This window comes from Candidatus Methylomirabilota bacterium (assembly GCA_036001065.1).
Classification (GTDB): Bacteria; Methylomirabilota; Methylomirabilia; order Rokubacteriales; family CSP1-6; genus MNEF01.
Genome location: DASYUQ010000100.1, coordinates 1 through 55,136, shown reverse-complemented (window position 1 = coordinate 55,136; position 55,136 = coordinate 1). Strand labels below are relative to the sequence as shown.

43 protein-coding genes and 1 riboswitch are annotated in these 55,136 nt (G+C 69.8%); of the genes, 34 read left to right on the top strand and 9 right to left on the bottom strand.

Annotated features, from left to right (window positions below):
* The first annotated feature begins 152 nt into the window (after positions 1-152).
* From VGV13_09475 to VGV13_09435, 9 genes are all read left to right on the top strand, one after another.
* Positions 153-1,301 carry an acyl-CoA dehydrogenase gene (locus VGV13_09475; protein ID HEV8641314.1) on the top strand — a complete coding sequence of 383 codons (1,149 nt, stop codon included), beginning with the start codon at positions 153-155 and terminating at the stop codon, positions 1,299-1,301.
* A complete protein-coding gene (locus tag VGV13_09470; GenBank protein HEV8641313.1) occupies positions 1,298-2,947 on the top strand; it encodes a methylmalonyl-CoA mutase family protein in 1,650 nt (549 codons plus the stop codon). The genes VGV13_09475 and VGV13_09470 overlap by 4 nt, the downstream gene beginning before the upstream one ends.
* A 13-nt stretch (positions 2,948-2,960) precedes the next feature.
* The gene (locus VGV13_09465) at positions 2,961-4,031 is read left to right on the top strand and encodes a branched-chain amino acid aminotransferase (protein ID HEV8641312.1); all 1,071 of its coding nucleotides are present in this window, start codon (positions 2,961-2,963) and stop codon (positions 4,029-4,031) included.
* A 4-nt stretch (positions 4,032-4,035) separates the two neighbouring features.
* Positions 4,036-4,464, top strand: a complete 429-nt coding sequence (locus VGV13_09460) for an HIT family protein (protein ID HEV8641311.1) — start codon at positions 4,036-4,038, stop codon at positions 4,462-4,464.
* 207 nt (positions 4,465-4,671) lie between these two features.
* Complete coding sequence (locus VGV13_09455; protein ID HEV8641310.1) at positions 4,672-5,070, top strand: cobalamin B12-binding domain-containing protein; 399 nt, start codon at positions 4,672-4,674, stop codon at positions 5,068-5,070.
* A 114-nt stretch (positions 5,071-5,184) separates the two neighbouring features.
* Positions 5,185-6,330 (top strand): acyl-CoA dehydrogenase family protein, encoded by a 1,146-nt coding sequence (locus VGV13_09450; protein ID HEV8641309.1) that lies wholly within the window; start codon positions 5,185-5,187, stop codon positions 6,328-6,330.
* A complete protein-coding gene (locus VGV13_09445; GenBank protein HEV8641308.1) occupies positions 6,327-7,115 on the top strand; it encodes an ABC transporter ATP-binding protein in 789 nt (262 codons plus the stop codon). Before VGV13_09450 ends, VGV13_09445 begins: the two co-directional genes overlap by 4 nt.
* A 213-nt stretch (positions 7,116-7,328) precedes the next feature.
* Positions 7,329-7,985: an ABC transporter permease subunit gene (locus tag VGV13_09440; GenBank protein HEV8641307.1), complete on the top strand. Its 657-nt coding sequence runs from the start codon at positions 7,329-7,331 to the stop codon at positions 7,983-7,985.
* Complete coding sequence (locus tag VGV13_09435; protein ID HEV8641306.1) at positions 7,982-8,731, top strand: ABC transporter permease; 750 nt, start codon at positions 7,982-7,984, stop codon at positions 8,729-8,731. Before VGV13_09440 ends, VGV13_09435 begins: the two co-directional genes overlap by 4 nt.
* Positions 8,732-8,752: 21 nt before the next feature.
* On the opposite strand, the gene VGV13_09430 is transcribed toward VGV13_09435, so the two are convergent.
* The 3 genes from VGV13_09430 to VGV13_09420 are packed head-to-tail and all read right to left on the bottom strand — an operon-like array spanning position 8,753 to position 12,149.
* Complete coding sequence (locus tag VGV13_09430; GenBank protein HEV8641305.1) at positions 8,753-9,667, bottom strand: ABC transporter permease; 915 nt, start codon at positions 9,665-9,667, stop codon at positions 8,753-8,755.
* Positions 9,633-10,559, bottom strand: coding sequence for an ABC transporter permease (locus VGV13_09425; GenBank protein ID HEV8641304.1), 927 nt, complete (start codon positions 10,557-10,559; stop codon positions 9,633-9,635). The genes VGV13_09430 and VGV13_09425 overlap by 35 nt, the downstream gene beginning before the upstream one ends.
* 42 nt (positions 10,560-10,601) lie before the next feature.
* Positions 10,602-12,149 carry an ABC transporter substrate-binding protein gene (locus VGV13_09420; GenBank protein ID HEV8641303.1) on the bottom strand — a complete coding sequence of 516 codons (1,548 nt, stop codon included), beginning with the start codon at positions 12,147-12,149 and terminating at the stop codon, positions 10,602-10,604.
* Between the two features lie 406 nt (positions 12,150-12,555).
* Here VGV13_09420 and VGV13_09415 point away from each other — a divergent pair, with 406 nt between their 5' ends.
* Positions 12,556-13,737 carry an FAD-binding oxidoreductase gene (locus VGV13_09415; GenBank protein HEV8641302.1) on the top strand — a complete coding sequence of 394 codons (1,182 nt, stop codon included), beginning with the start codon at positions 12,556-12,558 and terminating at the stop codon, positions 13,735-13,737.
* A 10-nt stretch (positions 13,738-13,747) separates the two neighbouring features.
* On the opposite strand, the gene VGV13_09410 is transcribed toward VGV13_09415, so the two are convergent.
* Positions 13,748-15,094 (bottom strand): hypothetical protein, encoded by a 1,347-nt coding sequence (locus VGV13_09410; protein HEV8641301.1) that lies wholly within the window; start codon positions 15,092-15,094, stop codon positions 13,748-13,750.
* A 44-nt stretch (positions 15,095-15,138) separates the two neighbouring features.
* Positions 15,139-16,113 carry an ABC transporter substrate-binding protein gene (locus VGV13_09405; protein HEV8641300.1) on the bottom strand — a complete coding sequence of 325 codons (975 nt, stop codon included), beginning with the start codon at positions 16,111-16,113 and terminating at the stop codon, positions 15,139-15,141.
* Positions 16,114-16,253: 140 nt separating this feature from the next.
* On the opposite strand from VGV13_09405, the gene VGV13_09400 reads away from it, so the two are divergent.
* From VGV13_09400 to fsa, 20 genes are all read left to right on the top strand, one after another.
* Positions 16,254-17,030, top strand: coding sequence for an enoyl-CoA hydratase/isomerase family protein (locus VGV13_09400; GenBank protein ID HEV8641299.1), 777 nt, complete (start codon positions 16,254-16,256; stop codon positions 17,028-17,030).
* Between the two features lie 196 nt (positions 17,031-17,226).
* Positions 17,227-18,573: a TIGR00366 family protein gene (locus VGV13_09395; protein ID HEV8641298.1), complete on the top strand. Its 1,347-nt coding sequence runs from the start codon at positions 17,227-17,229 to the stop codon at positions 18,571-18,573.
* A 99-nt stretch (positions 18,574-18,672) separates the two neighbouring features.
* Positions 18,673-18,909, top strand: a complete 237-nt coding sequence (locus VGV13_09390; GenBank protein ID HEV8641297.1) for a hypothetical protein — start codon at positions 18,673-18,675, stop codon at positions 18,907-18,909.
* Positions 18,910-19,114: 205 nt separating this feature from the next.
* Positions 19,115-21,031: an AMP-binding protein gene (locus tag VGV13_09385; GenBank protein ID HEV8641296.1), complete on the top strand. Its 1,917-nt coding sequence runs from the start codon at positions 19,115-19,117 to the stop codon at positions 21,029-21,031.
* On the top strand, positions 21,028-21,816 hold the full coding sequence (locus VGV13_09380) for an ABC transporter ATP-binding protein (protein HEV8641295.1): 789 nt from the start codon (positions 21,028-21,030) through the stop codon (positions 21,814-21,816). Before VGV13_09385 ends, VGV13_09380 begins: the two co-directional genes overlap by 4 nt.
* A gap of 87 nt (positions 21,817-21,903) precedes the next feature.
* Positions 21,904-22,836: a branched-chain amino acid ABC transporter permease gene (locus tag VGV13_09375; GenBank protein ID HEV8641294.1), complete on the top strand. Its 933-nt coding sequence runs from the start codon at positions 21,904-21,906 to the stop codon at positions 22,834-22,836.
* Between the two features lie 40 nt (positions 22,837-22,876).
* On the top strand, positions 22,877-23,953 hold the full coding sequence (locus VGV13_09370; GenBank protein HEV8641293.1) for a branched-chain amino acid ABC transporter permease: 1,077 nt from the start codon (positions 22,877-22,879) through the stop codon (positions 23,951-23,953).
* 17 nt (positions 23,954-23,970) lie between these two features.
* Complete coding sequence (locus VGV13_09365; protein ID HEV8641292.1) at positions 23,971-25,290, top strand: ABC transporter substrate-binding protein; 1,320 nt, start codon at positions 23,971-23,973, stop codon at positions 25,288-25,290.
* A 4-nt stretch (positions 25,291-25,294) separates the two neighbouring features.
* Complete coding sequence (locus tag VGV13_09360; GenBank protein ID HEV8641291.1) at positions 25,295-26,116, top strand: ABC transporter ATP-binding protein; 822 nt, start codon at positions 25,295-25,297, stop codon at positions 26,114-26,116.
* A gap of 313 nt (positions 26,117-26,429) precedes the next feature.
* Positions 26,430-27,206, top strand: coding sequence for an ABC transporter ATP-binding protein (locus VGV13_09355; GenBank protein ID HEV8641290.1), 777 nt, complete (start codon positions 26,430-26,432; stop codon positions 27,204-27,206).
* Positions 27,207-27,223: 17 nt separating this feature from the next.
* Positions 27,224-29,188, top strand: a complete 1,965-nt coding sequence (locus VGV13_09350; GenBank protein HEV8641289.1) for an AMP-binding protein — start codon at positions 27,224-27,226, stop codon at positions 29,186-29,188.
* A complete protein-coding gene (locus VGV13_09345; GenBank protein ID HEV8641288.1) occupies positions 29,181-30,074 on the top strand; it encodes a branched-chain amino acid ABC transporter permease in 894 nt (297 codons plus the stop codon). The genes VGV13_09350 and VGV13_09345 overlap by 8 nt, the downstream gene beginning before the upstream one ends.
* A gap of 298 nt (positions 30,075-30,372) precedes the next feature.
* Complete coding sequence (locus tag VGV13_09340) at positions 30,373-31,440, top strand: branched-chain amino acid ABC transporter permease (protein HEV8641287.1); 1,068 nt, start codon at positions 30,373-30,375, stop codon at positions 31,438-31,440.
* Positions 31,441-31,466: 26 nt separating this feature from the next.
* Entirely contained in the window at positions 31,467-32,714 is a 1,248-nt protein-coding gene (locus tag VGV13_09335) for an ABC transporter substrate-binding protein (protein HEV8641286.1), read from the top strand.
* 15 nt (positions 32,715-32,729) lie between these two features.
* Positions 32,730-33,977, top strand: a complete 1,248-nt coding sequence (locus tag VGV13_09330) for an ABC transporter substrate-binding protein (protein HEV8641285.1) — start codon at positions 32,730-32,732, stop codon at positions 33,975-33,977.
* Between the two features lie 15 nt (positions 33,978-33,992).
* On the top strand, positions 33,993-34,787 hold the full coding sequence (locus tag VGV13_09325) for an ABC transporter ATP-binding protein (protein ID HEV8641284.1): 795 nt from the start codon (positions 33,993-33,995) through the stop codon (positions 34,785-34,787).
* Between the two features lie 207 nt (positions 34,788-34,994).
* Positions 34,995-35,441 carry a group 1 truncated hemoglobin gene (locus VGV13_09320; GenBank protein ID HEV8641283.1) on the top strand — a complete coding sequence of 149 codons (447 nt, stop codon included), beginning with the start codon at positions 34,995-34,997 and terminating at the stop codon, positions 35,439-35,441.
* A gap of 146 nt (positions 35,442-35,587) precedes the next feature.
* Positions 35,588-36,859 carry an AMP-binding protein gene (locus tag VGV13_09315; protein ID HEV8641282.1) on the top strand — a complete coding sequence of 424 codons (1,272 nt, stop codon included), beginning with the start codon at positions 35,588-35,590 and terminating at the stop codon, positions 36,857-36,859.
* A gap of 172 nt (positions 36,860-37,031) precedes the next feature.
* Positions 37,032-37,874, top strand: a complete 843-nt coding sequence (locus tag VGV13_09310; GenBank protein ID HEV8641281.1) for a PfkB family carbohydrate kinase — start codon at positions 37,032-37,034, stop codon at positions 37,872-37,874.
* Positions 37,875-38,136: 262 nt separating this feature from the next.
* Complete coding sequence (fsa, locus tag VGV13_09305; GenBank protein HEV8641280.1) at positions 38,137-38,787, top strand: fructose-6-phosphate aldolase; 651 nt, start codon at positions 38,137-38,139, stop codon at positions 38,785-38,787.
* 12 nt (positions 38,788-38,799) lie between these two features.
* Here the strand turns inward: fsa and VGV13_09300 are convergent, their stop codons facing one another.
* The 3 genes from VGV13_09300 to VGV13_09290 all read right to left on the bottom strand — a co-directional run bounded on the left by VGV13_09300 (position 38,800) and on the right by VGV13_09290 (position 41,356).
* Positions 38,800-40,419 carry an AMP-binding protein gene (locus VGV13_09300; protein ID HEV8641279.1) on the bottom strand — a complete coding sequence of 540 codons (1,620 nt, stop codon included), beginning with the start codon at positions 40,417-40,419 and terminating at the stop codon, positions 38,800-38,802.
* Positions 40,412-40,588: a hypothetical protein gene (locus VGV13_09295; GenBank protein HEV8641278.1), complete on the bottom strand. Its 177-nt coding sequence runs from the start codon at positions 40,586-40,588 to the stop codon at positions 40,412-40,414. The genes VGV13_09300 and VGV13_09295 overlap by 8 nt, the downstream gene beginning before the upstream one ends.
* Before the next feature lie 69 nt (positions 40,589-40,657).
* Positions 40,658-41,356: a PIG-L deacetylase family protein gene (locus VGV13_09290; protein ID HEV8641277.1), complete on the bottom strand. Its 699-nt coding sequence runs from the start codon at positions 41,354-41,356 to the stop codon at positions 40,658-40,660.
* Between the two features lie 91 nt (positions 41,357-41,447).
* Here VGV13_09290 and VGV13_09285 point away from each other — a divergent pair, with 91 nt between their 5' ends.
* Positions 41,448-43,124: a hypothetical protein gene (locus VGV13_09285; GenBank protein ID HEV8641276.1), complete on the top strand. Its 1,677-nt coding sequence runs from the start codon at positions 41,448-41,450 to the stop codon at positions 43,122-43,124.
* On the opposite strand, the gene VGV13_09280 is transcribed toward VGV13_09285, so the two are convergent.
* Entirely contained in the window at positions 43,105-43,749 is a 645-nt protein-coding gene (locus tag VGV13_09280) for an ABC transporter substrate-binding protein (GenBank protein ID HEV8641275.1), read from the bottom strand. The genes VGV13_09285 and VGV13_09280 overlap by 20 nt on opposite strands.
* Before the next feature lie 104 nt (positions 43,750-43,853).
* Positions 43,854-43,934, bottom strand: a riboswitch (cyclic di-GMP riboswitch).
* Between the two features lie 289 nt (positions 43,935-44,223).
* Between VGV13_09280 and uvrA the strand changes: the two genes are divergently transcribed.
* From uvrA to VGV13_09265, 3 genes are read left to right on the top strand one after another with little or no spacing between them, the layout of a single operon-like run.
* Positions 44,224-47,016 carry an excinuclease ABC subunit UvrA gene (gene uvrA / locus VGV13_09275; protein HEV8641274.1) on the top strand — a complete coding sequence of 931 codons (2,793 nt, stop codon included), beginning with the start codon at positions 44,224-44,226 and terminating at the stop codon, positions 47,014-47,016.
* Positions 47,017-47,066: 50 nt separating this feature from the next.
* A complete protein-coding gene (gene pyk, locus VGV13_09270; GenBank protein HEV8641273.1) occupies positions 47,067-48,494 on the top strand; it encodes a pyruvate kinase in 1,428 nt (475 codons plus the stop codon).
* A gap of 50 nt (positions 48,495-48,544) precedes the next feature.
* Positions 48,545-55,120, top strand: a complete 6,576-nt coding sequence (locus VGV13_09265; GenBank protein ID HEV8641272.1) for a GAF domain-containing protein — start codon at positions 48,545-48,547, stop codon at positions 55,118-55,120.
* Positions 55,121-55,136 lie beyond the last annotated feature (16 nt).

Genomic DNA, 55,136 nt, shown 5'->3' with positions numbered 1-55,136 from the left:
CCGCAGGACGTCGCGGGGCTGGGGCCCCGCCGTGCGAGGCGAGCGTATGGTGGTAGTGCGAGCCGCAGGACGTCGCGGGGCCGCAGGGCGAGCTGCAGCACGGCCGGGGGCTGGGGCCCCCGCGTGCGAGGCGAGCGTATGAAGGAACGCTGATGAGGCTGGAGCTGTCGGACGAGCAGCAGATGATCCAGGCGATGGCGCGGGAGTTCGCCGAGAGCGAGCTCCGCCCCATCGCCGAGGAGATCGACCGGGAGGCGCGCTTCCCCCACGAGACGGTGAAGAAGATGGGGGAGCTCGGGCTGATGGGCATCGCCATCCCCGAGAAGTGGGGCGGCAGCGGCGCCGACACGGTCGCCTACGTCGTGGCGCTGGTGGAGATCGCCAGACACTGCGCCTCCCACGCCGTGGTGATGTCGGTGAACAACTCGCTCTACTGCGACCCCGTGTACAAGTTCGGCACCGACGACCAGCGCGAGCGGTTCCTCCGGCCCTTCGCCGGGGGCCACCAGATCGGCTGCTTCGCCCTCACCGAGCCCCAGGCGGGCTCGGATGCGTCCAACCAGCACACGGTGGCGGTGCGCGAGGGCGACCACTACGTGGTGAACGGCCGCAAGCTCTTCGTCACCAGCGGGCGGGAGGCCTCGGTGGCGCTCGTCCTCTGTCAGACAGATCGCGCCCAGGCCCGCCGCGGCATCTCGGCCTTCCTCGTCGAAAAGGGCACGCCGGGCTTCACCGTGGGCAAGATCGAGGACAAGCTGGGCCTGCGGGCCTCCGACACCGCGGAGTTCGTCTTCGAGGACTGCCGGGTGCCGATCGCCAATCGCCTGGGCCAGGAGGGCCTGGGCTTCAAGATCGCCATGTCGGCGCTCGACAGCGGGCGCATCGGCATCGCCGCCCAGGCGATCGGCATCGCCACCGGCGCCTACGAGCGCGCGGTGGCCTACGCGCGCGAGCGCCGGGCGTTCGGCGTCCCCATCGGCCAGCACCAGATGGTGCAGTGGATGCTGGCCGACATGGCCACCGCCATCGAGGGCGCGCGGCTCTTGACGCTGCGGGCGGCCGGGCTCAAGGACGGCGGCCAGCCCTACACCGTGGCGGCCTCGATGGCCAAGCTCTTCGCGTCGGAGATGGCCATGAAGGTCACCACCGACGCCATCCAGGTCCACGGGGGTTACGGCTACATCAAGGAGTACCAGGTGGAGCGGCACTTCCGCGACGCGAAGATCACCCAGATCTACGAGGGGACGTCCCAGATCCAGAAGCTCGTCATCGCGCGTGACGTCCTGGGATTGAGGCCATGACCGAGAAAGATCGCTGGCGCCGGGAAACCTACGACCCGTTCAGGCGTCGGGTGCCGGAGCGTCCCGTGCGCTTCGAGTCGCTGTCGGGCCTCCCTGTCGAGCCGGTGTACACGCCCGAGGACCTGGCCGCCTGGTCCTACGCCGAGAAGCTCGGGCAGCCGGGCGAGTACCCGTTCACCCGCGGCGTGTATCCGACGATGTATCGCGGACGTCTCTGGACGATGAGGATGTTCGCCGGCTTCGGCCGCCCGGAGGACACCAACGCCCGCTTCAAGTACCTGCTCGCCCAGGGCCAGACCGGGCTCTCGACGGCCTTCGACATGCCGGCCCTGATGGGGTACGACGCCGACCACCCCCGCGCCCGGGGCGAGGTCGGCAAGGAGGGCGTGTCGGTCTCCACGCTCGACGACTTCGAGCGGCTCTTCGCCGACATCCCGCTCGGCGAGGTGACGACGTCGATGACGATCAACTGCACGGCGTCGATCGCGCTGGCCATGTACCTGGCCGTGGCCGACCAGCGCGGCGTGGCGTGGGACCGGGTCGGCGGCACGATGCAGAACGACATGCTCAAGGAGTTCATCGCCCAAAAGGAATGGATCTGTCCGCCGGGGCCTGCGGTCCGAATCGTGACTGATATGATCGAATTCACATCGAAGCATGTTCCACGTTTCAATCCTGTTTCGATCTCCGGCTATCACATCCGGGAGGCAGGCTCGACGGCCGTCCAGGAGCTGGCCTTCACCCTGGCCGACGGGCTGGGCTACGTGGAGGCGGCGCTGGCGCGGGGGCTCGCCATCGACAGCTTCGCGCCCCGGCTCAGCTTCTTCTTCGACATCCACAACGACTTCTTCGAGGAGATCGCCAAGCTGCGCGCCGCCCGCCGGATGTGGGCGCGCTTCATGAAGGAGCGCTACGGGGCCAAGCAGCCGGAGTCCATGCGGCTCCGGACCCACACCCAGACGGCCGGGGTGTCGGCCACGGCCCAGCAGCCCCTCAACAACATCGCGCGGGTGGCCATCCAGGCCCTGGCGGCCGTCCTGGGGGGCGCCCAGTCGCTCCACACCAACTCTTACGACGAGACGTGGGCGCTGCCGACCGAAGAGGCGGTCACCGTCGCCCTCCGGACCCAGCAGATCCTCGCCGAGGAAACGGGCGTGCCGCTGACCATCGATCCGCTCGGCGGCGGCTATTATCTGGAGTCGCTGACCGATCGGATGGAGGCGGCCGCCCTGGAGTACATCCGCAAGATCGACGCGATGGGCGGCATGATCAAGGCGATCGACACCGGCTTCCCCCAGAAGGAGATCGCCGATGCGGCCTACCGCTACCAGCTCCTGGACGACCGCGGGGAGAAGGTGATCGTCGGCGTGAACAAGTACGTCATGGCGGAGGAGAAGCCCATCAACTACCTCCGCATCGACGAGCGCGTGGAGCGGGAGCAGATCGAGAGCGTGCAGCGGTTCAAGGCGGCGCGGAACGTGGCCAGGGTGGAGCGGCGGCTCAAGCAGCTCGCGGACGCCTGCCGCAACGGCCACAACGTGATGCCGGTGCTGATCGATGCGGTGAAGGACTACGCGAGCCTCGGCGAGATCTCCGACGTCTATCGGCAGGTCTTCGGCGTGTACCGCGAGCCGATCATCTTCTAAGCGAGGACAGCCCATGAGCGAGGCGATCCGGATCACCAGGGCGACCACGAGGAAACCGAAGCCCGGGGACAGCGAGCTTGGCTTCGGCACCGTCTTCACCGACCACATATTCGTGATGGACTTCCAGGAGGAGAAGGGCTGGTACGATCCACGCGTCGAGCCCTACGGGCCGCTGACCCTGGACCCGGCGGCGTCTTTCCTGCACTACGCCCAGGGCATCTTCGACGGGCTGAAAGCGTTCCGGGCCCGGAACGGCCAGGTGCGCCTCTTCCGCCCCCAGAAGCACATCGAGCGGATGAACGGCTCCGCCCGGCGCATGTGCATCCCGCCGCTCGATCCCGACCTGGCCCTCAGGTCGCTGACGGCGCTGGTCGGGCTCGACCGCGACTGGGTGCCGGGCACGGTGGGGACGTCGCTCTACATCCGACCCACCATCATCGCCAGCGAGCCGTTCCTGGGCGTCCGGCCGGCCAAGTCCTATCTCTACTTCGTGATCCTGTCGCCGGTGGGCGCGTACTACCCCGAAGGCATGAACCCGGTGAAGATCCTGGTGGTCGACAAGTACGTGCGGGCCGTGGAAGGGGGCGTGGGCGCCGCCAAGACTCCGGGCAACTACGCGGCCAGCCTCTACGCCGCCGAGGAGGCCAAGCACCAGGGGTTCACTCAGGTGCTCTGGCTCGACGGGCGCGAGCGGAAGTACCTGGACGAGGTCGGCACGATGAACATCATGCTGCGGGTGGGCGACGAGGTGGTCACGCCGCCGCTCACGGCGGGGACGATCCTGCCCGGCGTCACCCGCGACTCGGCGCTCACGCTGATGCGCGAGTGGGGGCTGTGGGTCTCCGAGCGCCAGATCGCCATGGACGAGGTGCGGGCCGCGGCCAAGAACGGTACCCTGCGGGAGGTGTGGGGCACCGGCACCGCCGCCGTCATCTCGCCGGTGGGCGAGCTGGCCTACCGGGGCGAGCAGATCGTCATCAACGGCGGCAAAATCGGCGAGCTGACCCAGCGCCTGTACGACGCGATCGTCGGGATCCAGTACGGGACGGCACCCGACAGCCACGGCTGGACCGTGGAGGTATAGCACGATGAGCGAGTGCGTGTTCTGCAAGATCCGGGATGGACAAGTTCCGTCGCTGAAGATCTACGAGGATGAGCGGACGCTCTGCTTCATGGACATCAATCCGTTGAACTCCGGGCACTGCCTGGTGGCGCCCAAGGCGCACGCGCCCACCATCTTCGACGCCGACGAGGAAGACTTGATGGCGGCCATCGCCACGGCCAAGCGGGTGGCCATGGCCCTGCTGCGGGCGGTGAAGCCCGATGGGCTCAACGTCCTGCAGGCCAACGGGGCGGCGGCGTTCCAGTCGGTGCCGCACTTCCACTTCCATCTGATCCCGCGCTGGACGAACGACAACAAGGGCTTCGACTGGAAGCTCGTGCCCGGCGACCGAAACCAGATCATGAAGGTCGGTGAGAAGCTGCGGTCCGTGCTCGCCGGCCAGGACCATGACTAAGGTCGGAGGGGGCCTCGACGGCCCCCTCCGAATCCTCCCCCGGGATTGCGCGGGCGAAGCCCGCGCTCGAAGGCAGCGTCGTGACTGAGCGGAAGATCCGAGTGATCGTGGCCAAGCCCGGGTTTCGTCGGAGGGGGCCGCGGCGGCCCCCTCCGAGTCCTCCCCCAAGGGTTGCGCGGGCGAAGCCCGCGCTCGAAAGGGGTCAGTGTGACTGAGCGGAAGATCCGAGTGATCGTGGCCAAGCCCGGGTTGGACGGCCACGACCGCGGGGCCAAGATCGTCGCGCGGGCGCTGCGCGACGCCGGCTTCGAGGTCATCTACACGGGCCTGCACCAGACGCCCGAGCAGATCGTCGCCACAGCGGTCCAGGAGGACGCCGATGCCATCGGCCTCAGCGTGCTGTCCGGCGCCCACAACTACCTGTTCAAGCGGCTGCTGGAGCTGCTGAAGGAAAAGGACGCGGAGGACATCGTCGTCTTCGGCGGCGGCATCATCCCGCCCGAGGACGCGGCGGCGCTGAAGGCGCTGGGCGTCAAGGAGCTGTTCGGCCCCGGGACCTCGACCCAGGATATCGTCCGTTTCGTCCGCGAGAACGCGCTGAAGTGAGGGAAGGCCCATGATCAAGAAGCGCCTGCGCCAGATCGAGTTCTTCAAGCACCTGAAGAAGGGCCGGCCCGGCGCCGGGGCCAAGCGGCGCTCGGCCTGACGGGAGTTCCGGTCGTGGACTTCGAGCTGACCCCGGAGCAGAAGGACATCCGCGACGTCGCCCGGCAGTTCGCCGACAGCGAGCTGGGCGACAAGATCTCGCCCTACGACGAGCATCACGAGTTTCCCTGGGAGATCGTGCGCAAGCTGGGTGCGCTGGGCTTCCTGGGCGCGCTGGTGCCTCCGGAGTACGGCGGGGCCGGTCTCGACTGCGTCGCCTACGCGCTGGTCGTCGAGGAGCTGAACCGCGGCGACGCCTCGGTGGGGATCACCATGTGGGCGCATAACTCCCTCTGCGCCAGCCACACCGTGATGTTCGGCTCGCCCGCTCAGAAGGCGAAGTACCTGCCGCCGCTGGCCCGGGGCGAGGTGCTGGGGGCGTGGGGACTCACCGAGCCGGGCTCGGGCTCGGACGCCGCCGCGCTCCGCACGCGGGCGGAGCTCCGGGACGGCGTCTGGGTGCTCAACGGGAGCAAGGCGTTCATCACCAACGCCAGCGTGGGCGGGACGGCGGTGGTGATGGCCCGCACCGATGCCGAGCAGTCGTCGAGGGGGATCTCGGCGTTCATCCTCGAGAAGGGAATGCCCGGCTTCTCCGCCGGCCAACCCTACCGCAAGCTCGGCCTGCACGCCTCCGACACCGCCGAGCTGATCTTCGAGGACGCGCGGGTGCCCGCCGAGAATCTCCTGGGCCGGCGCGGCGAGGGGTTCGGGCAGGCCATGCAGGTGCTCGAGGGCGGACGCATCGCCATGGCCGCGATGGCGGTGGGCATCGCTCGGGCTGCCCTCGATCAGGCGGTGAAGTACATGAATCAGCGGACCGCCTTCGGGCGCACGCTGGCGGAGTTCAACGGGCTCCAGGCGATCGTGGCCGACCTCGCGACCGAGATCGAAGTGGCGCGCTTGCTGACTCTGCGCGCCGCCTGGCTGAAAGACAGGGGCCGGCCGGCGATGCACGCCGCCGCGATGGCCAAGCTCTTCGCCTCCGAGACCGCGATGAAGGCCGCCACCAAGGCGGTGCAGCTCCACGGCGGCGCCGGTTACATCACGGAGTTCCCGGTGGAGCGTATCTTCCGGGACGCGAAGATCACGGAGATCGGTGAGGGGACGTCGGAGATCCAGCGGTGGGTCATCGCGCGTGAGATCCTCCAGCTCACGTGAGCGTGGCCGACGCTGAGCTGATCCGGATCGACGGCGTCGCCAAGCGTTACCGGACGGCCTCGGGCGTCGTGGACGCGCTCGGCGACGTGTCGCTGGCGGTGCGCGAGGGCCAGTTCTGCACGATCATCGGGCCCTCGGGCTGCGGCAAATCGACGCTCCTCGGAATGCTGGCGGGCCTGGTCGGCCCCGACGGCGGCCGCGTGCTGATCGAGGGGCAGCCGGTCACCGGGCCCGACCCCCGCCGCGTCGCCACCGTCTTCCAGGACCCCGGCCTCTTCCCCTGGCGCACGGCGCTCGAGAACGTCGAGTTCGGCCTGGAGCTCCAGGGCGGGGATCGCGGGCGGCGCCGCGCGGTGGCTACCGAGCTGCTCGGCCCGCTGGGCCTCCGCGGCTTTGCCGACAAGTACCCGCGCGAGCTCTCCGGGGGCATGAAGCAGCGTGTGGCCATCGGGCGCGCGCTGGCCATCGACACGAAGATCCTCCTCATGGACGAGCCCTTCGGGGCGCTGGACGAGCAAACGCGCGTGCTCATGGGCGAGTGGCTGCTCGACATCTGGCGCCGGACGAAGAAGACCGTGATCTTCGTCACCCATAGCCTGCACGAGGCGCTCGCGCTGTCGACGCGCGTGGTGGTCATGACCGCCCGCCCCGGGCGGATCAAGAGTGTGCTCGAGCTGCCGCTCGGGTATCCCCGCGCGATGGACTCGCCCGAGCTGGTGACGTTGCGGGCCAAGCTCTGGAGTGAGATCCGCGGCGAGTCACTGCGGGCCATGAGCGAGTCGTGACGGCTGTGCGAGCCGCAGGGCGGCCAGGGGCTGGGGCCCCTGCGCCCGAGGCGAGCCTCTGAAACGGGCTGTGCGAGCCGCAGGGCGGCCAGGGGCTGGGGCCCCTGCGCCCGAGGCGAGCCTCTGAAACTCTCGGCCCTTCGCCTGGCCATTCTGCTCGGGGCCCTGGGGCTCTGGGAGATCGCGGCCCGGGCGGGCAACCCGCTTCTCCACGTGCCGCCCTCGGCGGCGCTGCCGTCGCTCGTCGACCTCCTGTCGCTGCGCTCGTACCCGGATCTGCCCGAACACTTCCTGCTCACCGCCCGCGAGATCGCCGTCGCCTACGCGCTGGCGGTGGCGGGCGGCCTGGGCGCGGGCTTCGCGCTGGGCGGCCACCGCGTCCTCGGGCGCACCTTCGCGCCCATCCTGGGCGCGCTCTACGCCGTTCCGGCGGTGGTCTGGTACCCGTCGCTCATGCTCTTCTTCGGGCTCGATGCCGCCTCGAAGATCGCGTTCGGATTCCTCCTGGGGTTCTTTCCCATCACGCTGGCGGTGCTGGCCGGCATGCGCCAGGTGAACCCGCACTTCGTCACGGTCGCGCGGAGCTTCGGCGCCTCGCCGCTCGCCGTCTTCGCCAAGGTGCTGATTCCCGGCATGCTCTTCACGCTGGTGGGCGGGCTCCGGACGGGGCTCGCGCTCTCCGTGATCGGCGTCATCGTGGGCGAGGTTCTGGGATCCAAGGCGGGAATGGGCGCGCTCATCAACCACGCCTACGGGCTCTTCCGGACGGCCGACTACGTCGCGCTGGTACTGGTGACGCTGGCGCTGGTCGTCGTCTCCGACGTGCTGGCCAGCCTGGTCGAGCGCCGGGCCCGGCGATGGACGACGTGAGCGAGACCCGTCGCATCCGGCTGCTGCAGGTGGCGAGCATCCTGGCCGTGCTGGCGGCGTGGGAGGCCTCGGCGCGCGCCGGGTGGGTCGATCCGCTCTTCGTCGCGCCACCCAGCGCCGTGGCGCGGGCCTTCGGGGCGATGGGGGGTTCGGCGCTCAGCGCGCTCGGCGACACGCTGGCGAAGACTGCAGTCGCCTATGCGCTGGCCGTGGGGCTGGGCGTGCCGGCGGGGCTCGTGATCGGCTCGGTGCGGGCCATGCACGACGTCCTCCATCCCTTCGTCGTCGCGCTCTACGGGATCCCGAAGATCCTGGTGCTGCCCTGGATCGTGCTGCTGCTCGGCTTCGGCACCGCGCCCGCGGTCGCCTACGGCGCCCTTCATGGCCTCTTTCCCATCCTCGTGCTGGTCATCGGGGGCGTGCGCGACGTCGATCCGGCGCTGGTCACCGTCGCCCGCTCGTACGGCGCGCGGCCCTGGCAGGTCTACTGGAAGGTCATCCTGCCGGCCAGCGTGCCCTCGGTGCTGGCGAGCCTCCGCCTGGGCATCGTCTTCTGTCTCCTGGGCGTGCTGATCGTGGAGATGTTCGCCGGCGTGCGCGGCATGGGCCACGTCATGAACGCGCTGGCCAACGGCTTTCAGGCCGCCCAGCTCTTCGCGGCCACCGCCCTGGTCTCGGCCGCCTCCATCGGCATCGTGCTGGCCCTCGACGCGCTCAACGAGAAGCTCTCGCACTGGCGGGGGTGAACCGGAGGGGGCGGGCGCTGGTCACTCCCCCCTCAGCGTCGGGTCCAGGAGATCGCGCAGCCAGTCGCCGGTGCGGCTGACGACGAGCGACGTCAGCATCAGCACGGTGCCGGGGCAGGTGGAGATCCACCACGCCGAGTCCAGGTACTCGCGCCCCTCGTGGATCATGCCGCCCCAGGACGGTGTGGGCGGCTGGATGCCGAGCCCCAGGAAGGAGAGCGTCGCCTCCAGCACGATGGCGCGCGCCAGCTCGAGGGTGGCGATGACGACCAGCGAGGAGACGACGTTGGGCAGGATGTGGCCGAGCACGATGCGCAGGGTGGAGCCGCCCAGCGCGTGGATGGCGTCCACGAACTCGCGCGAGCGCAGCACCAGGACCTGGGAGCGGAGGATCCGCGCGTAGGCGACCCAGCCCGAGAGCCCGACGACGACGATCAGCGTGGGGAAGCTGGGGCCCAGGACCGCGATGATGCCGATGGCCAGCAGGATGAAGGGGAACGCGAGCTGGGCATCGGCCAGCGTCATGACGACGCCGTCCAGCCAGCCGCCGCGGAACCCCGCCAGCAGGCCCAGCGCCGCGCCGATCAGCCCGCCGACGGTCACGGCGGCGAAGCCGATGACAAGCGAGACGCGCGCGCCGTAGATCACCCGCGAAAGCACGTCGCGCCCGAGATGGTCGGTGCCGAGGAGGTGCGCCTGGCCGTCGGCCGCCGCCAGGGTGGGCGCGGTCAGCCGGGCGCGGAGCGACTGGCGCGTCGGGTCGTGCGGCGCCAGCCACGGCGCCGCCGCGGCCACGGCGCCCAGCAACAGGACGAAGGCCGCGCCCGCCAGTACCAGCGCCAGGCCTCGACGCCGCCGCGCGCCGGACCTGGCCGCGACGGAGCGGAGGTCGACGACGGCGTCAGGCGCGGCGGACGCGGGGATCGAGGAGGCCATACAGGAGATCGACGACGAAGTTGATGACGATGAAGACGACGGCCGAGAGAAAGACCGCGCACTGCACGACCGGGTAGTCCCGGTTGTAGATCGACTGGATCGCCAGCCGTCCCATCCCCGGCCAGGCGAAGACCGTCTCGGTGACGACGGCCCCGCCCAGCAGCGTGCCGAACTGCAGGCCCGTGATCGTGAGGACCGGGATCGCCGCATTCTTCAGCGTGTGCTTGACCACCACCAGTCGCTCGGACAACCCCTTGGCGCGCGCCGTGCGGATGAAGTCGGCGCGCAGCACCTCCAGCACCGCCGAGCGGGTGAGGCGCGCGATGGAGGCCATGGCGAAGATGCCCAGCGTCAGCGCCGGCAGCACGAGATGGTGCCAGTCACCGCGCCCTCCGGTAGGCAGCAGGCCGGCCTTCAGCGACAGCAGCAGGATGAAGAGGATGCCGAGGAAGAACGTCGGCGCCGCCTGCCCGACCAGCGCCACGCCCATGGCCGCGTGGTCGAGGAGCGAGTTGCGCCGCGCCGCCGACAGCACGCCGATCGGCACCGCCACCACCACGGCGAAGGCGAAGGCCGCCAGTCCCAGCTCGAGGGTGGCGGGCAGATAGTCGAGGACGACGCGGGCGGCCGGCTCCCGGAAGTGGATGGAGCGGCCGAAGTCGCCGCGCAGCACGTTCGCCAGGAACGTCGCGTACTGGACGGGCAGGGGACGGTCCAGCCCCAGCTCGGCGCGGACGCGGAAGATCTCACTCCGGGGCGCGTCGGGCGGCAGGAGCAGCGGCACCGGATCGCCGCTGAGCCGCATGACCACGAAGACGACCGTGGAGACGAGCCACAGCGCGATCAGCGCGCGCAGCAGCCGGTGGGCCAGAAAACCGAGAGTCCCACGCATGGCAAGCGGCCGGGGCCACCGACGGCCCCGGCCGCGGTGCGCTCAGGCGCGGCGGAACTTGAAGTTGAAGCGGCGGATCTCGAACTGCTGGTTGGGGTTCGGCGTCCACTCCACGTACTTCTGCAGGCCGTAGTCCTCGTAGGGCTGGATCACCGGGATCCACGGGAAGTGCTCGAGGAAGACCTTCGTCATCTCCCGGTACGCCTCCGCGCGGAACTTCTCGTCCACCGAGAAGCGCGCCGCCTCCCCCAGCTCGTCGAAGCGCGGGTGGCGCCAGTAGTCCTGAGGCCCGCCGGGGCCCAGGAGGCGCCACATCATGCCGTCGGGATCGCCGAGGGTGGAGGTCGGATCCGACCACCAGAGTCCCTTGAAGCTCCGGTCGCGGTTCTTCTGCGCGCGGACGGAGTACTCGACCACCTCCACTTTGGCGTTGACGCCGGCCTCGCGCCACATGCCCTGGATCGCCTCGGACATGGGCTTGTCGTTGGCGGTGTAGCCGACCGTGGTCTCGATCACGATCTCTTCGTTCTTGTAGCCCGCCTTTCGGAGCCGCTCGCGCGCCTCGCGCGGGTTGTAGGCGAGCGGCGGCAGCGCCGGGTCGTAGTGGTTGTCGCCCTTGGCGATGGGGCCGCTGGGCACGATCCCGCGTCCCCGCCACAGCTCTTTGACGATGAGCTCGCGGTCCACGGCCAGCGAGAGGGCCTGCTTCACCAGCGGGTTGTCGAGGGGCGGGCGCTTGCTGTTCACGGCCAGGACGTAGAGCCCCGCGTAGAGCGCGCCCACGACCTGGGTGGAGCCCGTGCCGGCCACGCGCTCGCCGTGATCGGGGGAGAGCTGGGTGATGACGTCCACCTCGCCCTTGAGGAGCGCGGCGATCCGGGGTGCGGTCTCCGGCACCGAGCGGAAGATCACGCGGTCGGCGTCGATCCGGCCGCCCCAGTAATCCGGGTTCGCCTCCAGGACGACCTTGTCGTCCTTCTTCCACGAGACGAAGCGCACCGGGCCCGTGCCCACCGGCCTGGCGTTGAAGGCATCGTTGCCGACCGCTTCCAGGTACTTCTTGGGGACGATCTGGCCACCGTAGAAGGCCAGGCGGGCGGGGAGCAGCGGATCCGGCTTCTTGCTGTGGATGACCACGTTCGTCGCGTCGGGCGCCTCGATGCGATCGATGGTCGTGAACACGGTGTTCACCCGCGTCTTCTGCGCGGGGTCCCAGGTGCGCTCGAGGCTGAACTTCACGTCGGCGGAGGTGAAGGCGTCACCGCTGTGCCACCGGACACCCGGCCGCAGCTTGAACGTCCAGATCGTCTGGCCCTCCCGCTTCCACTCCGTGGCCAGCCCCGGATAGAGCCTGCCGTCGGGGCGGCGGCTGGTGAGGTTGTCGAAGAGGTTGAACGACACGCGGATGTCGTTGGACGAGGTGCTGAAGTGCGGGTCGAACTTCGAGATGTCGCCGCCCTGGGCGACGACCAGCTCGCGCTTCTGGGTCGTCTGCGCGTGGGCCTCACGGACGAGCGGCCCCGGCAGCGCGGCGACGGCGCCGGCGGCGGCCGCGCCCTTGAGCAGGTGGCGTCGGGTGACCTGGACCATGACGGGCCTCCTCTGGATTCGCTCGCCTCGGACGGCGGGGCCCCAGCCCCGCGACGTCCTGCGGCTCACCCTGCGTGGATTCGCTCGCCTCGGACGGCGGGGATCCTTTCACTTGCTCGCCTCGCACGCGGGGGCCCCAGCCCCCGGCCGTGCTGCGGCTCGCCCTGCGGCCCCGCGACGTCCTGCGGCTCTCCCTGCGTGGATTCGCTCGCCTCGGACGGCGGGATTCTCTGGACCTGCTTGCCTCGGATGCAGGGGCCCGGCCCCTGGCCGTCCTGCGGCTCGCCCAGCGGCGTCCTGCGGCTCGCCCTGCCTTGCGGGCTGCCTGGGGCCGATTGGCGCGGACTATATGAGGCCGGGCGGAGCCCCCTGTCAAGGGGCGGGCCGATCGTGTCACAATCCACGCGTGGCCACGGCCGACGTCATCGTGATCGGCGGCGGCGCCAACGGCGCCAGCACCGCCTTCCATCTGGCTACTCTCGGCGTGACGCGGGTCGTGCTGCTCGAGCGCCACCACCTGGGCGCCGGGGCCACCGGCAAGTCGGGCTCGCTCGTGCGCATGCACTACACCAATGAGGCGGAATCGCGGCTGGCCTTCGAGAGCCTCAAGATCTTTCGCGACTTCGAGGCCATCGTCGGCGGCGCCTGCGGCTTCGAGCCGGCGGGCTTCATCCAGATCGTGGGGGCGGGCTACGAGGGCGCGCTCGCCCACAACGTCGAGACCCAGCGCCGGATCGGCATCGACACCCGGGTGATCGCGCGAGAGGAGCTGAAGCGCATCCTGCCCGGTTGCCACCTCGACGATATCGGGGCGGCCGCCTGGGAGCCGGGCTCCGGCTTCGCCGATCCGAACGCCACCACGTTCGCGTTCGCCGAGGCCGCGCGCGGCCGGGGCGTCACCATCCGCACGCACTGCGAGGCGCGCCGCATCCTGGTGGAGCGCGGGCGCGTCGTCGGGGTCGAGACGGCCGAGGACCGCATCGCCGCCCCGGTGGTCCTCGTCGCCGCCGGCGCGTGGGCGACGGCGCTGCTGGCGCCGCTCGGGCTCGACTACGGCCTCACGCCCCATCGCGTGCAGATCTCGATCCTCCGCTGGCCGGCCGGATTCGCGCACCGCCACCCGGCTGTCATCGACGCCATCCACCAGTCGTGGTTCCGGCCGGAAGGGGGCGCCTCGACACTGGCCGGCGTCGAGCTGGGCGTGGGCCACGCCGACCCCGATCGCTTCGACGAGGGCGTGGATCCGGACTACGTCGGGCGCTGTCGGCAGAAGCTGGCCGCGCGGCTGCCGGTCTTCGCGGAGGCCACCATGCGCGGCGGCTGGGCCGGCATGATCATGATGAGCCCCGACGGGCGGCCGATCATCGATCAGATCCCGTCGGTGGCCGGCCTCTACGGCATGCTGGGTGACTCGGGCACCTCGTTCAAGACGTCGCCCGCCATCGGCCGCTGCCTGGCCGAGTGGATCGTCGAGGGCAAGCCCCGCACCGCCGATCTCACGCCCTTCCGCTCGACGCGCTTCGCCGAAGGACGCCTCTGGGTGGATGAGCACCACTACGGCCGGGCGCGGCTGACGATCTCGCGCTAGCCGGCGCCGCTCACGCGGTTTCCGGGTGCGGCAGCCGCGTGCGGCGGACCCGGGCCTGGACGTCGCGGACCACGTCGCCCTCCAGCTCGATCTCCACCTCGTGGTGCTCGACGTCCCAGTGGTCGACGGTCGACAGCCAGCCGAGCGCGCGCCGGCGGTGCGGCACCACACGCCGTCCGCGGTAGACGAGCGTCTTGTGGCCGGGCGAGGTGAGCCGCTCCTGCTCTTCGGGGTTGGGACCGCAGAGCCGGAGCACCTCCTGGTAGCGCGTCTCGCCCGGCACGATCCGGGCCAGCGTCTCCCGGGCGACGACGACGCCGGTATCCCGTCCGGCCGGGGCCGGCGCGCCGCGCCCGATGTGAAAGCGGCCGGACACGCCCCTGGCGAGACGCTCGGCCAGGCCGCGGACGAGGACGGCGGCGACATTGCCCAGCACGAAGAACAGCAGGGGGATGAGCACCGGCGCCCAGGACTGGAGCCCCCAGAAGTAGCCGAACTGCACGCTCAGCGTCTGGGGGCGGAGACCTTCGGCGCGGTCGAGGAAGATCGAGACGACGTCGGTATTCTCCAGGGTCTCACTGAGCTGGCGCCGCGCCGACGGCGGGAACATCTCCTCGATCTTGAGGCGGTCGGCGTGGGCGAAATTGATGAGGAGCTGCGAGGGGTCCTCCGAGAGCTTGATCACGCGGTCGCGGTTCCAGAAGTACATCGGGAAGGTCGCGCGCTGGCGGACGTCGCCGAAGCTCAAGGTCAGGCGGTGGCGCGGGCCCCAGAGCGTCCGCTCGACCCAGGTGGCGGGCTTGGGCTTGACGAGCCCTCTGGTCGTCAGGCGCAGCCCGGTGAGATAGGCGCGGTTCGCGCTCTTCGGGCTCCAGGGGATCCGGACGTAGGTGGCCGGCGAGCTGATCCCGAGGCCACCCCCTTCGCGGACGAAGGTGACGAAGGGGGCGCCGCCGGCGAGGGGTTCGCGGAGGCTGCGGCCGTCCGGCCCGCGCTGATAGAGGTTTCGCGCGGAGAGCGACAGGCGCCCCTCCTCGATGACGGCGAAGCCCTGCTGCTCCACCGCGCGCGCCAGCGCGGGATCGGGCGGGCCCGCGGTCGGGTCGGGCGCCACCGCGCCGGGCCACAAGAGGTAGAGGTCCTGCTCGATGTCGCCGGCGCTCAGCGTCGGCGGCACCGCCAGGCTGAACAGCACGTCCACCGGCACGTCGCCCAGCTCCGGCGTGACGTTGGCCAGGATGAAGAGAGGCCCGACCGTGAACTGCGGGTGCGGGCGCGAAGCGAGGAAGAGCTGGGCAGGGGCCGGCGCCGGCGCGCTGGCCAGGAGCAGGCCGGCCAGCAGCGCCGCGCGAAGCATCAAGGGCGCGTCGTCCGCAGAGAATCGCCCCGCCGGCGAAACATCTAAACGCGCACCGGGATGAATTCCTTGGTGTAGTGGTCGTCCAGTGGCAGCCGCTTCTTGATGACCCCGTGCTCGAGCAGCGTGTCCTGCATGGTCTTGAGCGCCTCGACGCTGATCGTCCCGTCCGCGGAGAGCAGCGGTCCGGAGATCTTGTGGGCGCCCAGCGTCGCCTCGACGCTCCACCCGAGCTTCTTGGCCGCGATCTCGGCGGCGTCCTGGGGGCTGGCCCGCATGAAGTGTTGGGCGCGGAAGATCGCCCGCATCGCCTTGCGGATGGTCCCGGCGTTCTTCTTGATCGCGTCTTCGGAGGCGTACTGGATCAGGCTGATCCACCGGGGCGTCACCGAGTCCAGGCGCGTCAGCACCTTCGACTTGCCCTGTTGCTGGGTGACCGCCCCGCCGTCGCCCCAGACGAAGGCGTGGATCTCCTTGCGCGCCAGCGCCGCCAGCTGGGCGTCGAGCCCGCCGAGGCCCACGATCTTCACGTCGCGATCGGGATCCCAGCCCTGCTGCTTGGCCACGATCCGGGCGAAGACCCACGTGGTCGAGCCGATGAGGGTGACGCCGATGGCCTGGCCCTTGAGGTCCGCCACCCGCTGGATCTCGGGCGCGACGTTGAGGGTGAAATGATTGCCCTCGGTATGGGTGGCGATCATCTTGATCGGCATGCCGGCCTCGCGGAAGACCAGAATGTCCGTGCTGCCGGTGGCGCCGACCAGGATCTCGCCCGCGATCACGGCTTTCGCGAGATTGGGGCCTCCGCGGAAGGGGACGAACTCGGCGGCGAGCCCCTCCTGGGCGAAGAAGCCCTTCTCGAGCGCGAGGACGAACGGACCGGCCAGCGCGTAATCGCCCAGCACCGCGGTGCCGACCTTCACGCTCGTTGTCTGAGCGCGGACGATGTGCGGGGCGAGGGCGCCGGCCGCGGCAACCGCGGTCGACCGGAGGAACCGACGGCGGGGAAATGGCGTCATCAGATGATCTCCTGAGGTGGCGTCCCTTGACAGAGGGATGAGCTTCCCCTAGGTTAAACGGCACCGTCCATGAGCGAGGTCCTCAGCATCGTACAACCTCGTCGGCTCCACCGCCAACCCGCTGCCACGCCTGAGAGTCCATGAGCGACGAGCCCGTCTCCTACGAAGCGCGCGATGGCGTGGCCTGGATCACGCTGAACCGGCCGGCCGTGCTCAACGCCCTCGACACCGAGCTGGCCGCCGCGCTGGCCGACCACGTCGAAGCGGCGGCGGCCGCCGGCGGCGTCGCGCTCGTCATCGTGCGCGGCCGCGGGCGCGCCTTCTGCTCGGGGATGGACCGGACGGCGCTCGCCGAGGGTACGATCGGCGAGCCCTTCTACCGTCACTGGATGCGGGCGCTGAACGGCCTGGAGGACATGCCGAAGATCACGGTGGCGGTGCTGCACGGCCATTCCATCGGCGGCGGCCTGCAGCTGGCGCTCGCCTGCGACCTGCGCGTCGCCGCCGCCGACGCGGTCATCGGGCTCGGCGCCACCCGGCACGGGCTCATTCCCGATGGCGCCGTGCTCAGGCTCGCCCGCGTGGTCGGGTTGGGGCGCGCCAAGGAGCTGGCGCTCCTGAATGACGAGGTGAGCGCCGCCGACGCGCGCGCCATCGGCCTGGTGAACTGGGTGTGCCCGGCGGCGGAGATCGAGCCGACGATCCGAGGGCTCATCGACAAGGCGCGGGGGGCGTCGCCCACCGCGGCCGGCCACACCAAGCGACTCCTCCACGCCTCCTTCCACGGAGACCCGCGCGCCCTGATCGAGGAGCTCATCAAGGCGCAGAACGAGTGCATGGCCTCCTGGGAGATCGAGGAAGCGAACCGGGCGTGGCGGGAGAAGCGGGAGGCGGTTTTCTACCCTCCGCCGCAGTGACCGAGACAGCGACCGTCCGTTGACAAGTCCTTCGCCGGTTGGCTAGAGTCCGCCGCGGGCGACAGCATGTCTGCCCGCTCTTCGATTCGAGCATCTCGAGGGGGTGGGAGCGCGACCCGTTATAGGTGTAGCGACGCGGCGTGAGGACTCCGCCGCCATGGCGTTCAGACACCTGGCCGACAGAGGGAGGCGATTCATGCTGCAACGGCTGGCGGGGGCGCTGACCCGTTGGAGCACGCGCTGGGTCCCCGATGCCTGGATCATCGCGGTCATCCTCTCAGTCATCACCTACATCCTCGGGCTGATCTTCACCAAGGCGACGCCCTACCAGTTGGTGCAGCACTGGGGCAACGGCTTTTGGATCCTGCTGAGCTTCGCCATGCAGATGTGCCTGATCATCGTGACCGGGTACATCCTGGCGACCACGCCGTTCTTCAACCGGATCCTGAGCGGCCTCGCCGGTCTCCCCAAGAGCCCCAAGGGCTCCATCGCTCTGATGGCCCTCGTGTCCATGGTCCTGGCCTGGTTCAACTGGGGGTTGTCGATCGTGGGGTCGGCCGTGTTCACCCGCTTCATGGTGCAAAAGCAACGCGGCGTCGACTACCGGCTGCTGGTGGCGACTGCCTACCTCGGGCTCGGGGTCATGTGGCACTCGGGTCTCTCGGGCTCGGCCACGCTCCTGGTAGCCACGCCGAAGCACTTCCTCGAGAAGGACATCGGGATCATCCCGATCACGGAAACCACGTTCCATCCGTTCAATCTCATCCTGGCCGCCATCATCCTGGTCGCCCTCACGGTCTTCGGGCCCACGATGCACCCGCGACGCGAAGACACTGTCGAGGCCGACCCGGCGCTGGTCAAGGAGAAGGGGTTCACGGCGCCGGCCAGGTCCCGCCAGATGACGCCCGCCCAGCGGGTGGAACACTCGCCCAGCATCAACCTGGTCGTGGGCATCGGGGGGCTCATCTGGCTGTGGTGGTACTTCCGCGACAAGGGGTTTGCCGGTGTCAACCTGGATGCGGTGAACTTCACGCTTCTCATGATCGGCATTCTGCTGCACTGGACGCCCGCCTCCTTCCTCAAGGCCGCCACGGAGGCGGGGAACTTCATCTGGGGCGTGGTCATCCAGTTCCCCTTCTACGCCGGCATCTTCGGAATCATCCGCTTCTCCGGGCTGGCGGAAGTCATGGCCGGCTGGTTTACCGCCATCGCGAGCCAGACCACGTACCCCTTCGTCGTCGTCTGGTACTCGGGGATCCTGAACTACATCGTCCCCTCCGGCGGGTCGAAGTTCGCCATTGAGGCGCCGTACATCATCGCAGCAGGCAAGAGCCTGGGCGTCTCCAATGCGATGACGATCATCGCCTACGCCTGGGGCGACATGATCACGGACATCATCCAGCCGTTCTGGGCGATCCCGCTCCTCGGCGTGGCCAAGCTGGAGTTTCGGGACATCATGGGCTACTGCATCCTCTATTTCGCCTTGTACATGGTCATCATCTCGGCGGCGTTCCTGCTCCTGCCCTTCTTCGTTAGGGTCTGAGCGAAAGGATCTAAGCGGAGCAGCCGGCCAGGGGGGTGGGCGCACGAGGCCCGCCTCCTCGCTCCGCCAGCGCGTTCAAGATCCGCAGTGGGAGGACAGATGACCTACACGGACATCCTCTACGAGAAGAAGGACGGCGTGGCCTGGATCACCATCAACCGTCCCGCTCCAGGACCTCCGGGCCGAGGTCGAGAAGTGGTGTCAGGAGCTGCTCGAGAAGAGCCCGACGGCGCTGGCGCTCGCCAAACAGTCCTGGGCAAGGGCCTGCCCTTCGCCGCGACGCTGACGGTGACGTGTCTCACGGCCCTGCCGCTGATCGACAAGGCGCTGCGCTGACGGGGGCCACCTCAGCGTAAGTGCTCGTCATTCCGGCCCAAATGCTTGACAGCCCCCGTGGGCTTCGTTAGACTTTCGCCACTCGACGCCGCCCTTCTCCAGCCTGGAGTTCAGCGGTCCGCTCGTGAGCACCAGCGTGGAGGCGATTTGGACGTACTCGCGACGGGGAGAGAGAGAGATTGCCCGTGATGGCCCGAGGGGCTCGATGACGCCCGAGCTCGATACCTTCCCGAAGCTCGTCAGACACGATGCGCAACGCTTCCCCCGGAAGGTCGCCATCCGGGAGAAGGAGTACGGGATCTGGCGGTCGTACACCTGGAGCGACTACCTCGCGCAGGCCCGGCGCATCGCGCTGGGCCTGGCCTCGCTGGGCTTCGCGCGCGGCGACAAGACGGCCATCATCGGCGACAACCGCCCGCAGCTCTACTGGGCCGTGGCGGCGACCCAGGTCCTGGGCGGCGTGCCCGTTCCGCTCTACCAGGACTCGATCGAGAAGGAGCTCGCGTACATCGTCGATCACGCCGAGGCGAGGTTCGCGGTGGTCGAGGACCAGGAGCAGGTGGACAAGCTCCTCCACGTCAAGGAGCAATGCCCGCATCTCGAGGTCATCATCTACGAGGATCCGCGGGGGATGCGGTCCTACGCCGAGCCGTTCCTGGTGAGCCTCGAGCGGCTCCAGGAGCTCGGTGCCAAGTTCGCCCTCGACAACCCGACGTACTTCGACGACGAGGTCGCCAAGGGCACCGCCGACGATATCGCCATCATCTGCTACACCTCGGGGACCACCGGGACTCCGAAGGGCGCCATGCTCTCCCACCGAAATCTAATATCGACGGCGCGCAACGCCATCGCCGCCGAAGGCCTCCGCCGCGACGAGGAGGTGCTCGCCTACCTGCCCATGGCCTGGGTGGGGGACCACTTCTTCTCCTATGCCCAGTCCATCGTCGCCGGCTTCTCCGTCGACTGCCCCGAGAGCGCGGCGACCGTGCTCCAGGATCTGAAGGAGATCGGTCCGACGTACTTCTTCGCGCCGCCGCGGATCTGGGAGAACCTCTTGACCAACGTCATGATCCGCATCGAGGACGCGGCGTGGCCCAAGCGGAAGCTGGTCCACTTCTTCCTCGACCTGGCGCAGGACATCGAGCGGCGCCGGCTCAGCCGCCAGCCGGTGGCGCCGTGGCGCCGCCTCCTCTACCCGCTGGGACGACTCCTGGTCTACGGGCCGCTCCGGGACAACCTCGGGATGCGGCGCATCCGCATCGCCTACACCGCCGGCGAGGCCATCGGTCCCGAGATCTTCGTGTTCTTCCGATCGCTCGGCATCAACGTCAAGCAGCTCTATGGCATGACCGAAGCCAGCGCCCTCCTCTCGATCCATAAAGACGGGGACGTCCGGCTCGACACCGTGGGGACGCCGCTGCCCGGGGTGGAGATCCGCATCTCCCCAGGGGGGGAAGTCCTCTATCGGAGCCCCGGAGTCTTCCAGGGCTACTACAAGAACGTCGAGGCGACACAGCAGATGGTCCGGGAGGGCTGGGTCCACTCGGGCGACGCGGGCTTCCTCGACCGCGATGGCCACCTGAAGATCATCGACCGCGCCAAGGACGTGAGCCGCCTGGCCGACGGGACGATCTTTGCCCCGAAGTACCTGGAGAACAAACTCAAGTTCTCCCCGTACATCCGGGAGGCGGTCTGCACCGGGCAGGCGCGGCCCTCCGTCGCAGCCTTTATCAACATCGACCTGGCGGCGGTCGGGAACTGGGCCGAGCGGCGGGGGATTACCTACACGAGCTACACCGACCTCAGCCAGAAGCCGGAGGTCTACGATCTGATCCACCAGGAGGTCGTCCGGGTCAACCGGAGCCTGCGGGACGACGACGTGCTGCGCGGCGCCCAGATCCGAAAATTCCTGATCCTCCATAAAGAGCTGGACCCCGACGACGAGGAGATCACCCGGACGCGCAAGGTCCGGCGCGGGTACATCGCCCAGAAGTACGCCGCGCTGATCGACGCGCTCTACTCCGATCAGGGGCACGTGGCGGTCGAGGCGAAGGTGACCTACGAGGACGGCCGGACCGGCACCGTGCGCGCCGATCTCAGGATCCGGGAGGTGGCGCGGTGAGCGCGCTCGACGGGGCCGGCCCGCTCCTGGAGGTCGAGGGCGTCAGCGTCCGCTTCGGCGCCTTGCTGGCCCTGAGCCGGGTGAGCCTCGAGGTGCGCCGCGGGGAAATGCTCGCCATCATCGGCCCCAACGGCGCCGGCAAGACCACGCTGCTGAACGTCATCAGCGGGTTCTACCACCCGTACGAGGGGCGGATCCGCTTCGCGGGGAGGGACCGGACCCACCTCAAGCCCTACGACGTCGCCGCCCTGGGCATCGCCCGCACGTTCCAGAACGTCGCCCTGTTCAAGGGCATGACGGTGCTGGACAACATCATGACCGGCCGCGTCCTGAAAACGAAGGGCAACCTCCTGCTGGAGGCGCTCTACTGGGGGCCGGCGATGAGCCAGGAGCTGCGGCACCGGGCCTTCGTCGAGCGCCTCATCGACTTCCTCGAGATCGAAGCGATCCGCAAGACGCCGGCCGGACGCCTGCCCTACGGTCTCCAGAAGCGGGTCGAGCTGGGTCGAGCATTGGCCGCCGAGCCGGAGCTCCTGCTGCTCGACGAGCCGATGGCGGGGATGAACGTGGAGGAGAAAGAGGACATGTGCCGCTTCATCCTCGACGTGAACGACGAGTTCGACACCACCATCGTGCTCGTCGAGCACGACATGAGCGTCGTCATGGACATCTCCGATCGGGTCGTCGTGCTCGACTACGGCCGGAAGATCGCCGACGGGCCGCCCTCCGAGGTCCGGACCGACCAGACGGTGATCGACGCCTACCTCGGGGTGCCCCATGCCTAGAAATCGGAGGGGGCCGTCGAGGCCCCCTCCGAGCCTCCCCCAGAGAGGGATTGCGCCGGCAAAGCCGGCGCTCGGCGGGAGCGCGTGATGGACGTGCTCTACGGGTTGGTGGCGCCCTTCGCCGATATCGCGGGGAGCCCGGCGTTCTTCGTCGAGGTGCTGATCGGCGGGGTCGTTGCCGGGCTCATGTACTCGCTGGTCGCCCTGGGCTTCGTGCTGATCTTCAAGGCGTCGGGCGTCTTCAACTTCGCCCAGGGGGTGATGGTGCTGTTCGCGGCGCTGACCCTGGTCGGGCTCATGGAGCGCGGCGTGCCCGTCGTTTTCGCCCTCGGGCTCACCGCGCTGGTGATGATCCTGCTCGCCTTCGCCATCGAGCGGGTGGTGCTGCGCCCGCTGGTCAACCAGGAGCACATCATCCTGTTCATGGCCACCATCGGGCTCACCTTCTTCCTCGAGGGCTTCGGCGAGCTGCTGTGGGGCAGCAACGTCAAGCGGCTCGACGTCGGTATCCCGGACCGGTCCTTCAGCGTGGCCGGCGTCCTCGTGAACGAGCTCGAGCTGTCCGCCGGCGTGACGGCGGCGATCCTGGTGGCTGTGCTCGCCGTCTTCTTCCACGGAACCCGGGTCGGGCGCGCCTTGCGCGCGGTCGCTGACGATCACGAGGCGGCGCTTTCCATCGGGATCCCGCTCAAGACCATCTGGATCATCGTCTGGTCGGTGGCGGGGGGTGTCGCCATCGTCGCCGGCATCATGTGGGGCGCCAAGAGCGGCGTGCAGTTCAGCCTCTCGCTCATCGCGCTGAAGTCGCTGCCCGTCCTCATCCTGGGCGGCTTCACCTCGGTGCCGGGCGCCATCGCGGGTGGCCTCATCATCGGCGTCGGCGAAAAGATCGGCGAGGTCTACTGGGGACCTCTCGTCGGCGGGGCGATCGAGAACTGGTTCGCCTACGGGCTGGCCCTGGTCTTCCTCCTGTTCCGGCCGCAGGGACTGTTCGGCGAGAAGATCATCGAGCGGGTGTGATGCGGCTCCGACTGACGTCGCCTGGAGCTGATGTGACAGCGTGATCTACCGCACGGCCGGCCAGTTCAAGACGACCTACGCCAGCGACCAGGCGATCTTCCCGATCGTCCAGGATCGCGTGGCGGTCACCCTGGCTCTGACAGCCGCCTTCGTGATCCCGCCGGCCCTGGCCAGCGAGTACTGGCTGCAGGCGGTCCTCATCCCGCTTCTGGTCTACGCGCTGGCCGCCCTCGGGCTCAACCTCCTCACCGGCTACGCCGGGCAACTCTCGCTCGGCACCGGCGGGTTCATGGCGGTAGGGGCTTACAGCGCCTTCAAGCTGTCCACGGCGTTCCCCCACCTCGACATCGTCGCCGTGTTCCTCCTGGCCGGCCTCGTCGCGGCCGGCGTGGGGCTGCTCTTCGGGATCCCCAGCCTCCGCATCAAGGGCTTTTACCTGGCGGTGGCCACCCTGGCCGCCCAGTTCTTCCTCCTCTGGCTCTTCAACAAGGTCGCCTGGTTCGTCAACTACGCGCCCTCCGGCACCATCACCGCGCCGGACCGAGAGGTTTTGGGCGTGCTGGTCACCGGTCCCAACGCCACCGCCGGAGCCCGGTACGTGATGGCCCTGGCGTTCGTCGCCGTCTTCGGCCTGGTGGCCAAGAACCTGGTGCGCGGGCGCCTGGGCCGGGCCTGGATGGCCATCCGCGACCGCGACATCGCCGCCGAGATCATCGGGATCCGCCCGCTGCGGACCAAGCTGCTGGCGTTCGGCATCAGCTCGTTCTACTGCGGCGTGGCCGGGGCCGAGCTGGTCTTCCTCTACCTCGGCAGCGCCGAGACGCAGGCCTTCGACATCAACATCTCCTTCCTAGTCCTCTTCATGGTCATCATCGGCGGCCTCGGCAGCATTCTCGGGTCGTTCCTCGGAGCGGCGTTCATCGTGCTGGTCCCCATCTTCCTGACCAACGCGCCGCATCTGGTCGGACTCGGGCTGCCGGTGGCGCTGCAGAAGCAGATCGAGCTCATGGTGTTCGGCGCCCTCATCATCTTCTTCCTGATCGTCGAACCACACGGACTGGCGCGGCTCTGGCAGATCACCAAGGAAAAGCTGCGTCTCTGGCCGTTCCCCCACTAACAGAGAGGAGGCAACCCATGCGCGTGAAGCTGCTCCTGAGTGTCCTGCTGGCGCTGGCCGTGGCCGCCGGGCCCTTGGCGGCGGTGGCTCCGGCCCAGGACAAGTCGATCTTCATCCCGCTCCTGGTCTACCGGACCGGACCGTACGCCCCCAGCGGCATTCCCATCGCCAACGGCGCCAGCGACTACTTCAACCTCGTCAACGAGCGCGACGGAGGCGTGAACGGAGTCAAGATCGCCTTCGAGGAGTGCGAGACCCAGTACGACACCAAGCAGGGAGTCGAGTGCTACGAGCGGCTGAAGTCCAGGAGCCCCGTGCTGGTCAACCCCTACAGCACCGGCATCACCTACCAGCTGATCCCCAAGGCCCCGGGCGACAAGGTCGTCATCCACTCGATGGGCTACGGCATGACGGCCTCCGCCGACGGGCGCTGGTTCCCCTGGGTGTTCAACTTCCCCATGACCTACTGGAGCCAGGCCTCGGCCTTCGTCAAGTACGTGGGGCAGCAGGAAGGCGGGGTGGAGAAGCTCAAGGGCAAGAAGATCGCCCACATTTACCACAACAGCCCGTACGGTCGGGAGGCCAACCCCACCCTGGAGGAGCTCGCCCGCAAGTACGGCTTCGAGCTCACGCTGCTGGCGGTCGACCACCCGGGCCAGGAGCAGAAGTCGACCTGGCTGCAGATCCGCCGTCTGAACCCCGACTGGATCTTCGTGTCCGGCTGGGGCGTGATGAACCAGGTGGCCGTGAAGGAGGCGGCGGCCATCGGCTACAAGATGGACCACATGGTGGGCAACTGGTGGACGGGCACCGAGGCCGACGTGGTCCCCGCTGGTGATGGCGCCAAGGGCTACAAGTCCATGACGTTCCACGCTCCCGGGGCCAACTTCAAGGTCCACCAGGACATCTTCAAGCACGTCTATGACAAGGGGAAGGGCGCGGCCAAGCGCGAGGCGGTCGGCGAGGTGCTCTACAACCGCATGGCGATCAACGCCATGCTGAACGTCGAGGCGATCCGCACGGCCATGACGAAGTCCGGCAACAAGCCGCTCACCGGCGAGCAGGTGCGGTGGGGCTTCGAGAACCTGAACCTCACCGAGAAGCGTCTCGAGGAGCTGGGCATGAAGGGCATGATGCGCCCCCTCCGGGTCACCTGCGAGAACCACGAGGGCAACGGGCTGGCCCTGGTCCAGCAGTGGGACGGCAAGAAGTGGAACATCGTCTCCGACTGGATGGAGCCCATCCGCGAGGTCGTGCGCCCGAAGCTGGAGGCGGCCGCGGTGGAGGAGGCCAAGAAGCTCGGCTACACCATGCGCGACTGCGCGAAGGAAAAGTAGGGACGTGAGCGTGGGCGGGGCCCCCCGGCCGCTGCTCTCGGTCAACAACATCGAGGTCATCTACGACCACGTGATCCTCGTGTTGAAGGGGGTGTCGCTCCAGGTCCCCGAGGGGGGCATCGTGGCCCTCCTGGGGGGCAACGGCGCCGGCAAGAGCACGACGCTGAAGGCCGTCTCGGGGCTGCTGCGGACCGAGCGGGGCGCGGTCACCAAGGGGAACATCCAGTTTCTGGGAGAGGCCATTCACCGGAAGGACCCGGCCGAGGTGGTCAGGCGCGGGATCGTCCAGGTGATGGAGGGGCGTCACGTCTTCGAGCACCTCACGGTCGAGGAGAATCTGCTGACCGGTGCCTACACCCGGCGCAATGGCCGGGCGCTGAGGCAGGACCTGGACCTCGTCTACCGCTATTTCCCCCGCCTGCGCGAGCGGCGCCAGGTCAAGGCCGGCTACGTCTCGGGCGGCGAACAGCAGATGCTGGCCATCGGCCGGGCCCTCATGGCGCGGCCCAAGCTCATGCTGCTCGATGAACCGTCCATGGGGCTGGCGCCGATGCTGGTGAACGAGATCTTCGACATCGTCAGCCGCATGAACCGCGAGGAAGGCGTGGCCGTCCTGCTCGCCGAGCAGAACGCCGCCATGGCCCTCCGGTTCGCCCAGTATGGGTACGTGATGGAGAACGGCCGCATCGTCCTCGACGGCGACGCCAAGGCGATCAGCCAGAACGAGGACATCAAGGAGTTCTACCTGGGGCTCACCGGCGTCGGACAGCGCAAGAGCTACCGCGACGTGAAGCACTACCGGCGGCGCAAACGATGGCTGTCGTGAGCGCGCGGACGGCCCCGGCCCCGGGATGGCCGGGGACGGCTCGACCACGAGGTCGGCGGCGATGGTCGCCGGGCGGTTCCCCACCCGCGCGCGTGGGCTGGCTGGTTGGAGGGAACGGGTCTCGCAGCCCCCGGCCATCCCGAACCCCGGGCAGTCCGCACGCTCGCCGTCGGCTTCACACCACGAGGTCGGCGGCGAGAGCCGCGGGGCTCTCCGCCTCCGCGCGAGGGTCGGGCGCTTCGAGCGCCGGCTTGGCCGGCGCAAGCCGGGCCGGGGAGGTGTCGGAGGGGGCAGCCTCCGCCCCCTCCGACGAATGATGTCCTCCCAGCTGGAGATCCGCGAGGTGTCCAAGGCGTTCGGCGGCGTGCAGGCCGTGGCCCGCGTCAGCCTGGAGGTGCCGCGGAGCGAGATCCTCTCGGTCATCGGCCCCAACGGCGCGGGCAAAACGACGCTGCTCAACATGATCAACGGGTTTTATCATCCCGACAGCGGCCGCATCGCGCTCGACGGCGCCGACGTCACCCGCCACCATCCCTCGCGGATCGCCGAGCTGGGCGTGGCGCGGACCTTCCAGAACATCGCGCTCTTCAAGGGCATGACGGTGCTCGACAACCTCATGCTGGGCCGGCACGTCCACATGAAATCGGGCGTGCTGGCGTCGGTCGCCTACTGGGGGCTGGCCCAGCGGGAGGAGGTCGTCCACCGCCGGCGGGTCGAGGACATCATCGACTTCCTGAAGATCCAGGACCTGCGCCGGCGCCCGACGGGCTCGCTGCCCTACGGGCTCCAGAAACGGGTGGAGTTGGGACGCGCGCTGGCGCTCGATCCCAAGATCCTGCTGCTCGACGAGCCCATGGGCGGCATGAACCAGGAAGAGAAGGAGGACATGGCGCGCTTCATCCTCGACGTCAACGAGGAGTGGGGCACGACCACCATCCTGATCGAGCACGACATGGGCGTGGTCATGGACATCTCCGACCGGGTGGCCGTGCTCGACATGGGCCAGAAGATCGCCGAGGGCAAGCCCGACGAGGTACGGGCGAACCCGCTCGTGATCAAGGCCTATTTGGGAGAGTCACGCCGTGCGTGACTGGGGGGAGGGCAAGGGTGGCTGAGCCGGACACGCTGCCCCGACTGCTGCTGCGGAACGCCGAGCAGTACGGCGCGAAGACGGCCATCCGGGAGAAGGACCGCGGCATCTGGCAGCCGTACACGTGGCGGGAATACCGCGACCACGTGCACGACTTCGCCCTGGGGCTGGCCGCGCTCGGGTTCACGCGGGACGAGAAGCTCTCGGTGATCGGCGATAACCGCCCGCGGCTGTACTGGGCCCAGCTCGCCGCCCAGGCGCTGGGCGGCGTCGCCGTGCCCGTCTATCAGGACTCCATCGCCAAGGAGCTGGCCTACGTTTGGAACCACGCCGAGGTCTCGGTCATCGTCGCCGAGGATCAGGAGCAGGTGGACAAGGTCGTGGCGCTCCGCGACGAGCTGCCCGCCCTCCGTCGCGTGATCTACGACGACCCGCGCGGCATGGCCGCCTACCGCTTCGACTGGCTCCGCTCCGTCGCCGAGGTGGAGGAGCTGGGGCGGAAGTTCGGCGCCGCGCATCCCGGCTCCTTCGAGGCGGAGCTGGCCCGGGGCCAGCCGGACGACGTCGCGACGATCTGCTACACCTCCGGGACCACCGGCGATCCCAAGGGGGTCATGCTCACGCATCGGAACGCCATCGAGACGGCCCGCACCTTCACCAGGACGGAGGACATCCGCCCCACCGACGAATGGCTGTCGTACCTGCCGATGGCGTGGATCGGTGACTGCATCTACTCGCTGGCCTTGAGCCTCACCGTGGGCTTTGCGTGCAACTGCCCGGAGAGCCCCGAGACGGTCCAGCGCGATCTGCGCGAGCTGGGACCGACGACCGTGCTGGCACCGCCGCGCATCTGGGAGAACATGTTGACCTCGCTGCAGGTGCGCGCCGCCGATGCGACGCTCCTCAAGCGGTGGATCTTCGAGCGATTCCGGGCGGTGGCCGAGCGCGTGGAGACGCTCCGCGCCGACGGCAAGCCGGTGCCGCCGGGGCTCCGCCTGGCCTACGGGCTGGGCGAGTTCTTCGTGTACGGCCCCGTGCGCGACCAGCTGGGCCTGGGCATGGCCCGCTGGGCCTACACCGGGGGCGCGCCGCTGGGCGCCGAAACGTTCCGCTTCTTCCGCTCCTTCGGCGTCAACCTCAAGCAGGTCTACGGCTCCACCGAGGTGAGCGCGCTGGTTTCCCTCCAGCCCGACGCGGAAGCCAACCCCACCACGGTGGGCCGCCCGTGCCCGGGCATCGAGGTGAAGATCGGCGACAAGGGCGAGGTCCTCATCCGGAGCGCCGGCGTCTTCCGCGGCTACTTCAAGGCCGAGGAGGCGACGCGCGAGGTGATCGACGCCGAGGGCTGGTTCCACACCGGCGACGCCGGGTTCCTCGACCCGCGCGGGCATCTGGTCATCATCGACCGGGTCAAGGACGTGGGCGCGCTGGCCGCCGGGGCGCCGTTCGCGCCGCAGTTCATCGAGAACAAGCTGAAGTTCAGCCCCTACATCCGAGAGGCGGTCGCCTTCGGCCACGACCGGCCGTACGTGGCGGCGATGGTCGCCATCGACCTCAACACCGTGGGCAACTGGGCCGAGCGGCGCTCGATCGCCTACACGAGCTACATGGACCTCAGCCAGAAGCCGGAGGTGCGCGCGCTGATCCGGGAGGAGATCCGCAAGTGCAACGCCACCCTGCCGGAATCGACCAAGATCCGGCGCTTCCTCCTCCTGCCCAAGGATCTCGACCCCGACGACGCCGAGATCACGCGGACGCGCAAGCTGCGGCGCCGCTTCATCGCCGAGAAGTACGCGGCGATCGTCGACGCCTTCTATGCCGGCCGGGACGAGGTGGCGATGGCCACGGCCATCACCTACGAGGACGGACGGCAGGGGACGGTCCAGGCGCGTGTTCGCGTCGACGACGTCGAGGGGGCGGCCGACGCGTCAGAGGCTCGCTTCGGGCGTGGACGCCCTGCGGCTGCGCAAAACCATGTTTGATTGGCAGTTCTTCGGGCTCCTCATCTCCAACGGCGTGCTGATCGGTCTCATGTACTCCCTGATCGCCCTGGGGTTCGTCCTGGTCTACAAGGCGACCGACGCCATCAACTTCGCCCAGGGCGAGTTCGTCATGATCGCCGGCTTCATGGTCGCGGTGGCCCTGGGAGCGTACGGCGCGCCGCTGTGGCTGGCCGTCGCGCTGGCCCTGGCGCTGATGATCGCGTTCGGCTTCGGGCTCGAGCGCGCCATGCTGCGCCCGCTGATCGGGCGGCCCATCGTGGCCGTGATCATGGCGACGATCGGCCTGGCCGCCATCCTCCGGGGCTTCGGGCCGCTGATGTGGGGCGCCGAGACGAAGCCGCTGGCGCTGCCCATCCCCGACGAGCCCATCGTGTGGGGCCCGCTCTTCATCCCGCCGATCCAGCTCCTGGGCGCCGCCGTCAGCCTGCTCTTCCTGGCCATCTTCGGCTGGTTCTTCCTCCGGTCCCGCCAGGGCATCGCGATGCGCGCCGTCGCCGACAGCCAGCAGGTGGCCATGGCGATGGGCGTCAACGTGGAGCGCTACTTCGCGCTGGCCTGGGCGATGACGGGCATCGTCTCCGCCCTGGGCGGCGTCGTCTGGGGCAACCTGCTCGGCGTGGACGTCCACCTCGCGCTGGTCGGCTTCAAGGTCTTCCCGGTGGTGATCCTGGGTGGGCTGGACTCGATCCCGGGCGCGATCATCGGCGGCCTGATCATCGGGATCGTGGAGAACGTGGCGGCGGGCTACGTCGACCCCTGGGTCGGCGGGGGCACCAAGGACTTCGCGCCCTACGTCCTGATGATCCTGGCGCTGATGATCCGCCCCTACGGGATCTTCGGCAAGCAGATCATCGAGCGGGTATGACGGTGCGAACGCACGCGGCACGTCGGGAGGGGATTGGCGGGTCCTGGCGGGGTCGCGGCTCCCGTCCGGCATCGCTGTTGGTGGCTTGCGTTGCGGGGGCGGCGAATCGCCCCCCCGCGTCCGGCGTGATTTCCCGCGCGTTCCGCTCGAGGTGCCACGCGCTGCTGGCGGACGGAAGCCGCTCCCCCGCCACCCGGCAACCCCATCCCGCATGCCACGTGCGCTCCCCCGTCACCCCCCAGCCCCACGCCGCGGACCGCCACCCCTCGTCCGCCATATCCTGCCCGGGCGGCAGCGCATGATTCATCGGGAGTGCGGGGTGCTGAAGACGACGTACGAAGCCGACATGGCGCTCTATCCGCTGCCGATCGCCCGCTGGGCGGTGGGCGTGGTGGCGGCGCTCTTCTTCGTGGTGCTGCCGTTCAGCGTCCACGAGTACTACCTCAGCATCGTGAATCTCGTCTCCATCGCGGTGGTGGGCGCCCTGGGGCTCAACATCCTGGTCGGGTACACGGGGCAGATCTCGATCGGCCACGGCGCCTTCATGTCGGTCGGCGCCTACACCGCCGCCAACTTCGCCACCCGGCTCGACTTGCCCTTCTGGCTGTCGCTCCCGCTGGGCGGGCTCATGGCCGCCCTGGTGGGCACCGTCGTCGGCATCCCGTCCCTCCGCATCAAGGGCCTGTACCTGGCGATTGCGACGCTGGCGGGGCAGCTCATCATCGAGTGGACGATCAACCACGTCACCTGGATCAGCGGGGGCGTCCAGGCTTCGATCGAGGTCCCGCGGCCGCGCCTGGGCGGGTTCGAAATCGCCTCCCAGCGCGAGATGTACTTCTTCCTGCTGGTCTTCGTCGTGATCGCCATCACCGGCACCCTCAACCTCATGCGCAGCCGGGTGGGGCGGGCGTTCGTCGCCATCCGCGATCACGACATCGCGGCGGAGCTGATCGGGATCAACATCTTCCGCTACAAGCTGACCGCCTTCGCCATCTCCTCGTTCTACGCCGGCGTCACCGGGGTGCTCTACACGTACTACCTGGGGATCGCGAACTACGAGCAGTTCCAGATCGTGACCTCCATCGATTATCTGGCCATGATCATCATCGGCGGTCTCGGCTCCGTGCTGGGCTCGATCTTCGGGGCGATCTTCGTGACGCTGCTGCCGATCCTGATCCGTTACGCCATGGAGGCCTTCGGCAGCCTCGTGCTCTCGCCCCAGGCGGTGCTCAACACCATCCCCAACCTGCGCCTGATCCTCTTCGGCGCCCTCATCGTCTTCTTCCTCGTCGTGGAGCCGGAAGGGCTCAACCGCCTGTGGCGGAACATCCGCAACTACTTTCGAGTGTGGCCCTTCGCGTACTGAGCGTGCGCGATGAAAGGAGAGCGGGAATGAAGCGTTGGCTGGCGATCCCGATCGGGTTGTTGATGATGAGCGCGGTGACGCTGGGGAGCCCCGGGTGGGCGGCGGCGAGCCACGAGATCGTGCTGGGTCTGCAGTGCGACCGCACCGGCGCCACCCAGACGGTGGGCGTGCACCTGTGCCCCGGCTATCACGACTACGTCAGGCTGGTCAACGCCAAGGGCGGGGTGGACGGGCACAAGATCCGGGCGGTCGAGATCGACCACGAGTACAAGGTGCCGCAAGGGGTGGAGGCCTACGAGCGCCACAAGAAGGAAGGCGCCGTGGTCATCAGCCTCTACGGCACGCCGCACACCTACGCGCTCACGCAGAAGCTCACGGAGGACCACATCCCCGGCACCTCGCCGGGCTTCGGGCGCGCCGACGCCACGGACGGCACCCGGTATCCTTACGTCTTCCCCCTCGCCGCGTCCTACTGGTCGCAGGCGGGCGCGGCGGTCGATTTCGCCAGGAAGCAGATGGGTGGCCTCAAGGGCAAGAAGATCGCCTTCCTGTTCTTCGACAATCCGGCCGGCCGGGAGCCCATCCCCGTGCTCGAGGATCTGGCCGCCCGGGAGGGCTTCCAGCTCAGGACCTTCGCGGTACCGCCGCCGGGCGTGGAGATGGGCGCGCAGGTGCTCGACATCGCCCAGCGCTACCGGGCCGACTTCGTGATCGCGCACCTGTTCGGCCGGTCGCCGTCGGTGTCGATCAAGGAGCTCAAGCGCGTCGGCTATCCGCTGCGCAAGGTCGTCTCGTTCGTGTGGGGCTCGGCCGAGGCGGACATCGAGGCCGCGGGGGGCTTCGGCGTGGCCGAGGGGTATCACACGATGCAGTACGCCGGGGTCGGCACGGACTTCCCGGTCCTCACCGAGATTCGCGAGATGTACAGGAAGGAAGGCAAGGAGCCCTCCAAGGAGATGGCCTCCACTGTCTACTACAACCGCGGTGTCATGTGGGCGGCGGTGGCCGTCGAAGCGGTTCGCAACGCGCTCAAGGCCAAGCCCGACGGCAAGGTCACCGGCGCCGACGTGAAGGCCGGCTTCGAGAAGATCAAGGGCTTCACGCTGGGGGGCTTGCTCCCGCCGCTCGAGATCACGCCGAACGATCATGAGGGCGGAGGCTGGGTGCAGATCTGGCAGGTGAAGGGCGGCAAGTTCGCGAGGGTGACGGACTGGTACAAGGCGTACCAGGACGTCGTCGCCAAGCACATCAAAGAAGCCGGAGCGAAGAAGTAGGGGAGGAGAGCGGCCATGAAGACATGTCTCGGGATTCTGACGGCGATCGCGGTCGCTTTCGGAGTGACGCTGGCGGTCGTCGCCTCCGCCCAAGCGGACCATGAGATCGTCGTCGGCCTCCAGTGCGACCGGACGGGCGCGACCCAGACGATCGGCGTCGTGATCTGCCCGGGGATCCACGACTACGTCAGACTCGTGAACGCCAAGGGCGGGGTGGACGGACACAAGATCCGGGCGGTGGAGATCGACCACGAGTACAAGGTGCCGCCCGCGGTCGAGGCCTACGAGCGGCACAAGAAGGAGGGTGCGGTCTCCATCATGCTCTACGGCACCCCCCAGACCTATGCCCTCACCCAGAAGCTCACCGAGGACCGGATCCCCGGGACCTCGCCCGGCTTCGGGCGGGCCGACGCCGCGGACGGCACGCGGTATCCCTACATCTTCCCCATCGCCGCGACCTATTGGTCGCAGGCCACGGCCGCGGTGAAATTCGTGAAGGACCAGCTCGGCGGTCTCCAGGGCAAGAAGATCGCCTTCCTGTTCTTCGACAACCCGGCCGGCCGGGAGCCCATCCCGGCCTTCGAGGAGCTGGCGTCCCGAGAGGGCTTTCAGCTCAAGATCTTCGCGGTGCCGCCGCCGGGTGTGGAGATGGGCGCCCAGGTGCTCGACATCGCTCAGCGCTTCCGCGCCGACTTCGTGATCGCGCACCTGTTCGGCCGGTCGCCGTCGGTATCGATCAAGGAACTCAAGCGCGTCGGGTACCCGCTGCGCAAGGTCGTCTCGTTCGTGTGGGGGGCCGCCGAGGCCGATGTCGACGCGGCCGGCGGCGCGGCGGTGGCCGAGGGTTACTACGGGCTGCAGTTCGCGGGGGTGGGGACCGGCTTTCGGGTCCTCCAAGAGATCCGCGAGCTGTACCGGAAGGAGGGCAAGCAGCCGCCGAAGGAGATGGACTCCACCGTCTACTACAACCGCGGCGTGCTCATCGCGGCGCTCCACGTCGAGGCGATCCGGAACGCGGTCAAGGCCAAGCCCGACGGCCGGATCGCCGGGGCCGACGTGAAGGCCGGCTTCGAGCGGATCAAGGGCTTCACGCTCGAGGGCCTGGTGCCCCCGCTGGAGGTCACGCCCAACGACCACGAGGGGGGCGGCTGGGTGCAGGTGTGGCAGGTGAGAGGCGGCAAATGGGTGCGGGCGACCGACTGGTTCAAAGCGTACCCGGAGGTCGTCTCGAAGCTGGTCAGGGAAGCGGCGGTGAAGAAGTAGGCGCCGGGCAGGACCATGTTGGCGTTGAACAACATCGAGGTCATCTACGACGGCGTCATCCTCGTGCTCAAGGGGGTGTCACTCAACGTCCGGGAGGGGGGCATCACCACGCTGCTGGGCGCCAACGGCGCCGGCAAGAGCACGACGCTCAAGGCCATCTCCGGCCTGCTGCGGTCCGAGCGCGGGGAGGTGACCAAGGGCTCGATCGAGTTCCACGGCGAGCGCGTGGACCGGCTGCCGCCCCACGAGATCGTCCAGCGCGGGGTCGTGCAGGTCTTCGAGGGCCGCCGCGTGTTCGAGCACCTGACGACGGAGGAGAACCTGATCGCCGGCGCCCACGTCGTGTCCGACGTCCGGCGGGTGCGGGAGGAGATCGAGCGCGTCTACGAGTACTTCCCGCTGCTCCAGAAACGGCGCGCCGTCCAGGCCGGCTATCTGTCGGGCGGCGAGCAGCAAATGCTGGTCATCGGACGCGCCTTGATGTCGCGCCCCCGCGTGATGCTGCTGGACGAGCCGTCCCTGGGACTGGCGCCGATGCTCGTGGAGGAGATCTTCGGCATCGTCCAGCGTCTGAATCGCGAGGAGAGGCTCACGGTGCTGCTGGTGGAGCAGAACGCGACGCTGGCGCTGACCATCGCCGAGCACGGCTACGTGATGGAGAACGGGCGGATCGTCCTGGAGGGCTCGGCCGACGCGCTCCGCGAGAACGCCGACATCAAGGAGTTTTACCTGGGGCTGACGGAGGTGGGGGCCCGCAAGTCCTATCGCGACGTCAAGCACTACAAGCGTCGCAAACGCTGGCTGAGCTAGTGCCGTTCCAACTATTCGCGCCTAGGAAGGCACCGTGTACGTCGTTCGTGGACAGATTTAGTATCAACAAGTTGGAACGGCACTAGCCTCGGAGGGGGTGGACGTTACGGCCCCCTCCGAGATTTCTGGTCGGAGGGGGCCGCGCGGTCCCCTCCGAACCTCCCCAAAGGAGGCGCCGGCAACGCCGGCGCTCGAACGAGGAACGCGATGACGCGGGGATCGGTGAAGGGGTTAGTGTTGCTGATGCTTGTTGCGGGCCTGGGGGCCTGCGCGACCACGGCGCCGTCGGAGCCGTCGCTTTACAAGCGGCTCGGCGGCCGCGAGGGGATCGCCCTCGTCGTGGACGATTTCGTGGCCAACGTCGTCGCCGATGACCGCATCAACGCCCGCTTCAAGAGCCTGCCGCCGCCCGCGGTCTTCCGGCTGAAGTCCAACCTGGCGGACCAGATCTGCGAAGCCGCCGGCGGTCCGTGCTCGTACGTCGGGCGCGACATGAAGACGGCCCACCGGGGGATGAACGTCACCGAGATCGAGTGGAACGCGACCGTGCAGGCGCTGGTGAAGGCGCTCGACAAGCACCGGGTGGCGGAGAGGGACAAGCGGGAGCTGCTGGGTCTGCTCGGGTCCATGAAGCAGAGCATCGTCGGCCAGTGAGCTCCATCGGAGGGGGCGGACGTTACGGCCCCCTCCGAGATTTCTGGTCGGAGGGGGCCGCACGGCCCCCTCCGAACCTCCCCAGTGGAGATTGCGCCGGCAAAGCCGGCGCTCGAGCAGCGTACATCACAACGGGAGGCGACGGCGTGAACAAGGTTGATCGGCGCGCCGGGTACTGGAACCGGGAGAAGGAGACCATGTCCCCTGCGGCCCGCCAGCGCTACCAGGCCCGCTGGCTGGCCCGCCTGCTCGAGCACGCCGGGGACAAGGCGCCCGGGGTGCGACGTCGCCTCGAGCGGGCGGGCCTGCGTCCCGCCGACGTCCGCGGCGTGGACGATCTGGCGCGGCTGCCGGTGATCAAGAAGAGCGAGATGCCCGAACTGCAGAAGGCCGACCCGCCCTTCGGTGGCTTCTGCACGGTGCCCCTCGGCAAGGTCCGGCGGATCTTCGTCTCCCCGGGGCCGATTCTGGAGCCGATGGGGCCGGAGCTCAGCGCCTGGCACGGCGAGACGTGCCTCTACGCCGGCGGCTTCCGCCCCGGCGACGTCGTCATCAACACCTTCCTCTATCACCTGGTGCCGGCGGCGCACGAGCTCGACGAGGCCTTGCACCTGATCGGCTGTACGGTCGTGCCGACCGGCGTGGGCAACACGGACACGCAGGTGACCGTGGCCATGGCGGTGCGGGCGACGGGCTACGTCGGCACGCCGAGCTTCCTCATGACGGTCCTGACCCGGGCCAAGGAGATGGGTGTGGGCCGGCTGCCGTTTCAGGTCGCGCAGGTGGGCGCCGAGCCGCTGCCCGAGTCGCTGCGGCGCCAGGTCGAGGAGGAGCACGGCGTCCTGACGCGCCAGGGGTTCGGCACCGCCGATCTCGGCTTCGTCGCCTACGAGTGCCCGGAAAAATCCGGCATGCACCTCGTCGAGGACGCGATCGTCCAGGTGTGCAATCCCCAGACCGGCGAGCCGCTGCCCCACGGCCAGATCGGCGAGCTGGTGGCCACGGTCGACAATCACACCTATCCGATGATCCGCTTCGGCACCGGCGACCTCACCGTGATCGACGACGCGCCGTGCCCCTGCGGGCGCACCGCCGCGCGCATGCTCGGCTGGCGCGGCCGCGCCGACGAGGTCACGAAGGTGCGCGGCATGTTCATCCACCCGCGCCAGGCCGACGAGGTGGCCGCCCGCGCGTCCGGCCTCGCCCGCTATCAGGTCGTCGTCGGGCGCGAAGGCCATCAGGACACGCTCACGTTCCGGGTCGAGCTGGCGGGGGGCGCCAGCGCCGAAGCGGTCACGCGCGCGCTGGAGGCGGCGATCCGCGACGTGATGAAGCTGCGCGGTGCCGTCGAGATCGTCGCCGCCGGCATCATCCCGGAGAACGCCAAGAAGATCACCGACGAGCGCAAGTGGACCTAGCCGAGGGATTCGCGGCCGGCGCGCGGCGCCCCAATACCCGCCGCGCGCCATCGGGCTCGATCGCCGATTCGAGCGCGGGCTTTGCCCGCGCAACCTTCGGGAAGGTTCGGAAGGGGCCGCGAGGCCCCTTCCGAGCAGGAATCCGGAAGGGGGGCGAAGCCCCCCTCCGGGCATGATGGCTCCCGACTTCGTCGCCGTCGGGCACCTGACGCTCGATCGCTTCGGCGACGTCACCCGGCCGGGTGGCGCCGCGCTGTTCGCTGCTGTCACCGCCGACCGGCTCGGCCTCTCCGCAGGTATTCTCACGAGCCACGGCGAGGATTTCCCGCTCGACGCGATCCCGCCCCAGATTGAGGTGATCAGCGTCCCGGCGCCCCACACGACCGTCTTCGAGCACCGCCGGGAGGCCGGCCGACGCCGGCTGCGCCTGGTGACCTCGGCGCCCCCCATCAGCCCGGCCGACGTTCCTCCCGACTGGCTCGATGCCGAACTGGTGCTGTTGGCGCCGGTCTTCGGCGAAGTCGATCCAGCCTTCGCCCGGACGTTCACCGAGGCGACGCTGGCGGTGGAGGCTCAGGGCTGGCTGCGGGCCGCGGGCCCGGCGGGCGAGGTCACGCCCCAGCCCTGGACGCCTCCGCGGGAGCTGCTGAACCGGCTCCTGGCGCTGTTCGTCAGCGCGGAGGACGTGCGGGGTCAGGAGTCTTCGCTGACCGAATGGCTGCAGCGGCTGCCGCTGGCCGCGGTGACGGCCGGCCGCGCCGGCGCGCTGCTGTACGTCAGCGGGGAGCGCTTCGAGGTGCGCGCCCGCCCGAGCCGCGAAGTGGACTCGACGGGCGCCGGCGACGTCTTCGCCGCCGCGTTCCTGGCGTCCTACCGGCTCGACGGCGATGCCTGGCAAGCCGCCGCGGCCGCCGCCTGCGCGGCCGCGCTGTCGGTGGAGGGGGAGGGCTGGTCCACCGTGCCCGACCTCGCGGCGCTGGAGGAGGCGCTGGGAGAGTATCGCGCCCGGGAGTGACCCCGCGACCTTGACTTCGCTTCCGAGCGGAGACTAGGCTGGGTGATGAGATGAACGACCGGGCGCCGCGCGCGATTCGCATCGATGCGGGCGCGGTGTCGGTGGAAGCGCGGCTCAACGACTCGCGCACGGCCAGCGCGATCGGCGAGCCCCGTGAACCCGGTGGGCCAGGTCGTCGGGGACGCCACCGCGTTCCGGAAGGTCCGGGCGGGGCCGCGCGTGCGCATCGAACGGTCCCGAGGCGGAGGAGGAGAGGCACGTCATGAAGATCTTTCTCGATACGGCGAACGTCAACGAGATCAAGGAAGGGGTCGCCCTCGGCGTGGTGGACGGGGTGACCACCAACCCGTCACTGATCGCGAAGGAAAAGCGCCCGTTCCGGCCGCTCGTCGAGGAGATCTGCGGGATCGTCCCCGGCGACGTGAGCCTCGAAGTGGTGGCGACGGACTTCGAGGGCATGGTCAAAGAGGGCGAGGAGCTGGTGAAGATCGCGCCCAACGTCGTCGTGAAGTGCCCGCTCACCAAGGACGGGCTCAAGGCCGTGAAGCACCTGTCCGGCAAGGGGGTCCGCGTCAATCAGACGCTCTGCTTCTCGCCGAACCAGGCGCTGCTCTCGGCCAAGGCCGGAGCCTACTACATCAGCCCGTTCCTCGGACGTCTCGATGACATCTCACACGTCGGCATGGACCTGATCCGCGACATCTGCCAGATTTACCGCAACTACGGCTTCACGACGCAGGTGCTGGCGGCTTCCATCCGCAATCCGCTCCACGTCATCGACGCCGCCAAGGCCGGCGCCCACGTCGCCACCATGCCGTTCGCGGTGCTCGAGCAGCTCATCAAGCACCCGCTGACGGACCTCGGGCTCAAGAAGTTCATCGACGACTGGAACAAGGCGGGCGCGAAGATCTAGATCCGCCCCCGCCTAAGGGGTGCCGGCGGGCTGGACCAGCCTGTCCCTCAGCTCACCCGCCTGGATCATCTGCGCCAGGCGCGAGCGCTGGATCTTGCCGCTCGAGGTCTTCGGAATCGTCCCGGGCCGGACCAGCAGCACGCGCGCAGGACGGTGGCCGCGGCCCTCGTGCACGCGCCGGACGATCTCGCTGACCAGGCGGGGGGGCGGCGCGGGCTCGGGGCCGTCGCCTCGCACCTCGGCGACGACGTAGAGGCGCTGCGTGCCCGTGCGCTCGCTCTCGAGGCCGACGGCGGCCGAGTAGCGCACGCCGGGAACGTGATCCACGATGTCCTCGATATCGGTCGGCGCGACGTTTTCGCCGCCCAGGCAGATGAGGTCCTTCAGCCGGCCGCTGATGTACAGGTACCCCTCGCCGTCCACGAAGCCCAGATCGCCCGTCCTCAGCCAGCCGTCCGGCGACAGCACCCTGGCCGTCGCCTCGGGGCTGTTGTAGTAACCGCGCATGATGCCGGGGCTCTTCACGCAGATCTCGCCCTCGACGCCGGGCCCCAGCGGGGGCCCCGTGGTCCCGTCCTCGCTCGGCGGCAGGATGCGCACCGAAACGCCGCGGCAGGGGCGCCCCACGGAGACGAAGCGGCCGCTGGGATCCAGGCGGATCGGCGTCCCGAACGGCCAGATGGCGACCGCGAGCGTCGCCTCGGCCAGCCCATAGCACGGCGCGATGACGTTCTTGATCCCGAAGTGCCGTTCGAAGGCGTGGAGGGTCGAGGCGCGCACCGGTTCGGCGCCGCAGAGCGCGGCGCGGAGGGTGGAGAGGTCGATCCCCGAGGTCTCCCGGACGTTCCTCACGCAGTTGCGGTAGCCGAAATCCGGCGAGACCGTGAACGTGGCCTGGACCTCGGTCACCAGTTCGAGCCACTGGCGCGGATTGCGGAGGTCGGGGGGCAGGAGCCAGAGCGGCGTGCCCGTGAGCGGCGGCGTGAACGAGCAGCCGATGAGCCCCATGTCGTGGTAGAGCGGCAGCCACGAGACGACGCGGTCCCGGGCGGTGAGCCCCGACGCCTCCGCCATGAAGTGGCAGGTGCTCACGACGTTCCGGTGGGTGAGCATGACGCCCCGCGGCTGTCCGGTGCTGCCCGAGGTGTACTGGATGAAGGCCAGATCGTCCGGGCTCGGCTCGGGGAGGCGGGTCGCCGGCGGCTCGGCCTCCAGGTCTACCGGCTCGAGCACGACGCGGACGTTGGGGGCGAGCGCCGCGCTGGCGTCCACGTTCCTCCGGAACCAGCCGATCGTCACCACCGCGACCGCCTCCGAGTCGCGGAAGATGTTGGCCGTGGCCTCGACGCCGAGCGTGGGGTAGAGCGGCACCGGCACCGCTCCCAGCCGGAGCGCGCCGAAGAAGGTGTAGAAGAACTCGGCGCACGTCGGGTAGATGAGGCACACCTTGTCGCCGGCGCGGACACCCGCGCGCGCGAGCGCGGCCGCGTACCGCGCGCTCAGCTCCCACAGCCGGCCGTACGTCACCGCCTCGCCGTACAGGTGGAAGTACGGCTGCTGGCCGCTCAGCGCCGCCCGTCGGCGCAGGACCTCGGTGAGCGTCTGGGCGGTTTCGGGGTCGCGCTCAGCCATGCCGGGGCCCTTCACGGTCGCGCATCTCCATCTCCGGCGCCGTCAGCGCTCGAACCTGGTCTGAGAGCCAGGTCGCCTCCGGCGGCACCGTGGCCGCGCTGGCCCGCGCCGCGACCAACGCGAATACCAGGACAAGGGCGCCGAGGGTCAGCGGGCGCAGGCGGGACACGAGAGCTATTCTACCGCCGCCGGCGCGGGATACCGCCGTCCAAGAGGGGCCGGCTCCGGCATCCGGGCATCAGCGCGGAATCACGATCCGGTCGAAGGCCTCCGCGTAGACATAGCCGTGGGCCTTGCCGAGCGCGGCGCTGCGCTCCCGCACCCGCGCCTCGACGCCCGGGAAATCCGCGACCTGACTCTGATGGCAGGCGAGCGCCTTGAGCTTCAGGTCCATCGTGTCGGAGATGTCGACGACGAGGTGCGGGCTCTCCCACTGCATGAGATAGACCTCGCGCACCTTGTGCGGCTCGTACTCGGCCAGCAGTTCCGGGAACGACATGTGGTCGCGGGCCAGGGGATAGATGCAATCGAGCACGACACCCGCGGTGATCCGGTGGTCGCGGTGGGAGGCGTAGAGGTTGTACGTGCGGCGGGGATGCTGGGTGATCACGAGGTCGGCTCGCCACCTCCGGATCTGGCGCGTGACGTCGCGCCGGAGGTCGCGGGTGTCCTCCAGCTCGCCGTCGTCGTAGCCCAGGAACTCCACCCGCTCGACGCCGAGGACGCGGGCGGCGTTCCGCTGTTCCGCCTCCCGGATGCGGGCCAGGCGCTCGGGCGTCATCGAGCGGTCGCTGGACCCCTTGTTGCCGTTGGTGACGACGACATAAGTCACTTCTCGCCCCTGCTTCACCATCTTGGCGACGGTGCCTCCGGCGCCGAACTCGGCGTCGTCGGGGTGCGCGGTCACGACCAGTACGCGTTCGATCCTGTCTGCCATGCGCACTCCTCGACAACGATGTCCCGCCCCGTCATCGCCTGGCGGCGGCCCGTACGGCCCCAGCATACTGCTATAATCGCCCGCGTCGCCAATGACCGATGCACGCCGCGCCGGAGTCGTCGTGCTGTTGGTGCTCCTGGCCGGCGGCGCCCTTCTCGCCTCGCTTCCCCGTCTCGGCAGCGTTCGCCTGGCCGGCGTCGCGCTGCTCTGGTGGTATGCCGTCCTGGTGGCCCCGGCGCTCGGTGCGCTGGTGACGGGCCTCGTGCTGGCGCGGGCACGCCGGCCCGCCTCGGCCGCGGCCTGGCTGAGCCCGGCGCTCGTCGCCTCGCTGGCCGCTCACGTCGTGGCCGGTGAGCCGGGGGCGCCGCTGCTGGCACTCGTCGCCTGTCTCGCCCCTCTCCTGGCGCGGCTGTGGGCACTGCCGTCGCCCGCGGGGCGGTCCGGCGCGGCGCTGACGATGCTGGGGACAGCGAGCGTCGGCCTCGTGCTGTGGGCGAGCCTCGCCGTCGTCGCCGACCTGGCCCGCGTTCTCGGCGGAGCCCGCTGGCTGGGCCTCGCCGTCGCAGCGGCGCTGGGGCTGGGCCTGACTCGCGCGTCCGCCGGCGCGAGGGTGCGCCGGGTCGCGCTCACGGTGGGAGTGGCCGGGCTGGTGCTCCCGCTTCTCGCCATCGCTGCCATGTCGGGTCGGTCGCCGTGGGAGGCGTGGAGCGCGCTGGCTTCCCGGTCCGCGCTCGTCTTCCGCGAGCGGAGCGCGTGGGTGACCGAGGGAGCGGTGCTGCTGGTGCCGACGTCGCTCGTCTTCAGCGAGCCCCACCGGATCACGGCGCTGGGCGAGGCCGTCTTCCGGGTGGTCGAGCGGGACGGTGATCGCGTCGTCGTTCGGGAATGGCGCCTGGCCCGGGGCGAGGGGCTCGCCTTGCGCCCGGGCGATCGGCTGGACCTCGCGGCCGGCGTGCGCGTACGGTTCGAGCCCGGCAAGCGCGTGCCCGAGGCGCCGCTGTCGGGCGTGATATGGGCGGATCCGCGCGAGCGAAGTCTGGGTACCGCGCTGGCCACGTTTCTGGCCGCGCTGGTCACGCTCGCTGGCGGCGCCCTCGTGCTTCTCCCGCCCCGGCGCGACGGGGACGGTCCGCATGTCGCGGCCGGCCTGGCGCCGCTCGGGGCGCTCGCGGTGCCGCTCGTCGTCGTGGGCGCCGTCTGCTGGGGCGTCTACGGCGGGTTCGCGGGGCCGGAGCTGGCGCTGGGAGCGCCCGCGGTGGCGTCGCTGGCCCGGTTGCCGTGGGCGCTTCCGGGGCCACCGTGGGATCGCGCGCTCGTCCTCACCGTGCTCATCGCTCTCATGGCGCTCTTCGTGGCCACGACGTCGGCGCTCCATGACCGCGTGCTGACGGCCGTCACGGTCGAGCGAGGCACGGGCCGGGGTGCCCGTGTCGACGTGGTCTGGCTGGGACTGCTCGCCGGGGCGACCGCGCTCGCCGCCTGGCCCGTCGATACCTGGCGCGCGCTGACCCTTGCCTTGGGCCTCGCCGCCGTGGCGATCGCGCCGGCGCTCGCGGGGGCGGGCTCGGCGGCGCGCGCGGCCGGCGCTCTCGTCGGCGCCGCCGTCTTCGCCGCGCTGGCCCTGGCCGGTCCGGGGCTGGCGGCCGGGGCCTCCGTCGTAGGCGCGTACCCGGCGCTGGTCGCCGCCCCGGTGGCCTGGGCGGTGGCCGCGCTCGGGGTGCGGTGGGAGCCGGACAAGCGGCGCGTGCTCAGGGCGAAGTCGAGCTGAGCTCGACACCCGCAGCGCGATTCCATCGGCGTAGCGCTTCGGCCAGGGCGGCCTGAATGGAGGCCGCGTCGGACGGGAAGGTCAGCGCGCGATCGAACTGGCTCCGGCAGGCGGCGACGAAGCTCTCGCCGTTCAGGAGGACGTCGTAAATCTTCCACCGCCCGTTTTTGAGGTGCAGTCGATAGACGAGGAGGGCAAGTGTCCGGAGCGTGAAGATTCTCCAGGTGACCATGGCAAAGTTTCCGTCGAGGACTTCGCCCACCTGGAGGATCGTCACGCGCCAGCTCTCCGTGATGTGAGACGCGCACGAGCGTTCCAGGAAGCCTGTGAAGAGCCGCACGAACTCCGCCTGCTGCGCGGGCGTTCGGGTCGCCCAGTGGCGCGACAGCAGCCCCCGCGCCATCTGCTCGGTATCGAAGACCTCGTTCGCGATCCGGCGGATCTCGCCGTGGACGCGCTGGAGATCCTGGCGCGTCAGCGCCCCCTGCCCGTGCGGGCGGGATCTCGCGCTCTTGAGGATGGTCGTGACCCCCGCCGTCGCCGACTTCACGACCGCCCCCGGTGACGTGACGTGACCCTTGAAGGCGGCCACCGCCATACGCAACACGCTCAGCGCTCTAGTCATACAGTCGGCCCCTTTGTGATTGGTGCTGGTGGAGCACGCGAGGAGCGACGACGCGCCGCGGACGGGCCCGTGTTGCGGGTCGTGAGATCATCTCTAGCCCTTCCTTCGGTAACCCGGCCGTCAGGTGCCTGGCCTGACCCGTGGCTTTGCGTCCCCGCCTCGCGACGGGTTTGCTCTTGTCGAGAAGGCCTGTACCGGCGTGCACGGACGCAAGGACCGTGCCTGCCGCTCTTCCTGGCGGTCCGGTCGTCAAGAAGCGCGCTCATTCCGGACCTTGGCCGTCACGCGGTCGTCGGCGAATGGCGACGGGAGTCTTCGGCTTGTGTGGTCAGAGCGTCCTGTTTTCGGACACTCCAGATGCCAGAGCGACAACGGCAGGGAGGGTGGAGCGGGGGCGGGCGGCGTGGTTGTGACGCTGCGTAACTCCGCACGCGCGTTGCCATTTTCAACGTCGCCTGTCACAATGAACGGGTTATGGCGAGCGACCGCATCGTCATCCGCGGGGCGCGGGAGCACAACCTCAAGAGCATCGATCTCGAGATCCCGCGCGATCAGCTCGTCGTCATCACGGGGCTCAGCGGCTCCGGCAAGTCGTCGCTGGCGTTCGACACGATCTACGCCGAGGGCCAGCGGCGTTACGTGGAATCGCTTTCCGCGTACGCCCGCCAGTTCCTCGAACAGATGGAGAAGCCCGAGGTCGACTCCATCGAGGGCCTCTCGCCGGCGATCTCCATCGAGCAGAGGACGACGTCGCGCAATCCGCGGTCCACCGTCGGCACCGTCACCGAGATCTACGACTACCTGCGCGTCCTCTTCGCCCGCATCGGCGTGCCCCACTGCCCGAATTGCGGGCGCGTGATCTCGGCCCAGACCGTCCAGCAGATGGTCGACCGGGTCCTGGCCCAGCCGGCGGGAACGCGGCTCCTCATCCTGGCCCCGGTGGTCCGCGGCCGGAAGGGCGAGTACAAGAAGCTCTTCTTCGATCTGAGGCGCCAGGGCTACTCGCGCGTGCGCGTCAACGGCGTCGTGCGCGAGCTCGCCGAGGAGATCGAGCTCGACAAGAACCGCAAGCACACGATCGAGGTCATCGTCGATCGCCTGATCGTGCGCGAGACGGTGGGCTCACGGCTGGCCGACTCGCTGGAGACGGCCCTCCGGCTCGCCGACGGCGTCGTCCAGGTCGAGGCGCTCGAGGGCGGCGAGCGGATGGTCTTCTCGGAGCGCCTGGCCTGCGCGGAGTGCGGCATCTCCCTGCCGGAGGTCTCGCCCCGCATGTTCTCGTTCAACAGCCCGTACGGCGCGTGCGAGGCGTGCGCAGGTATCGGGACGCGCTGGGAGATCGACCCCGAGCGGCTCGTGCCCAACCCCGAGCGCTCGCTGAAGGACGGGGCGCTGGCCCCCTGGGCCGGGCGCGAGTCGCCGTACTTCAGGCAGACGCTCCAGGTGCTGGCCCGGCGGTACCGGTTCTCCCTGGACGCCCCCTGGAAGACGCTCAAGAAGTCGGTGCGCGATCTCGTGCTGCACGGCGAGCCGGACGGCTTCGAGGGCGTCGTCCGGGTGCTCGAGGGGCGGTACCGCGAGACCGAGTCCGAGGACGCGCGGCGCCAGATCGAGCAGTTCATGGCCGAGCGGCGCTGCCCCGACTGCGGCGGCTCCCGGCTCCGGCGCGAGTCGCTGGGCATCAGGATCGCCGGCCGGTCCATCGCCGACGTCGTGAGCTTCACGATCAAGGAGGCCGCGGCGTTCTTCGAGGCGCTCAGGCTGACCGAGCGGGAGGTCGTCATCGCCCGCCGGGTGCTCAAGGAGATCCGCGAGCGGCTGGGCTTCCTCCGGGACGTCGGGCTCGACTATCTGACGCTCGACCGCCCCGCGGGGACGCTCTCGGGCGGCGAGGGCCAGCGCATTCGTCTGGCCACCCAGATCGGCTCCAGCCTGGTGGGCGTCCTCTACATCCTCGACGAGCCGTCCATCGGCCTGCACCAGCGCGACAACCGGCGACTGCTGGACACCCTCAAGCGCCTGCGCGACCTGGGCAACACGGTCCTGGTCGTCGAGCACGACGAGGAGACGATCCGGTCCGCCGACTACATCATCGACCTGGGGCCAGGGGCGGGCGAGCTGGGCGGCCACCTGGTCGCGGTGGGCACGCCCGACGAGATCATGGCCAACGCGGCTTCGCTGACCGGCCGCTACCTGAGCCGGGCGCTCACCATTCCCGTGCCCGCGCAGCGCCGGAAGGGCAGCGGCGCGTTCCTCACGATCCACAACCCGCGGGAGCACAACCTCAAGGGCGAACCGGTGAAGATTTCCCTGGGCACGTTCACGTGCATCACCGGCGTGTCGGGCTCGGGCAAGTCGACCCTCGTGAACGACATCCTCTTCCGGGCGCTCGCCCAGATGCTCCATCGGGCGCACGAGCGGCCGGGCGCCCACGACCGGATCGAGGGCGCCCAGCACCTCGACAAGGTGGTGGACATCGACCAGTCGCCCATCGGGCGCACGCCCCGCTCGAACCCTGCGACCTACACGGGCGTCTTCACCTTCATCCGGACGCTCTTCGCGCGTACGCCCGACGCGCGCATGCGCGGCTATCCGCCCGGCCGGTTCTCGTTCAACGTCAAGGGCGGCCGGTGCGAGGCGTGCCAGGGCGACGGGCTCGTCAAGATCGAGATGCATTTCCTGCCCGACGTCTACGTGACGTGCGACGTCTGCAAGGGCCGGCGCTACAACCGCGAGACGCTGGAGATCCACTACAAGGGCAAGTCCATCGCCGACGTGCTGGACATGACCGTCCGCGAGGCGCTGGAGTTCTTCGATGCCGTGCCGGTGATCAAGTCCAAGCTGGAGACCCTGAACGAAGTGGGGCTGGACTACATCCGGCTGGGCCAATCGGCCACGACGCTCTCGGGCGGGGAGGCCCAGCGGGTGAAGCTGGCCACGGAGCTGAGCCGCCGCGCCACCGGGCGCACGCTCTACATCCTCGACGAGCCGACGACCGGCCTGCACTTCGCCGACATCCAGAAGCTGCTCGACGTGCTCAACCGGCTCGTCGACCAGGGCAATACCGTCGTGATCATCGAGCACAACCTGGACGTCATCAAGACCGCGGACTGGATCATCGACCTGGGCCCGGAGGGGGGCGACGAGGGCGGCCGCCTCGTCGCCGCGGGCACGCCCGAGGCGATCGCCCGCCAGGCCGACCGGTCCTACACCGGCCAGTTCCTGAAGAACATGCTTCGAGCGCCGGCTCTGCCGGCGCAACCCTAGGGGGAGGCTTCGGAGGGGGCCGTAACGTCCGCCCCCTCCGATGAAGCGACATGCGTTGCACAAAGATCATCTGCACCATCGGGCCCGCCAGCAGCAGCGCCGAGCGGCTGGAGCAGCTCGCTGCCGCCGGTATGGACGTGGCCCGGCTCAACTTCTCCCACGGCACCCACGCCGAGCACGCCGAGGTCGTCCGGAGGATTCGCCAGGGCGCGGAGCGCTGGAGCCGCCCGGTCGCCATCCTCCAGGACCTGCAAGGCCCGAAGGTCCGGCTGGGAACCTTCGGTGTCGGGGGCGGCGGGCGCGTCGACCTGGAGGGGGGCGAGGTCTTCACGCTGACGGCCCACCCGGTCGTCGGCACCGCCGAGCGCGCGTCGGTCTCGCATCCGGAGTACCTGAAGGAGGTGCGCCCGGGCGACCAGATCTGGATGGACGACGGCCTGATCCAGCTCCAGGTCGAGGAGACGACGGCGGACGGGGTGCGCTGTCGCGTCACCGCGGGCGGGCGCGTCAGCGATCACAAGGGGATCTCGCTACCCCACGTGCCGCTGCCCGTGTCGTGTCTCACCGAGAAGGACAAGGAGGATCTGCGCTTCGGCATCCGGCAGGGCATCGACTTCGTCGCCATCTCCTTCGTGCGCTCGGCCGCGGACATCGGCGAGGTCCGGAAGTTCCTGCACGAGCAGGGGGCCAATCTGCCGATCGTCGCCAAGCTCGAGCGCCAGGAGGTGATCGCCAAACTCTCCGGCATCCTCACCATGGTGGACGCGGTCATGGTGGCCCGGGGCGACCTCGGCCTCGACGTGCCGCTGGAAGAGGTGCCCCACATCCAGAAAGAGGTCATCCGGCAGGCGCGGGCGGCGAAGGTCCCGGTGATCGTGGCCACGCAGATGCTCGAGTCCATGGTCACGCATCTCCGGCCAACTCGCGCGGAAGTCTCTGATGTGTCGACAGCGATATTCGACGGCGCCGACGCGATCATGTTATCGGCCGAAACGGCCACCGGCCGCTACCCGGTCGAGGCCGTGCAGGTGATGGCGCGGATCGCCGAGCGCGCCGAACAAGCGGTGCTCCGGGGCGAGCGGCCCCGCCGTCACCGGGAGGGCGTCGGCTTCCCCGAGGCGATCTCGGACGCGGCGGCCACGGCGGCCCACGTCCTCGGCGCCCGCGCCATCGTCGCCTTCACGCAGTCGGGGTTCTCGGCGCGCCTGATCTCCCAGGAGCGCCCGGACGTCCCGATCATCGCGCTCACGCCCTTCGTGGAGGTCCAGCGACGACTCGCGCTCTCCTGGGGCGTCTCGTCGCGCTTGATCCGCAAGGTGGAGACGACGGACGAGATGATCGAGGAGGTGGAGGCCACGCTGCTGGGCGACGGCTCGGTGCGGACCAACGACGTGATCGTCATCATCTCCGGCTCACCGATGTGGGTGACGGGCACGACCAACCTCTTGAAGCTCCACCGCGTCGGCGAGCGCCGCTGAGGCCCGCGATCACGCTGGCGCCTCTCGCTCGGCCGGCGGCGATCCTCATCGTGCTCGCCGGGCTCTGGGGCCTCGGCGCCGCCGCCCTGTTCCGGCAGCTCGAGGAGCGCCAGGCCACGCTCGTCGCCCAGGCCGTCGCCGCCGCCCGGGAGGTCGTCGAGGAGGCGCAAGAGGCGCTCCTGCGCGAGGCCCGGATCCTCGCCCAGGATGCCGCCGTCGTCGAGGGCGCCGTCAAAGGCCAGTGGGCGACGCTGGCGCGCGGGGCCTCGGCGCGCATGATCGCGCTCACGGTCGAGCGCCTCGCCGATCTCCTGCTCGTGCTGGATGCCCGCGGCGGCACCCTCGTCCAGGTGCCGGCACTGCCCCGCGCATCCGTCCCCGATCTGGCCCCGGTCGCCGCGCCGAGGGTCGTCTTTCACGTTATCGACGGGCGGGCGTATCTCCTGGCCGCCGCCCCGATCCGCGGGGCCGGCGGTGCGCCCGCCGGCGCGGCGATCGTCGGCCGCCGGCTGGCGCGGCTCGAGCGCCCGCTGGGCAGCGTGGCGGCGCGGCCGGCCGTTGTGGCGCTGGCGGGGGACCGGCTGCTCGGCGCCACCCGCGCGGAGGCGCCGGCCGACGGCTGGGCGGCGGCCGCCCGCACGGGGACCGTCGAGATCGCGGGCGAGCCCTGGGCGCTGCGGCCGCTCGGTCCGATCGCCGGGCTTTGGGCCCTGGTCCCCGAGGCGGCGTACCGGGCCGAGCGCGAGCGGCTGCGGGGCTGGCTGCTCGGCTCGCTGGCCGTCGCCGTCGCGGCGGTGGTGGCTGCGGCCTGCCTCACGGGCCGGACGGCGAGGCGGACGTCGGCCACCGCCGATGACCTCGACAGCGCGCGGCGCTTCGAGGACGAGACGATCCACGGGGCCCAACTGGCGGCGCTGCTGGAGATCAACAAGAAGATCGGCGCAGCGGAATCCGCCGACGCGCTGCTCCGGGCCATCGCCGAAGAGGCCGCGCGGCTCCTCGACGTCGACAACGCGGGCTTCCGGCTCGTGGAGGGCGACGAGCTGGTGCTGGCGGGCCTGGCGGGCACCGCCGCCCAGACGATGCTCCGCCCGCGCATCAAGGTGGGGGAGAGCTTCAGCGGCCGGGTCGTCCGGGAAGGGCGGACGATCGCCGCCGACGTCGCCGAGGTGCCGGAGATGGTGCCCGAGCATCGGGCGGCGGACGCGCGTCTGGGCTACACGACCTACCTGGGCGTGCCGCTGCGCGCCGGGGAGCGGATCATCGGCGTCTTCACCTTCCGCGCGCGCCACCCCTTCACCGCGCGCGATCGGGAGCTGGCCGAGGCGTTCGCCGGGCAGGCCGCCATCGCCCTGGAGCACGCGCGCCTCCACCGCGAGGCGAGCCGTCAGGCCGAGCGCATGGCCGCGCTCGCCGACGTCGAGCGCCTGCTCTCCGAGACTCTGGATCCCGACGTCGTCGCCCAGCGCGTCGCTGACAACGTCCGTGGGTTGCTGGCGGCGCAGGCGTCCGTCGTGTACCGCCTGGAGCCCGCCTCGGGCGCCCTGGTGGCGATGGCGGTCTCCGGCGACGTCGGTCCGGCTTTCCCGCGGAGCATCGCCCTTCCGAAGGAGACCGGCGTGAGCGGGCTCGCCGTGCGGGAGCGGCGGGCCGTGGTGACGAGGGATCTGCTGAACGATCCCGGGGTGTCGCTCCCGCCCGAGGTCCGAGCCCAGATCGAGCAGGCGCCCTTTCGGGCGGTTCTGGCGGTGCCGCTGCGGGTTCACGATCGGGTGATCGGCGCGCTCGGCGTGGGGGATCGAGCGGGCCGGATCTTCGAGGAGCAGGACATCAGGCTGGCCCAGGCCTTCGCCGATCAGGCGACCCGGGCCCTCGAGAACGCGCGCCTGTTCGCGCTGGAGACGGCGCGGCGGGCCCAGGTCGAGGTCCTGGCGGAGGTGGAGGGGGAGTTCGCGGCCGAGCTCAACCTCGACCGCCTGCTCCAGCTCATCGTCGATCGCGCCGGCCGGCTCTTCGGTGCCGACGGTGTGATCTATCTGGTCGAGGAGGAGCGCCGGCTGACGCCGTCCGCCTGGAGCGAGCACGCGCTCTTCGATCGTCGCGTCCCGTTCGGGCACGGCCTCGTGGGCGCCTGCGCTCAGGAGCGGCGGGGGCTCGTCGTCAACGACTACGCGGCGTCGCCGTACGCGCTCGAGCGATTCGTCGCCGTCGGCTTCACTCGCCTGATGGCGCATCCGCTGATCCTTCGCGATCGGGTGCTCGGCGTCATCAACATGTCCCGTCGCGGGACCGGCGCGGCGCCGTTTTCGGCCGACGACCTGGCCGTTCTGGAATCCCTCGCCACCCAGGCCGCCATTGCCATCGAGAACGCCCGGCTCCACGACGAGACCGAGCAGCGGCGCCGGGAGGCGGAGGTGATCGCCGAGCTGGCGCGGACGATCAACGCCTCGCTCGACATCGACACGGTGTTGCAGCGCCTCATCGGGGGCGCCCGGGAGCTGTGCGGGAGCGACCTGGCGCGGATCGCGCTCCGCGAGCCGGGCTCCGACGAGATGGTCTTCCGCTACGGCGTGGGCACCCGCTATCGGCGGTACGACGCCTTCCGGCTGGAGCCGGGCAAGGGCGTCTCCGGCCAGGTCCTCGTGACCGGGCGGCCCTTCCGCACCGACGACTACGCCGGCGACCCGCGCATCACCAAGGACTATCTGGCGGTCGCCCGGGAGGAGGGCGTCATCGCCGAGCTGGCCGTCCCCATCCGCATCGGGGATCGCGTGGAAGGCGTCCTGTACGTCGACAACCGCGTGGCCCGGCCCTTCACCGACCGGCACGAGGCCGTGCTGCTGCAGCTCGCCGACCACGCGGCCCTGGCGATTCAGAACGCGCGCCTCTACGCCACGCTGGAAGTGCGGGCCGCGCGGCTCCGCACGCTCGCCAACGTCAACCGCATCGTGTCGTCGTCCCTCGACATCTACGAGGTCCTCCGCACCATCGCCTGCGCGGCCTCGGAGCTGATGGGCGCGCCGCTGGTCGCCTTCTGGGTCGCCGACGAGAGCACGCGCACGCTCAAGATCAGCGGCTTCTCCGACGACCGCCTGGGGGCCGACTTCCCGCTGGCCGCGCTGGCGTTCGGCGAGGGCGCGGCGGGCTGGGTGGCCGCCCACCGCTGCCCGCTGAACATCCCCGACGTCTTCGCCGACGAGCGCTACCAGGCCCGGGACTGGTCGCGGGCGCACGGCATCACCAGCTTCTTCGCCGTACCCATCGTGCTGCAGGACTCGCTGCTCGGCGTGCTGACGCTGAATGGCCGCGCGCCGTTCAGCTTCGGCCCCGACGACCAGAGCCTGCTGGAGAGCTTCGTCGCCCAGGCCGCCGTCACGCTCGACCACGCCCGTCTCTATGCCGAGACGAGCCGGCGGCTCGAGGAGACGCGGGCGCTGCTCGAGGTGGCGGAGATCCTCACCGCGACCCTCGATTCCAAGCAACTGCTCAAGCGCGTGGCCATCAAGATCGCCCGGGTCTGCCGGGTGGATCGCTGCTCGATCGAGCTCTGGGACGGCGATCGCATCGTCCCGCTCATGGCGCAGTTCGCCGACGGCCACCGGGATCCCCAGATGTGGGCCGCCTTCACGGCGTTGCCGCCCTGCGCGCTCGGCGACGTGCCGGCGCACGTCCGCGCCATCGAGACCCACCGGCCGGTCCTCATCGACGACACCACGGCTACGGACCTGATTCCCCGGCAGTGGATCGACGCCTACGGCCTGAAGTCGTACATGGCCGTGCCGCTGATCCGTCAGGACGAGGTCATCGGCGTGCTGAACCTCGATTACTGCGAGCGCGTCAGCCCGTTCCAGCCGTGGCAGGTGAATCTCGCGACAGCCATCGCGGGCCAGCTCGCCCTGGCCCTCGAGAACGCCCGCCTCTACGCGGAGGCCCAGGAGCGGCTCCGGGAGACCACGACGCTGCTGGCGATCGGCCAGGTGCTCTCCCAGCCGGGCCCCGTCGACGAGACGCTGCGGCGCGTGGCGCGCGAGGTGGGCCAGGCGTTCGGGGCCGACATGGTCGGGGCCTACGTGCTCGATGAGCGCGGTGAAGCGCTCCAGCCGCTCGCCGGCTACCGGGTGCCCGGGTCTCTGCGCGCGGTCTTCATCAGCCATCCGATCGTGCTGGAGCGCATCCCGCGCCTGCTCCACGAGTACCGCGTAGGGCGGGTCATCTGGAGCCCGAACACCCATGACGACGAGCGCTTCGATCAGCGGTGGGTTCGGCTCCTGCCGCCGCATTCGGTCATGCTGGCGCCCACCCGCGTGCGCGGCGAGAGCCGAGGCTGTCTGATCCTCGTCTGGTGGCGCACCGGACGGCGGTTCGAGTCCGCCGAGATCCGGCTCCTGGAGGGCGTCGCCGCGCAGATCGGGCTTGCCCTCGAGAACGCCGAGCTGGCCCGGCAGCGCGAGGTGCGGCTGAAGGAGACCGAGACCCTGCTGGCCGTCAGCCGGACGCTGTCGTCCACCCTCGACCTCGACCCGTTGCTGCGCCACTTCATGCGCCAGATCACCCGGGCCATCGGCGCCGATACGGTGGGCATCTGGATGCTGGACGGGAGCGGCGAATGGCTGGCCCCGACGGCAGGCTACCACGTACCGCCGGAGTGGCTGCCGGCGGTCCGCGAGGTGCGCCTGTCGATCCTCGAGCACCCGTTCTACGCCGAGGCCGCCCGGACCAAGCGGGCGGTGTTCGCGCGCAACGCCGACGCCGATCCGCGGATCCCGCCCTTCCTCACGCGGATCGCGCCCCATCGGAGCCAGCTCTTCGTGCCGATCCTGGCCAAGGAGCGGCTGATCGCGGGGTTCGTCGCGGTCTGGCGCGAGGAGCAGCGCGACTTCTCCCCGGGCGAGCTGGCGCTCATGGAGGCGATCGCCAACCAGGCGGGCGTGGCCGTGGAGAACGCCCGGCTCTTCGAGCAGAACCGGCGGCAGGTGGAGGAGCTGTCGGTGCTGCACGAGCTGGCGCGCGCCGTGACGGGCCAGCTCGACCAGGATGCGCTCATCGACGCGCTCCACAGCCAGGTCGGGCGGATCCTGGACGCGCGCAGCATGCTCATCGCCCTCCGGACCGAGGGAGGCGACGAGGTCGACGTACCCCTGGACCTCCGGCACGGCCGGCGCGATCCGGCGCTGCCCGAGCGCTATCGCCTGGGGTCCGGTCTGGTGTCGGCGATTCTGACGACCGGGCGCGCCATCCGAACCGAGGACTATCTCGGCGAGTGCGCGCGCCGGGGCGTGGCGGCGGTGGCCGGGGTCGAGGCGTTTCCCTGCTGGCTGGGGGTGCCCATGCGGGCGGGCGAGAGGGTGCTGGGCGTCCTCGCCCTGCGCAGCGCCGAGCGGGCCTTCACGGCCGCGGACGAGAATCTCCTCGCCAACATCGCCGATCTGGCGGCGCTGGCGCTCCGGAGCGCGCGCCTGTTCGAGGAGCGGACCCGGGCTTACGGCGAGCTGGCCGCGGCCCAGGACCACCTGGTGCGCACGGAGAAGCTGCGGGCTCTGGGCGAGATGGCCTCCGGCGTGGCCCACGACTTCAACAACCTGCTGGCCGCCATCCTCGGCCGCACCCAGCTGCTCCTCCGACGCGTCGAGGACCCCAAGCTCCGGCAATGGCTCGAGGTGATCGAGCGCTCGGCGACGGATGGCGCCCAGACCGTGCGCCGGCTGCAGGAGTTCGCCCGCATTCGCCGCGATGAGCCGCTGGTGCCGGTAGATCTCAACGAGGTCGTGCGCGACGCGCTGGAGATCACCCAGTCGCGGTGGCGCGAGGAGTCGCTCCGACGCGGGGTCGCCATCGAGGTGCGGTCTGAGCTCGCGTCGCTGCCGCGGGTGGCCGGCGATCCGGCCGAGCTACGGGAGGCGATGACCAACCTCATCCTGAATGCGGTCGACGCGATGCCGGACGGCGGCGTCCTCACCCTGAGCTCGGCGGTGGTGGACGGGCAGGTGGAGGTCGCGGTGAGCGATACCGGCGTCGGGATCCCCGAGGACCTCCGGGAGAAGATCTTCGACCCGTTCTTCACGACCAAGGGGCCGAAGGGGACCGGCCTCGGTCTCTCGATGGCCTATGGTATTCTCCAGCGCCACCACGGACGGATCACGGTCGAGAGCGAAGAGGGCCACGGCACGGTCTTCCGCCTGTTGTTCCCCGTCGTGATTTCGGGTTCGGTGGAGCAATCGGCCCCACCGCTCGCGGCGCCGGCGGGGGCGGCGACCTCGCTGCACTGCCTGGTGGTGGACGACGAGGAAGAGGTCGGAGAGGTGGTGGCGGACATCCTGATCACCGCCGGCCACACCGCGGTGACGGTGCAGAGTGGCCAGGACGCGGTGGGCCGACTCGGCGCCGAGCGATTCGACGTGGTCTTCACGGACCTGGCGATGCCGGGCATGACGGGCTGGCAGGTGGCACGCGCGGTGAAGGCCAAGGCGCCGGAGGTGCCGGTGGTGATGATGAGCGGATTCGGAGTGGAAGTGGCGCCGGAGGATCTGCCCTCGCGCGGGGTGGATCTCGTCCTGGCCAAGCCGCTGCAGATCCAGGACGTCCTGCGCGCGCTGAGCACCCTCCAGGCGGGTAACGGCCGGCCGTGACCAGCCCCATCATCAC

Bases quoted from the DNA above. Each gene is read 5' to 3' on its own strand.
- VGV13_09475 (HEV8641314.1), top strand. From the start codon at position 153: ATGAGGCTGGAGCTGTCGGACGAGCAGCAGATGATCCAGGCGATGGCG.
- VGV13_09470 (HEV8641313.1), top strand. From the start codon at position 1,298: ATGACCGAGAAAGATCGCTGGCGCCGGGAAACCTACGACCCGTTCAGG.
- VGV13_09465 (HEV8641312.1), top strand. From the start codon at position 2,961: ATGAGCGAGGCGATCCGGATCACCAGGGCGACCACGAGGAAACCGAAG.
- VGV13_09460 (HEV8641311.1), top strand. From the start codon at position 4,036: ATGAGCGAGTGCGTGTTCTGCAAGATCCGGGATGGACAAGTTCCGTCG.
- VGV13_09430 (HEV8641305.1), bottom strand. From the start codon at position 9,667: ATGGCCTCCTCGATCCCCGCGTCCGCCGCGCCTGACGCCGTCGTCGAC.
- VGV13_09425 (HEV8641304.1), bottom strand. From the start codon at position 10,559: ATGCGTGGGACTCTCGGTTTTCTGGCCCACCGGCTGCTGCGCGCGCTG.
- VGV13_09420 (HEV8641303.1), bottom strand. From the start codon at position 12,149: ATGGTCCAGGTCACCCGACGCCACCTGCTCAAGGGCGCGGCCGCCGCC.
- VGV13_09410 (HEV8641301.1), bottom strand. From the start codon at position 15,094: ATGCTTCGCGCGGCGCTGCTGGCCGGCCTGCTCCTGGCCAGCGCGCCG.
- VGV13_09405 (HEV8641300.1), bottom strand. From the start codon at position 16,113: ATGACGCCATTTCCCCGCCGTCGGTTCCTCCGGTCGACCGCGGTTGCC.
- VGV13_09400 (HEV8641299.1), top strand. From the start codon at position 16,254: ATGAGCGACGAGCCCGTCTCCTACGAAGCGCGCGATGGCGTGGCCTGG.
- VGV13_09395 (HEV8641298.1), top strand. From the start codon at position 17,227: ATGCTGCAACGGCTGGCGGGGGCGCTGACCCGTTGGAGCACGCGCTGG.
- VGV13_09390 (HEV8641297.1), top strand. From the start codon at position 18,673: ATGACCTACACGGACATCCTCTACGAGAAGAAGGACGGCGTGGCCTGG.
- VGV13_09385 (HEV8641296.1), top strand. From the start codon at position 19,115: ATGACGCCCGAGCTCGATACCTTCCCGAAGCTCGTCAGACACGATGCG.
- VGV13_09375 (HEV8641294.1), top strand. From the start codon at position 21,904: ATGGACGTGCTCTACGGGTTGGTGGCGCCCTTCGCCGATATCGCGGGG.
- VGV13_09365 (HEV8641292.1), top strand. From the start codon at position 23,971: ATGCGCGTGAAGCTGCTCCTGAGTGTCCTGCTGGCGCTGGCCGTGGCC.
- VGV13_09355 (HEV8641290.1), top strand. From the start codon at position 26,430: ATGATGTCCTCCCAGCTGGAGATCCGCGAGGTGTCCAAGGCGTTCGGC.
- VGV13_09345 (HEV8641288.1), top strand. From the start codon at position 29,181: ATGTTTGATTGGCAGTTCTTCGGGCTCCTCATCTCCAACGGCGTGCTG.
- VGV13_09340 (HEV8641287.1), top strand. From the start codon at position 30,373: ATGATTCATCGGGAGTGCGGGGTGCTGAAGACGACGTACGAAGCCGAC.
- VGV13_09335 (HEV8641286.1), top strand. From the start codon at position 31,467: ATGAAGCGTTGGCTGGCGATCCCGATCGGGTTGTTGATGATGAGCGCG.
- VGV13_09330 (HEV8641285.1), top strand. From the start codon at position 32,730: ATGAAGACATGTCTCGGGATTCTGACGGCGATCGCGGTCGCTTTCGGA.
- VGV13_09325 (HEV8641284.1), top strand. From the start codon at position 33,993: ATGTTGGCGTTGAACAACATCGAGGTCATCTACGACGGCGTCATCCTC.
- VGV13_09320 (HEV8641283.1), top strand. From the start codon at position 34,995: ATGACGCGGGGATCGGTGAAGGGGTTAGTGTTGCTGATGCTTGTTGCG.
- VGV13_09310 (HEV8641281.1), top strand. From the start codon at position 37,032: ATGATGGCTCCCGACTTCGTCGCCGTCGGGCACCTGACGCTCGATCGC.
- fsa (HEV8641280.1), top strand. From the start codon at position 38,137: ATGAAGATCTTTCTCGATACGGCGAACGTCAACGAGATCAAGGAAGGG.
- VGV13_09300 (HEV8641279.1), bottom strand. From the start codon at position 40,419: ATGGCTGAGCGCGACCCCGAAACCGCCCAGACGCTCACCGAGGTCCTG.
- VGV13_09290 (HEV8641277.1), bottom strand. From the start codon at position 41,356: ATGGCAGACAGGATCGAACGCGTACTGGTCGTGACCGCGCACCCCGAC.
- VGV13_09285 (HEV8641276.1), top strand. From the start codon at position 41,448: ATGACCGATGCACGCCGCGCCGGAGTCGTCGTGCTGTTGGTGCTCCTG.
- VGV13_09280 (HEV8641275.1), bottom strand. From the start codon at position 43,749: ATGACTAGAGCGCTGAGCGTGTTGCGTATGGCGGTGGCCGCCTTCAAG.
- uvrA (HEV8641274.1), top strand. From the start codon at position 44,224: ATGGCGAGCGACCGCATCGTCATCCGCGGGGCGCGGGAGCACAACCTC.
- pyk (HEV8641273.1), top strand. From the start codon at position 47,067: ATGCGTTGCACAAAGATCATCTGCACCATCGGGCCCGCCAGCAGCAGC.